General features: G+C 63.5%; 45 protein-coding genes and 4 pseudogenes (1 of these 49 running past the window's edge). 33 read left to right on the top strand and 16 right to left on the bottom strand.

All coding sequences use genetic code 11. The features are described 5' to 3' along the window. The 4 genes from JaAD80_RS16915 to JaAD80_RS16900 all read left to right on the top strand — a co-directional run. A protein-coding gene (locus JaAD80_RS16915) for a TonB-dependent receptor (RefSeq protein ID WP_102295682.1) crosses the window boundary here: on the top strand, positions 1–210 show its 3' end. 3201 nt of this gene lie to the left of the window's left edge; the window shows 210 of its 3411 coding nt (coding positions 3202–3411); the start codon falls outside the window, past its left edge; it ends in the stop codon at positions 208–210. Between the two features lie 113 nt (positions 211–323). Beyond that, entirely contained in the window at positions 324–2033 is a 1710-nt protein-coding gene (locus JaAD80_RS16910; RefSeq protein ID WP_258003039.1) for a bifunctional UDP-sugar hydrolase/5'-nucleotidase, read from the top strand. 18 nt (positions 2034–2051) lie between these two features. After that, entirely contained in the window at positions 2052–3281 is a 1230-nt protein-coding gene (locus JaAD80_RS16905) for a phospholipase D-like domain-containing protein (protein WP_102295681.1), read from the top strand. An 8-nt stretch (positions 3282–3289) separates the two neighbouring features. Continuing rightward, positions 3290–4357, top strand: a complete 1068-nt coding sequence (locus JaAD80_RS16900; RefSeq protein ID WP_102295704.1) for a S1/P1 nuclease — start codon at positions 3290–3292, stop codon at positions 4355–4357. Positions 4358–4386: 29 nt separating this feature from the next. Here JaAD80_RS16900 and JaAD80_RS16895 read toward each other — a convergent pair whose 3' ends face one another. Then, on the bottom strand, positions 4387–5151 hold the full coding sequence (locus JaAD80_RS16895) for a DeoR/GlpR family DNA-binding transcription regulator (protein WP_102295679.1): 765 nt from the start codon (positions 5149–5151) through the stop codon (positions 4387–4389). 75 nt (positions 5152–5226) lie between these two features. On the opposite strand from JaAD80_RS16895, the pseudogene JaAD80_RS31545 reads away from it, so the two are divergent. Continuing rightward, a pseudogene (locus JaAD80_RS31545) lies at positions 5227–5811 on the top strand (NUDIX domain-containing protein); the annotation flags it as partial. Positions 5812–6283: 472 nt separating this feature from the next. Here the strand turns inward: JaAD80_RS31545 and JaAD80_RS16885 are convergent. From JaAD80_RS16885 to JaAD80_RS16850, 7 genes are all read right to left on the bottom strand, one after another. Next, the gene (locus JaAD80_RS16885) at positions 6284–7255 is read right to left on the bottom strand and encodes an ABC transporter permease (RefSeq protein ID WP_071325225.1); all 972 of its coding nucleotides are present in this window, start codon (positions 7253–7255) and stop codon (positions 6284–6286) included. 4 nt (positions 7256–7259) lie between these two features. After that, entirely contained in the window at positions 7260–8339 is a 1080-nt protein-coding gene (locus JaAD80_RS16880) for an ABC transporter permease (RefSeq protein WP_102295676.1), read from the bottom strand. After that, a complete protein-coding gene (locus JaAD80_RS16875) occupies positions 8336–9865 on the bottom strand; it encodes an ABC transporter ATP-binding protein (RefSeq protein ID WP_102295674.1) in 1530 nt (509 codons plus the stop codon). The genes JaAD80_RS16880 and JaAD80_RS16875 overlap by 4 nt, the downstream gene beginning before the upstream one ends. Before the next feature lie 81 nt (positions 9866–9946). Beyond that, positions 9947–10942 carry a BMP family protein gene (locus JaAD80_RS16870; protein WP_102295672.1) on the bottom strand — a complete coding sequence of 332 codons (996 nt, stop codon included), beginning with the start codon at positions 10940–10942 and terminating at the stop codon, positions 9947–9949. Positions 10943–11458: 516 nt separating this feature from the next. Then, positions 11459–12361, bottom strand: a complete 903-nt coding sequence (locus tag JaAD80_RS16860) for a LysR family transcriptional regulator (protein WP_102295668.1) — start codon at positions 12359–12361, stop codon at positions 11459–11461. A 79-nt stretch (positions 12362–12440) separates the two neighbouring features. Next, positions 12441–13382, bottom strand: a complete 942-nt coding sequence (locus JaAD80_RS16855) for a pseudouridine-5'-phosphate glycosidase (protein WP_374755253.1) — start codon at positions 13380–13382, stop codon at positions 12441–12443. A gap of 3 nt (positions 13383–13385) precedes the next feature. Next, positions 13386–14555, bottom strand: coding sequence for a carbohydrate kinase (locus JaAD80_RS16850; protein WP_102295666.1), 1170 nt, complete (start codon positions 14553–14555; stop codon positions 13386–13388). 401 nt (positions 14556–14956) lie between these two features. On the opposite strand from JaAD80_RS16850, the gene xapA reads away from it, so the two are divergent. From xapA to JaAD80_RS16815, 7 genes and pseudogenes are all read left to right on the top strand, one after another. Next, the gene (gene xapA / locus JaAD80_RS16845) at positions 14957–15796 is read left to right on the top strand and encodes a xanthosine phosphorylase (protein WP_102295664.1); all 840 of its coding nucleotides are present in this window, start codon (positions 14957–14959) and stop codon (positions 15794–15796) included. Between the two features lie 120 nt (positions 15797–15916). Beyond that, entirely contained in the window at positions 15917–17110 is a 1194-nt protein-coding gene (locus JaAD80_RS16840) for a phosphopentomutase (protein ID WP_102295663.1), read from the top strand. Then, positions 17107–18066: a deoxyribose-phosphate aldolase gene (gene deoC, locus JaAD80_RS16835; protein ID WP_102295661.1), complete on the top strand. Its 960-nt coding sequence runs from the start codon at positions 17107–17109 to the stop codon at positions 18064–18066. Before JaAD80_RS16840 ends, deoC begins: the two co-directional genes overlap by 4 nt. Positions 18067–18078: 12 nt before the next feature. Further along, positions 18079–20461: pseudogene (locus JaAD80_RS16830) on the top strand (aldehyde dehydrogenase family protein). 170 nt (positions 20462–20631) lie between these two features. Continuing rightward, positions 20632–21954, top strand: coding sequence for a thymidine phosphorylase (deoA, locus tag JaAD80_RS16825; RefSeq protein WP_102295659.1), 1323 nt, complete (start codon positions 20632–20634; stop codon positions 21952–21954). Between the two features lie 124 nt (positions 21955–22078). Continuing rightward, complete coding sequence (locus tag JaAD80_RS16820) at positions 22079–22486, top strand: cytidine deaminase (protein WP_092798106.1); 408 nt, start codon at positions 22079–22081, stop codon at positions 22484–22486. 19 nt (positions 22487–22505) lie between these two features. Beyond that, positions 22506–23717: a nucleoside deaminase gene (locus tag JaAD80_RS16815; protein ID WP_102295658.1), complete on the top strand. Its 1212-nt coding sequence runs from the start codon at positions 22506–22508 to the stop codon at positions 23715–23717. Here JaAD80_RS16815 and JaAD80_RS16810 read toward each other — a convergent pair. The 4 genes from JaAD80_RS16810 to JaAD80_RS16795 all read right to left on the bottom strand — a co-directional run bounded on the left by JaAD80_RS16810 (position 23714) and on the right by JaAD80_RS16795 (position 26356). After that, positions 23714–24877, bottom strand: coding sequence for a dipeptidase (locus tag JaAD80_RS16810; RefSeq protein WP_102295656.1), 1164 nt, complete (start codon positions 24875–24877; stop codon positions 23714–23716). The two genes, JaAD80_RS16815 and JaAD80_RS16810, sit on opposite strands and share 4 nt — an antisense overlap. Before the next feature lie 11 nt (positions 24878–24888). After that, positions 24889–25311 (bottom strand): VOC family protein, encoded by a 423-nt coding sequence (locus JaAD80_RS16805; RefSeq protein ID WP_102295654.1) that lies wholly within the window; start codon positions 25309–25311, stop codon positions 24889–24891. A 144-nt stretch (positions 25312–25455) separates the two neighbouring features. Continuing rightward, the gene (locus tag JaAD80_RS16800) at positions 25456–25728 is read right to left on the bottom strand and encodes a hypothetical protein (RefSeq protein WP_102295652.1); all 273 of its coding nucleotides are present in this window, start codon (positions 25726–25728) and stop codon (positions 25456–25458) included. A 145-nt stretch (positions 25729–25873) separates the two neighbouring features. After that, positions 25874–26356: a hypothetical protein gene (locus JaAD80_RS16795; RefSeq protein WP_374755252.1), complete on the bottom strand. Its 483-nt coding sequence runs from the start codon at positions 26354–26356 to the stop codon at positions 25874–25876. 310 nt (positions 26357–26666) lie between these two features. On the opposite strand from JaAD80_RS16795, the gene JaAD80_RS16790 reads away from it, so the two are divergent. Then, complete coding sequence (locus JaAD80_RS16790) at positions 26667–27602, top strand: choice-of-anchor A family protein (RefSeq protein WP_102295651.1); 936 nt, start codon at positions 26667–26669, stop codon at positions 27600–27602. 51 nt (positions 27603–27653) lie between these two features. On the opposite strand, the gene JaAD80_RS16785 is transcribed toward JaAD80_RS16790, so the two are convergent. After that, positions 27654–28310 (bottom strand): TetR/AcrR family transcriptional regulator, encoded by a 657-nt coding sequence (locus JaAD80_RS16785; protein ID WP_102295649.1) that lies wholly within the window; start codon positions 28308–28310, stop codon positions 27654–27656. Positions 28311–28320: 10 nt separating this feature from the next. Then, the gene (locus tag JaAD80_RS16780; protein ID WP_102295648.1) at positions 28321–29778 is read right to left on the bottom strand and encodes a PLP-dependent aminotransferase family protein; all 1458 of its coding nucleotides are present in this window, start codon (positions 29776–29778) and stop codon (positions 28321–28323) included. A gap of 199 nt (positions 29779–29977) precedes the next feature. Between JaAD80_RS16780 and JaAD80_RS16775 the strand changes: the two genes are divergently transcribed. The 7 genes and pseudogenes from JaAD80_RS16775 to JaAD80_RS16745 all read left to right on the top strand — a co-directional run bounded on the left by JaAD80_RS16775 (position 29978) and on the right by JaAD80_RS16745 (position 39890). Further along, positions 29978–31294 carry an aspartate aminotransferase family protein gene (locus JaAD80_RS16775; protein ID WP_102295646.1) on the top strand — a complete coding sequence of 439 codons (1317 nt, stop codon included), beginning with the start codon at positions 29978–29980 and terminating at the stop codon, positions 31292–31294. Between the two features lie 119 nt (positions 31295–31413). After that, positions 31414–32916 (top strand): CoA-acylating methylmalonate-semialdehyde dehydrogenase, encoded by a 1503-nt coding sequence (locus JaAD80_RS16770; RefSeq protein ID WP_102295644.1) that lies wholly within the window; start codon positions 31414–31416, stop codon positions 32914–32916. A 46-nt stretch (positions 32917–32962) separates the two neighbouring features. Next, complete coding sequence (locus JaAD80_RS16765; protein ID WP_102295642.1) at positions 32963–34330, top strand: NAD(P)-dependent oxidoreductase; 1368 nt, start codon at positions 32963–32965, stop codon at positions 34328–34330. Beyond that, the gene (gene preA, locus JaAD80_RS16760; protein WP_219726836.1) at positions 34330–35610 is read left to right on the top strand and encodes an NAD-dependent dihydropyrimidine dehydrogenase subunit PreA; all 1281 of its coding nucleotides are present in this window, start codon (positions 34330–34332) and stop codon (positions 35608–35610) included. Before JaAD80_RS16765 ends, preA begins: the two co-directional genes overlap by 1 nt. A gap of 141 nt (positions 35611–35751) precedes the next feature. Further along, the gene (locus tag JaAD80_RS16755) at positions 35752–37236 is read left to right on the top strand and encodes an NCS1 family nucleobase:cation symporter-1 (protein ID WP_102295639.1); all 1485 of its coding nucleotides are present in this window, start codon (positions 35752–35754) and stop codon (positions 37234–37236) included. A gap of 17 nt (positions 37237–37253) precedes the next feature. Further along, positions 37254–38645, top strand: coding sequence for a dihydropyrimidinase (gene hydA, locus JaAD80_RS16750; RefSeq protein WP_102295637.1), 1392 nt, complete (start codon positions 37254–37256; stop codon positions 38643–38645). Between the two features lie 10 nt (positions 38646–38655). Beyond that, positions 38656–39890 (top strand): annotated as a pseudogene (locus tag JaAD80_RS16745) (Zn-dependent hydrolase). Between the two features lie 20 nt (positions 39891–39910). Here the strand turns inward: JaAD80_RS16745 and JaAD80_RS16740 are convergent. Further along, positions 39911–41665, bottom strand: coding sequence for an allantoate amidohydrolase (locus JaAD80_RS16740; RefSeq protein ID WP_102295635.1), 1755 nt, complete (start codon positions 41663–41665; stop codon positions 39911–39913). 73 nt (positions 41666–41738) lie between these two features. Then, positions 41739–42678: pseudogene (locus JaAD80_RS16735) on the bottom strand (LysR family transcriptional regulator). Positions 42679–42809: 131 nt separating this feature from the next. Here JaAD80_RS16735 and JaAD80_RS16730 point away from each other — a divergent pair. The 13 genes from JaAD80_RS16730 to JaAD80_RS16670 form a co-directional block, all read left to right on the top strand. Further along, positions 42810–44042 carry a urate hydroxylase PuuD gene (locus JaAD80_RS16730; RefSeq protein WP_102295633.1) on the top strand — a complete coding sequence of 411 codons (1233 nt, stop codon included), beginning with the start codon at positions 42810–42812 and terminating at the stop codon, positions 44040–44042. Then, entirely contained in the window at positions 44039–45274 is a 1236-nt protein-coding gene (locus JaAD80_RS16725; RefSeq protein WP_102295631.1) for a M20/M25/M40 family metallo-hydrolase, read from the top strand. The genes JaAD80_RS16730 and JaAD80_RS16725 overlap by 4 nt, the downstream gene beginning before the upstream one ends. A gap of 72 nt (positions 45275–45346) precedes the next feature. After that, on the top strand, positions 45347–46261 hold the full coding sequence (locus JaAD80_RS16720) for a LysR family transcriptional regulator (protein WP_102295629.1): 915 nt from the start codon (positions 45347–45349) through the stop codon (positions 46259–46261). Positions 46262–46462: 201 nt separating this feature from the next. Then, positions 46463–47134 carry a DUF4286 family protein gene (locus JaAD80_RS16715; RefSeq protein WP_102295627.1) on the top strand — a complete coding sequence of 224 codons (672 nt, stop codon included), beginning with the start codon at positions 46463–46465 and terminating at the stop codon, positions 47132–47134. 109 nt (positions 47135–47243) lie between these two features. After that, complete coding sequence (locus JaAD80_RS16710; RefSeq protein ID WP_102295626.1) at positions 47244–48590, top strand: MFS transporter; 1347 nt, start codon at positions 47244–47246, stop codon at positions 48588–48590. A 9-nt stretch (positions 48591–48599) separates the two neighbouring features. Beyond that, positions 48600–49277, top strand: coding sequence for a DUF2848 domain-containing protein (locus tag JaAD80_RS16705; protein ID WP_102295624.1), 678 nt, complete (start codon positions 48600–48602; stop codon positions 49275–49277). 4 nt (positions 49278–49281) lie between these two features. Next, positions 49282–50625, top strand: coding sequence for an amidase (locus JaAD80_RS16700; protein WP_102295622.1), 1344 nt, complete (start codon positions 49282–49284; stop codon positions 50623–50625). A gap of 134 nt (positions 50626–50759) precedes the next feature. Then, positions 50760–52052, top strand: coding sequence for a paraquat-inducible protein A (locus JaAD80_RS16695; RefSeq protein ID WP_374755251.1), 1293 nt, complete (start codon positions 50760–50762; stop codon positions 52050–52052). Further along, complete coding sequence (locus JaAD80_RS16690) at positions 52045–53673, top strand: intermembrane transport protein PqiB (protein WP_102295620.1); 1629 nt, start codon at positions 52045–52047, stop codon at positions 53671–53673. The genes JaAD80_RS16695 and JaAD80_RS16690 overlap by 8 nt, the downstream gene beginning before the upstream one ends. Continuing rightward, on the top strand, positions 53670–54266 hold the full coding sequence (locus JaAD80_RS16685; RefSeq protein WP_258003037.1) for a membrane integrity-associated transporter subunit PqiC: 597 nt from the start codon (positions 53670–53672) through the stop codon (positions 54264–54266). Before JaAD80_RS16690 ends, JaAD80_RS16685 begins: the two co-directional genes overlap by 4 nt. 53 nt (positions 54267–54319) lie before the next feature. Further along, a complete protein-coding gene (locus tag JaAD80_RS16680) occupies positions 54320–54718 on the top strand; it encodes a DUF2946 domain-containing protein (RefSeq protein WP_102295618.1) in 399 nt (132 codons plus the stop codon). A gap of 74 nt (positions 54719–54792) precedes the next feature. Further along, the gene (locus JaAD80_RS16675; protein ID WP_258003036.1) at positions 54793–56916 is read left to right on the top strand and encodes a TonB-dependent receptor; all 2124 of its coding nucleotides are present in this window, start codon (positions 54793–54795) and stop codon (positions 56914–56916) included. A gap of 8 nt (positions 56917–56924) precedes the next feature. Beyond that, the coding region (locus JaAD80_RS16670) for a PepSY domain-containing protein (RefSeq protein ID WP_146012412.1) at positions 56925–57671 on the top strand (747 nt) is incomplete at its 3' end.

Genomic DNA, 57671 nt, shown 5'->3' with positions numbered 1-57671 from the left:
GGTAACATGATCAACCGTAAATGGGGCCGCATCAATGAAGTGGCCTTCCAGTCGGCTGGTGGCCAGGTGCGCAGCTTCGTCGACTACGTCGGTATGGAAAACGGCAAGTATGTCTACAACACCCGTGCAGTAGTCGAAGGCCTGGAAACACGCCAGGCCAAGGGCGAATCGCAATGGGCACTGCAAGCAACGATCAAGTACGAGTTCTAATCTCGTCCTTGCCTCGTAGCTTGGCAAACTAAAAAACGGCTGGTGGCGACACCAGCCGTTTTTTTTATATGCAAGATGGTTTACTCTTTCCCCTTTTTAATAAATATCATTCCATGGCTCACTTCCTACGCACTCCTGTCGCCAGCGCGGCCTTGATTCTCACCCTGTCCGGCTGCAGCCATTTCGTTGCCGCGCCACAGGCTGCGCGCAGCGGCCCCATCGAAGTGAACCTGGTCGCTTTGAACGATTTCCACGGTAACCTCGAGCGCAGCAAATTCAGCTACACCAGCGTCACCGACCTGGTGCGCAAGACGGTGCAGGCAGGCGGCATCGATACCTTGTCCGGCGCCTTGACGGCCTGGCGCGGCGAAGACGCGCAGCTGATCTTTGTCGGCAATGGCGACCTGGTCGGTGCCAGCCCCGCCATGTCGGCCCTGTGGGCGGACGAGCCGAGCATCGTGGCCATGAACATGCTGGGCATGAAGGCCAGCTCTGTCGGCAACCATGAGTTTGACCAGGGCAAGGCGGAGCTGCTGCGCCAGCAGCGCGGCGGCTGCGACTCGTCGCGTGCCGACAAGGCATGCAAGTTCAGCCCCGACTTCAAGGGCGCCAGCTATGCGTATCTGGCGGCGAACGTGATCGACAGCCAAACGGGCAAGTCCCTGCTGCCGGCCTACCGCATCGAAGAAGCGCATGGTGTCAAGGTGGGCCTGATCGGCGCCGTGCTGAAAGATACGCCATCCGTGGTGACGGCGGCCGGCATCAGCGGTTTGCAGTTCGGCGATGAAGCCGACGCCATCAACGCCACCTTGCCGCAATTGCGCGCGCAGGGTGTCGGCGTGTTCGTCGTGCTGCTGCACCAGGGCGGCGAAACGCCGGAAGCCGTCGATCAGCCTGACTGCAGCGGCCTCAAGGGCGAAGTGGTCGACGTGGTAAAGCGCCTCGACCCCGCCATTCAACTGGTCATCAGCGGCCATTCGCATCAGGGCTATCTGTGCCGTGTCGATGGGCGCCTGGTGACGCAGGCGCAAATGGGCGGCCACATGCTGACCCGCATCAAGCTCAAGGTCGATCCCGTCAAGAATGCCGTCATCGATGCCAGCGCACAAAACGTCGTCATGCTGCCGGGCCAGTACGCGCCGGACCCGGCCGTGGCGGCCTACCTGGAATCCGTGAAGCAGCGCAGCGCGGCCGAATTGTCGCGCCCGGTGGCCGTCATCGCCGTGCCCAGCGTGGGCCGCAGCACCAAGGGCGGCGGCGCTTCCGCGCTGGGCGACCTGGTGGCCGACAGCACCCTGTTCGGCGCGCGCGCCGCCGGCGCGCAAATCGGCCTGATGAACAATGGCGGCATCCGCAAGGACCTGGAAGCGGGCGCCGGCCTGATGACGAACGTGGGCCAGAACCAGGCCGTGGTGCCGTTTGGCAATACCCTGGTCGTCGTGAGTCTTTCTGGTGCGCAAATCCGCATCCTGCTCGAACAGCAATGGCCGGGCGCCGAAGCGGAAGAGGGCAACCTGCTGCAAGTGTCTGAAGGCTTTACGTATCGCTGGGACAGCACCCGGCCGCAGGGCCAGCGCGTGCTGCCGGGCAGCATCATGCTGAATGGCGTGGCCATCGATGATCAACAGCAATACCGTGTCGCCGCCAACAGTTTCCTCGCCGGTGGCGGCGACCGCTTCACCGTTCTGGCAGCCGGCACGCGCCGCCTCGACACGGGCGTGCGCGATATCGACGCCTTCAGCGACTACCTGATCGCCCGCGCCCGCGCTGGCAAGCCAGCCGGCAGCGCCACGCCGGCGGGTCGCATCGTGCGCGTCAAATAATTTTAACAAGGAAAAACCATGCGTCGTTTATTTGTTTCCGTTCTCCTCTCCAGCCTGTTCGCGGGCAGCGCCCACGCCGATTTCACGATTCCCGGCTTTGAGCTGGTGCACACCTCGCCCGTGGAAACGAGCTTGACGAATCCCGACCTGCGCGAGCCTGTTGCCGTGTGGACCGAGCTGTTCGACGGGGCCAGGAAAGAAATTGTCATCGCCCAGTTCTATGCCGTCAGCAAGCCGGGCACGGCCTTTGAAAAAGTGCTGGCCAGCCTGACGGCGGCCGGCCAGCGCGGCGTAAAGATCCGCTTCCTGCTGGACCAGAAGGGCGTGGGCTTGTCGGAAGCGGCGACCATCGCGCAGATCAAGGCGATTCCCAATCTGGACTTGCGCCTGATCGATTTCAATAAAGTCACGGGCAACGGCATCGTGCACGCCAAATACCTGGCCGTCGATGGCCAGGTGGCCTACATCGGCAGCCAGAATTTCGACTGGCGCTCGTTCGAGCACATCCATGAGACGGGCTTGAAGATCACTGAAGCCGGCATGGTTGGCCAGGTGCAATCGATCTTCGAACAGGATTGGCAAGCCCAGGCATTGACGTCGCAAGGCAGCCGCGCCACCGTACTCAACAGCAAGGTGGTAGCGGCCAACTACGCGCAGAACGCTTTCCTGCTGGCCAGCCCGAATGCCTACAACCCGGCCGGCGTGGGCGACTCGGAAACGGGCTTGCCCGCCTTGCTGGCGGAAGCGAAAAACGAAGTGCGTATCCAGCTGCTCGATTACGCGCCGCTGTCCTACGGCCCGAACCGCACGCGGCCGTACTACGCCGTGATCGACAATGCCGTGCGCGCTGCCGCCCAGCGCGGCGTGAAAATCAAGCTGATGGTGTCCTCCTGGAACACGGAAGCGCCGGCCATCGCCTACCTGAAAAGCCTGGCCCTGGTGCCGAATGTGGAAATTCGCATCGTCACCTTGCCTACGGCCTCGACGGGCTTCATTCCGTTTGCGCGCGTGATCCACAGCAAGACCATGAGCATCGACGGCAAGCTGGCCTGGGTCGGCACGAGCAACTGGGCGGGCGGCTATTTTGACCTGTCGCGCAACCTGGAAGTGGTGCTGCGCAACGACGCGATGGCGCAGCGTATCGCGGCCTTGCACGAGCAGACGTGGAGCTCGGCCTACGCGCAGCCGATCGACATCAACAAGCAGTATCCGAAGCCGGCCAAGGCCACGCCGCAAGGCAAGGAGTAATGGTGAACATGCATAAACTACTGAGTGTGCTGGCGCTGGGCGCCGCTTTCGCATCCGGTAATGCGCTGGCCTGGGGCAACGACGGCCACCGCGCCGTGGGCGCCATTGCCGATCAATTGCTCAAGGGTAGCGCGGCGCAGGCCAAGGTGGCAGCCTTGCTGCTGCCGGGCGAAAGCCTGGAAAAGATCGCCAACTGGCCCGATTGCGTGAAGGGTACGTATTGCGGGCCGCAATCGCCGGAAATGCTGACCTATGTGGCGGCAAACCCGAAACACGGCGAATACCATTACACGAATGTGCCGTTCCAGAACGCGCACTACCACGACCACGGCGTGGGCACGGCCGATGACGATATCGTGCAAACTTTGAAACAGGCGATCCTCGTGTTGCAGGGCAAGGCTGATGCGGCCAGCAATCCGCATGGCTTCAGCCAGCGCCAGGCCTTGATTTTGATCACGCACCTGGTGGGCGATATCCACCAGCCGCTGCACGTGGGTAACGCCTTTGTCGGCAATGATGGCCAGTTCTTCGCGCCCGCCACGCAGGCGCAGATCGATGACGTGGCCATTTTCAATGCGCGCGGCGGCAACGATTTATTGCTGGACGATGCGCACATGACGGCCTTGTCGGACGCCGTGATCCCCGCGCCGCTGCCGGTGGAAGCGGGTGCCAAGCCGGCCAGCGCCTACCCGAAGTCGCCCACCAAGCCCTTGCATTCCTACTGGGATACGACCGTGGTCGACTACGCCATGCGCCGCCTGAGCACGCGCACGCCGCGCCAATTCGCCAGCACCGTGATTGCCAGTGCGCCTGTAGTGAACGGCAATAGCGGCGACCCCGTCACCTGGCCATATCAGTGGGCCGATGCCTCGCTGGCGGCCTCGAAGATTGCCTTCGCCGACGTGGTGGCAGGTCCGGCCACGCAGCAGACCAGCCGCAAGGGCGACGTCTACAACGTGTGGGCGCTGACGGTGCCGGACAATTATCCTGTGCCCAGCTCGGCGCTGGCCAAGCAGCAGCTGACGGAGGCGGGCTATCGCCTGGCGGCCGTGCTGCAGGCGATCTGGCCGCAGTAAGGTAACAACGGCCTTTGGGCCGTTTTTTTTTACGCCAGGATCACCTTGATGCCCAGTTCGCGGTAGGGGGCGACCAGGGCATCCTCCACGTCGCGGTGCACGACAATATCGCTGACCTGACTCAAGGGCATGATCTGGAACGGCGACGCCGTATTGAACTTTTCCGGCGAGGCCAGCACGATGGTGCGGCTTGACGCCTCGCCCAGCGCACGCTTCACGCACGCTTCCTCGTAATCGCCGGTGGTAATGCCCGTCTGCGGATGGAGGCTCGATACGCCCATGAAACACAGGTCCGCACGGATGCGGCCGATGGCTTCCACGGTCGCGGCGCCTACGCCGACAACCGAGTGCTTGTACAGGCGGCCACCCAGCATCAGCACTTCAATGGATGGGTGATTCACCAGCTCCACAGCAATCGAGGGGCTGTGCGTGACGACGGTGGCGCGCAGTTCGCGCGGCAGCTGGCGCGCCAGTTGCACGGCGGTAGTGCCGCCATCGATGAAGACCACTTGCCCTGTTTGTATCAGCTTCGCCGCCGCGCGGCCGATGGCCGCCTTGATGCCAACCGAGAGCTGTTCGCGGCCCGCAAACGGCGCCAGCGCAGGCGAACGCGGCAGCAAGGGCAGGGCGCCGCCATGCACGCGCTCCAACAAGCCCTCTTTTGCCAGCTCGCGCAGGTCGCGGCGTATCGTGTCTTCCGACAAGCCCAGGCTATCGCTGACCGCTTTGGCGACGATCTGGCCTTCGCGCTGGAGCAGATCCAGCAAGTATTGTTTGCGCTGATGTGTGAGCATGGGTTTTCTTATATTTTCTTGATATTGCACGAGTTTGCATGATAAAGTCGGCAAAGACAAGCGCAAGGAGACGATATGCACGAAGAAAACAAGCAACAGCAACGGGTACGCATCCACGGCGTGCAAACCCTGTCGCACGACTGGTATCTGTTGCAAAAGACCACGTTCGATTACCTGCGCCGCGACGGTCAATGGCAGACGCAGACGCGGGAAACCTATGACCGCGGCGATGGCGCCACCATCCTGCTCTACAACAAGAAACAGCGCACGGTGATCCTGATCCGCCAGTTCCGTTTTCCCACCTACCGCGATGGCCACGACGGTTTCCTCATCGAATCAGCGGCAGGCTTGCTGGAACAGGCCAGCGCCGAGCAGCGCATCCGCGCCGAGGTGGAAGAGGAAACCGGTTACCAGGTGGGGCAGGTGCACAAGGTCTTCGAAGCCTTCATGAGCCCCGGTTCCGTGACGGAGCGTTTGCATTTCTTTGTTGCCGAATACGACCCCGCCAGCCGCATCGGCGACGGCGGCGGGCTGGCGCACGAGGGCGAAGACATTGAAGTGCTGGAACTGCCGCTGGCGCAGGCGATGCGCATGGTCGCCGATGGCCGCATCTGCGACGGCAAGACCATCATGCTGCTGCAACATGCGCAGCTGCAGTTGATGCCGGGAAAGCGGGGCATGCAGATACTCGTTGCCGGCCCGTATCGCTCCGGCACGGGCGACGATCCTGCCCTGATGGCGGCGAATGTGGCGGCCATGCAAGCCGTCTGCCTGCCCTTATATGCCAGGGGGCACATGCCCGTGCTCGGTGAATGGCTGGCCTTGCCCATGCTGGCGCTGGCCGGCTCAAGCCGGGTGGGCGATGCCGTGTATGAGCAACTGTTCCACGTGCATGCGACGCGTTTGCTCAGCCATTGCGACGCCGTGCTGCGCATTGGCGGCGCGTCGGCTGGGGCGGATCAGATGGTGGCCGCAGCGCGCGGTCTTGGCTTGCCCGTGTATTTCTCGCTGGACGAGATTGCACAGGCGTAAAAAAAGCGAAGCCCTGGGCTTCGCTTTTTGTCATTTTAGGGGGCGCCTGAAAAAAGCCCAGGGCAAGGCGACGACGCCATGGGTATTTTCTCAGGTGCTCTTAGCGCGATTTGACGAATGGAATGCCGATCGCTTTAGGCGCGATGGATTTCGCCATCAAGCCTGCCAGCACAATCACGGTGACCACGTACGGCACCATCTGGATCAGCGAGCCGGGGATACGGCCAACGACCGGCAAGTCCACGCCTTCGATCTGGATCTGGATGGCGGCGAAGAAGCCGAACATCAGACAGCCGAGGAAGGTGTAGACGGGGCGCCAGTTGCCGAACACCATGGCCGTCAAGGCCAGGTAGCCGGCGCCGGCCGACATGTCGCGCAGGAAGAAGCCGCTTTGCACGATGGCCAGATAGGCACCCGAGAACGAGCACAGGATACCGGCTACCAGCATGGCCATGTAGCGCGTCGCTTCCACGCTCACGCCAGCGGAATCGGCCGCATGCGGGTTTTCGCCGCAGGCGCGCAGGCGCAGGCCGAAGCGCGTGTGGTACAGCAGCCAGTGCACGAGCGGAATCAACAGGAAGGCCACGTAGACGAGGATGGAATGGCCGCCGATCAAATGGGCATACACCCAGCCGATGAAGGGAATATGTTCCACGTACTGCGTGCCCGGCAAGACCACGTCGAACAGGCGCGCCGAACCGAGATCGGGCGTGCGGCCGCCTTGCTGGAAGAAGAACTGCGCCAGCACGAACGTCAGTCCGCTCATGGCGATGTTGATCGCCATGCCGGCCACCAGCTGGTTGCCCTTTTGCGTGATGCTGACATAGGCCTGCAGCAGGGCCAGGGCGACGCACACCAGCATGCCGGCAGCCATGCCGTAATACGGGTTTTGCGTCGTGTACGCCACGGCGGCGGAAGCGAAGGCGCTGGCCAGGATCTTGCCTTCCAGGCCAATGTCGATCATGCCGCTGCGTTCGGCGAACAGGCCGGCCATGGCGGCGAAGATCAGCACCGGCGCATTGCGCACGGTCGATACCAGGATGCTGGCGAAGTGAAAGTCGTCGAGTGTCATGGTGTTAGCCTTTGGTGCGCTTGAGCAGGGCGGAAATGGCCGGTGCGTAGAAGTTTTCCATCGCGCCGCAGAACAGGATGATCAAGCCCTGGATGAAGATGAAGGTTTCCGTCGGGATATTCGGTTTTTCCAGCGACAAGTCGAAGCCGCCCTGGATCAGCGCGCCGAACAGTACGGCCGACAGGAAGATGCCGACCGGATGCTGGCGGCCCATCAGGGCGATGGCGATGCCGATGAAGCCGGCGCCGCCGACGAAGTTGAGCGAAAGGTAGTGCGTCGAACCCATGATGGAATTGACGGAGCCAAGGCCCGCCAGCGCGCCCGAGATCAGCATGACGATGATGATCATCTTGCTGATCGATACGCCCGCATAGTGGGCCGCGTGCTTGTTCAGGCCCGTGGCGCGCAGCTTGAAGCCCCACGACGAGCGCCACACCATCACGCCATAGATCACCAGCGCGGCGATCGCCAGGATAAAACTGATGTTCAGCGGCGTGTCGCCCAGCGACGGGAACCAGGTACTCAAGCGCGGCATTTCGCCGCTTTCCGCAAACACGCGGCTGGCCGTGTTCTGCTCGCCTGGCGGGATCAGGTATTTCACGATCACGAAGTTCATCAGGCTGGCGGCGATGAAGTTGAACATGATGGTGGTGACGACGATATGGCTGCCGCGCTTGGCTTGCAGGTAGCCGGGCAGGAAGCCCCACAGCGCGCCGAACAGGGCCGCGCCTATCATGGCCGCCGGAATCAGCAGCCAGGCGGGCAGGGTCTGGTCGAAGGCCAGCATGGCTACCGTCAAGCCCAGGCCGCCAATATACATCTGGCCTTCGGAGCCGATATTGAACAGGCCGGCCTGCATCGCCACGGAGACCGACAGGCCCGTGAAAATGAAGGTGCTGGCGTAGAACAGGGTGTAGCTCAGGCCTTCCGGATTGAGGATGGCGCTGTTGACGAGAATACCCAGCGATTCGGCCGGGTCTTCGCCCAGCATATAAATCACCAGGGCTGCGACCAGCATGGCCGACAGCAGGTTTAACATGGGCATGACAAAGGCTGTCGCCCAGCGTGGCAAGTCGTTATTCATGATTTATGCATTCCCCCCATCAGCAGACCGATGCGGGTGGTATCGAATTCTTCAATTTTCAGTTCGCCGGTGATGCGTCCGCCGCACATGACCAGAATGCGGTCGGCCAGCGCCCGCACTTCTTCCAGTTCGACCGACACCAGCAGGATCGCCACGCCTGCGTCGCGCAGGGCCAGCAATTGCGTATGGATGCTTTCGATGGTACCGATATCGACGCCGCGCGTGGGCTGGCCCACCAGCATCAGTTTCGGCTGCGCCAGTACTTCGCGCGCGATCACCACCTTTTGCTGGTTACCGCCCGACAGCAAGCCGATGCGCAGGTCCGGGTTCGCCGGGCGCACGTCGAACGTCTTCAGCAGCTCGGCGCAGCGCGCGCCGATGGCCTTGAAATTGAACAGGCCCCAGCGGTTCTTCAGGCGGTCCTGGTAGCCGAGGATGGTGTTCTGCATGACGGAGAAATTTTTCACCACGCCATCACGCAAGCGGTCTTCCGGAATGTGCGCGATGCCCAGTTCGCGGAAGGCCAGCGGCAAGCCATCGGCATCGTGGCGCTTGGCAAACGGCAAGTCCTTGTCCAGAAAACGCAGCTTGCCCGATGTCGGCAAACGCATGCCCGATAAAATTTCCAGCAGCTCGCTCTGGCCATTGCCCGACACGCCCGCGATGGCGACGATTTCGCCGGCGCGCAAGTTGAAACCTATGTCGGCCAGCAATTTGACCTGCTGCTCGTCGGCCAGTTGCAGGCCATCGACTTCCAGCACGGTGGCGCCCGGATTGTAGGGGGCGCGCGGCAAGTGGCTCTGGATGGGGCGGCCGACCATCATGTTGGCCAGTTCCTCTTTCGAGGTGCCGGCCGTCGCCACGGCGCCCACCACCGTGCCGCCGCGCATGACGGTGACGTTGTCGGTGATTTCCAGGATCTCTTGCAGTTTATGAGTGATCAGGATGATGGTCTTGCCCTGTTCCTTGAACAGGCGCAGGATTTCAAACAGCGATGCGGTTTCCTGCGCCGTCAGCACGGCCGTCGGCTCGTCGAGGATCAGGATATTGGCGCTGCGGTAAATCTGCTTGAGGATTTCCACGCGCTGCTGCGCGCCGACGGAGAGGTCCTCGATCTTTGCCAGCGGGTCGACGTCGAGGCGATAGCGCGCGCAAATTTCGCGCAGCTGGGCTTCCGCTTCGGCGCGGTGGCTGGCCAAACGAAAACCGCCTTCCGTGCCCAGCATGATATTGTCGAGGACGGTGAAATTCTCGACCAGCATGAAATGCTGGTGCACCATGCCAATGCCGAGGTTGATCGCCTCCTGGCTGTTGCGGATAGGCTGTACTTTTCCGTCGAGCAGGATTTCTCCGCCGTCGGCACGGTAGTACCCGTACAGGATGCTCATCAAGGTCGACTTGCCCGCGCCGTTTTCCCCCACCAGGCCATGGATACTGCCCTTGGCGATGGAGAAGCTGACGTCGGCGTTCGCCTTCACATGCCCAAACTGCTTGGAAATGCTGCGAAATTCTACTGCTGGCTGCATAGGTTCATAACTGGATAGTTTCATGGAAACGCGCCGCGCGGAGACAGGCCCCGGCGGCGCGCTAAAAGATACGGAGAAAAATTAAACCGGGCAGCTGCTGCCGACGCGGTAATCGATCACTTTGATCTTGCCATCGATAATGTCCTTACGCGCACCCAACACGCGCTTTTCGATTTCCGGCGTAATCAGCTTGCGGTTGTTCGCGTCGAGCGCCCAATCCACGCCGCCTTCTTTCAAGCCTTTATAGCTGACGCCGCCCTTCCAGGTGCCGTTCTTGACTTGCATGAAGCTGTCGTAGACCGTGTTGTCGACGCGCTTGACCATCGAGGTCAGGATGCTGCCTGGATACAAATGGTTCTGGTTCGAATCGACGCCGATGGCCAGCTTGCCTTTTTCTTTGGCCATTTGCAGGGTGCCCATGCCGCTGCCGCCAGCGACGGCGAAGACGACATCGACGCCGCGCTCGAATTGCGAGCGGGCCAGTTCGCCACCCTTGGCCGGGTCATTCCAGGCGCCGGACGTGGTGCCGACCATGTTTTGCGTGATTTCCGCCTTCGTGTTCACGGCCTTGACGCCTTGCGCGTAGCCGCAGGCGAAGTTGCGGATCAGGGGAATATCAATGCCGCCGATGAAGCCGACTTTCTTGCTCTTGCTGGCCATGGCCGCAGCCACGCCCACCAGGTAGGAGCCTTCTTCTTCCTTGAAGACGACGGAGTTGACGTTGCTGCCGGCGGCCTGGCCGTCGATCAGCACGAATTTCACGTTCGGGAATTCCTTGGCGACTTTTTGCACGGCTTGCGTCTGCGCAAAGCCGATGGCCGCGATCATGTCGAGTTTCTTGCGGGCCAGGCCGCGCATGACTTGTTCAGCCTGCGTATCGCTCGATGCCTGTACTTCAATGAAGGAAATGCCCGTGTCTTTTTTGAAGCGCGATGCGCCTTCGAAAGCGGATTGGTTGAACGACTTGTCGAACTTGCCGCCCGCGTCATACACGACACCCAGTTTTGGGGTAGCCGCGGACGCTTGAGCAGTCAACAATACGGCTGCGATCGTCAAACTAAATTGTGTAAGTTTCATGAATTGGCTCCTGGAAGATCGATATTGTATATTTTTTATAGGTGAAACATATAATTTGGGGCCGATTTAGCCTGTTTTTCATGCACGAGGTGATGATTCCTTATCAACATTGCACTGTATTGCACAAGATCATTGCTGAGCTTGTATGCTTTTGCCGCGTCAATGTGATGCTCATGCAACAGTTGAGCCCCGTCTCTTTTATAGTTACAACATCGAATGGGGCGTCCGGAGCGGGCTGGGATGCGCCGTCAGCGGACGGGCAGGGCAAGCACGGAACCGGCGCCACGATGGGCGTCCGGATCACTATGCATCATGCCAGATATGTATGACAAATACGTTTTTGTTTAACTATTTATATGAAAGCCATATAAATTGGAGGGCAAACCCAAAAGAAGGGCCGGGGTAGGACCCTCAGGGGCCGACCCCGGTCTTGCTGCTTTTCGGCTTCGCGTTACGCATGCACAGTGAGCATCGGCGGCCGCACATCCCCACGTGCAACAGGTGTTGTTCGCGTTCTCAGGCAGCCGGGGGATTGAGGATATTCAGGAAAGCCCGCACGACGGGCGCGTCGTCGAGCGTCGTGTAGCTGATGTACAGATTCGCAGAGGGCGGATTGGTCTTGATGGGCAGGAACACCACGCCAGGCCAGCCGATGCGGCTCGTCGTTTCCGGCACCAGGGTCACGCCCAAGCCTGCGCCCACCATGGCCAGCAGGGTTTGCGGCTCGCTCGCTTCCTGGAAGATCACGGGTTCGAAACCGGCATTGATGCAGCATTGCACCAGGTAGCGGGGAAACGCGGATTTGTCCAGGTTCAGGGTCAGCATCGGTTCGTGGGCGATGTCGATCAGCTCGATCGCCGTGTTTTTCGCCAGCGGATGGTGTTCATTGACGGCCACGCAGACGTTTTCGCGAAAGCACAGTTCCTGGCGTAGATTGTCGTGGCGCAGGTCGTCGTCGTTAAGCTTGGGTTCGCGCCAGAAGCCCACGTCGATCTGCTTGGCGCGCAGCGCTTCGTACTGCACCGTGGGGCCGAATTCATGGATGGTCCAGGTGACGCGGGGAAATTTGGTCTGGAATTCTTCCAGCAAGCTGGGGATGGGGCCCCACATGGCCGAGCCGACGATGCCCACGCGCAAGCGGCCCACTTCGCCGCGGTCGATCTGGCGGATGGTGTCGATGGTCATGCGCATCTTCGCCAGCAGTTCGGTCGCTTCATTCATCAGTGCCTTGCCCGCCACGGTCAGCTCGAAGGTGCGCGTGGTGCGCGCAAACAGGCGCACGCCCAGTTCGCTTTCCAGTTTCATGATCTGCTGGCTCAGGGGCGGCTGCGAGATATGCAGGCGCTCGGCGGCGCGGCTGAAGCTTTTCTCCTCGGCGACGGCAAGAAAATACTTTAACTGTTTCAGATCGATGGACATGCTTTCCTTGCATTACCTGATGCTAAGCGGGAACGGCGCGCAAGCCTGAAAGGCTGCGCGCTTCTTTACAGCAGTCCTATTATCGTGCCACGACTGCCTGCATGGCAATGGCCAGTGCCGTACCGACTTGGGCATTGTGCTTGACCAGGGCGATATTCGTCGCCAGGCTGCGGCCATCCGTCAGCTGCTTGATGCGCGACAGCAGGAATGGCGTAACTTGCTTGCCCTTCACGCCGCCAGCGTCCGCTTCCTGCAGCGCTTGCGTGGTGATCGCGTCGATTTCTTCTTTCGGCATGGCTTGCGCGGCCGGCACGGGGTTGCTGACGACGACGCCGCCTTTCAAGCCCAGCTGCCATTTGGTGCCGATGAAGGCAGCCTGTTCTGCTGGCGTGTCGAGGCGGAAATCGGCCTTGAAACCGCTTTCACGCGTGAAGAAGGCAGGGAAGCCTTCCTGGCCCACGCTGATGACGGGCACGCCGTGGGTTTCCAGGTATTCCAGGGTCAGGCCGATGTCGAGGATGGATTTCACGCCCGCGCAGACGACGGCGACGGAGGTTTGCGCCAGTTCCTGCAAGTCGGCGGAAATGTCGAAACTGGTTTCCGCGCCGCGGTGCACGCCGCCGATGCCGCCCGTGACGAACACGGCGATGCCGGCCAGTTCCGCGCAAATCATGGTGGCGGCCACGGTGGTGGCGCCCAGCTTGCCTTGCGCCAGCACGAATGGCAGGTCGCGGCGGCTGACCTTCATGGCGTCGGGTGAGGTGCCCAGCAGTTCCAGCTGCTCGGGCGACAGGCCCACACAGATCTTGCCGTCGATGATGGCGATGGTGGCCGGCACGGCGCCGCCGTCACGGATGATCTGTTCCACTTCGCGCGCCATTTCCACGTTTTGCGGATACGGCATGCCATGCGAAATGATGGTCGACTCCAGCGCCACGATGGCTTTGCCGGCGGCGCGCGCGTCGAGCACTTCCTGCGAGAACGAGAGGAAGCTATTGATTTGAGTAGTGAGTTGAGTCATGTTTCAGTCCTGTTGAAAGAGGGTAGGAGGGGGCGGCGCCAGGTCGGCGTCGTCGATATCGTCGAGCGCGCCGGCGGAAATATGCGGCGAGACGGTGGCGGCCGATTCCAAGGTCATGGCGGCCAGTTTCAGGCCGCGCCGGCAGGCCAGTTTCAAATCGCCGCTGTCGTGGTACAGCGACCAGCAGACGGCGGCGGAAAACGCGTCGCCGGCACCCGTCACGTCGACGGCGTCCACTTCGCGCGCGGCCAGGTGCTCGATCGGTGCGTCCAGGGTGTCGCCATCCGTGAAATACACGCCTTCGCCGCCGCACGTGACGACCACCTGGCGCGCGCCCTGGCGCTGCACTTCGCGGCAGGCGGCGCGCACATCAAACGCCGTTGGCAAGGCGCGCGCCACGCGCGTTTCCAGTTCGCCACGGTTGAGTATCAACAGGCGCAAGCCCGTCAAGTCCTGCGGCAAGTGCGCCATCTTCGGCTGCGAGACGGCGACGATGACGAGCGGGGCGGCGGCGCTGCCCATGGGGCCGGCGTCCTGGCGCGCATCGGCCAGCAAGGCTTGCACGCTGTCGTGGCCCAGGTTCAGGTCGCAGACGGTGAGGGCGGCGGCCGCGCGCTGCGGCTGGCGGCTGTGCAAAAAGGCCGGCGTCAGCTGCTCATACAGTTGCATGTTGGCCATCGCCAGCAGCATTTCGCCATGCTCGTCGAGCACGGCCGTGTAGGTGCCACTGCTGGTATTGCTCAAATGCAAACTGCCGCGCATGTCGATGCCGGCATCTTCCGCATGCGTCTGCAAGGCGTGGCCGGCCGCATCGTCGCCCAGCGCCGTCAGCAAGGCGACGGGAATCGACAATCGGGCCAGATTCTCCGCGATGTTGCGGCCCACGCCGCCAAATACCTCTGTCGAGCGCACGGGATTCGAGGTGCCCATCTGCAAGGCTGCCAGGGTGCGCATCTTGCGGTCCAGGTTGGCGGCACCGATGCACAGCACGGGGCGGCTGTCCGGCAGCACATAGGCGCGGCCCAGCAAGCGGCGCTCACGGATCAGGCCGGCGATATGGCCGGCGACAGCCGAGCGCGACAAGCCCAGTTCGCTCGCCAGGTCTTGCTGGGAAATGAAGGGGTTGTTGCGGATCAGCGTGTACAGCTGGTCTTTTTTATTGGTATCGGTCACAAGGTTTTCGCTGAAGGTTTAAACATTTGTCTTCAACTGTAAACATTTGTCCGTAAAGTGTCAAGCGCGCCTCAAGCGCGTGCCAGAGGTGCTTGAAAAGCGCGCGTATGGAGCTTGTATGCATGCGTTTTGGCGGGGATGGCGGCGGCGTGGCCATGGCTGGCAGGGGAGCGCTTGCCTGGACTATAATATCGGCCATTTATATTTGAATTATATAAATGGGCAAGAAAAATGGTATTTGCCATACATATTCCGTTTGATGCATAGTGGCGGCTTATAGAGGCAATACGCATTCGGATATACCTGTAACACCACTCATACCCGCTACCTGGGCCGCAGTATCTTGCCGTGTACTGCCGCGCAGGCAGCAACCATCATCATTAGTCAATCAGAGGATAACCATGTCGAACAACGCCCCTTTCCACGCCGCCGAAATCATCCGTGCCCGCGCTCCTGAAAATTTCAAGCCGCGCGTGGCGATGATCCTCGGTTCCGGCCTGGGCGTATTGGCCGAGCAGATGACGGATGCCGTCAGCATCAGCTTTGATGAATTGCCGGGCTTCCCGATCAGCACCGTGCATGGCCATGCGGGCGAACTGGTGGTCGGCACCCTGTCGGGCGTGGCCGTCGTCTGCATGAAGGGCCGTGGCCACTTCTACGAAGGCTATGGCATGGGCGTCATGACGAGCGCCATCCGCACCTTGAAACTGCTGGGCTGCGAAATGCTGTTCGTTACCAACGCGGCCGGTTCGCTGCGCCCTGAAGTGGACGCCGGCAGCCTGGTGGCCATCAGCGACCATATCAACTTGCTGCCAGGCACGCCGATGGTCGGCCCGAACGACGACCGCTTCGGCCCGCGCTTCTTCAGCATGGCCAATGCCTACGATGCGGACCTGCGCAACCTGGTCAAGGAAACGGCCGCGTCGAACGGCATCACCCTGCACGAAGGCGTGTTCGTTGCCTATCCCGGCCCGAACTTCGAGACGGCCGCTGAAATCCGCATGATGGCCCGCCTGGGCGCCGACACGGTCGGCATGTCGGTGGTGCCGGAAGTGGTCTCGGCGCGCCATTGCGACCTGAAAGTGGTGGGCGTATCCGTCATCACCAACCTGGCCGAAGGCATGTCGCCATTCGCCCTGTCGCACGAGCAGACCCTGAAATACGCGGCCATCGGCGCGAAAGACCTGGTCAAGCTGATCCTCGCTTTCCTGGCCACCGTTTCCGCTACGCCGCAAGCCTGAGCACCCTTCTTTACGCATTAGCGGCGCGCCATCTGCCGGCGCTGCCGCGCGGCAGGCCGGGAAAATCCGGCCTACACTGACCGCATCATCTTTGCATCACTCCATAAAGCGAGCCTTATCATGTCACGCGCATTTATCCTCCTGCTTGATTCCTTCGGCCTTGGCGCGACGCCAGACGCCGCCAAGTATGGCGACGCAGGTGCCAATACCTTTGGCCACATTGCCAGCACTGTCGCCAAAAGCGGCAAGACCTTGAAACTCCCGAACATGGAACGCCTGGGCCTGGGCGCCGCCGCCCACCTGGCCAGCGGCGAATGGGCCACGGGCTTCGACCAGCGCGATGGCTTTACCGGCGCGTATGGCGCCGCGCGCGAGCGTTCCACCGGCAAGGACACGCAGAGCGGCCACTGGGAAATCGCCGGCGTGCCCGTCGAATTCGACTGGGGCTACTTCCCCCGCACCACGCCATCGTTCCCCGCCGACCTGACCGACAAGCTCAAGGCCATGTCCGGCGTGCCGGGCTTCCTCGGCGACTGCCATGCCTCGGGCACGGACATCATCAACAAGCACGGCGATGAACACGTCGCCACCGGCAAGCTGATCATCTACACCTCGGGCGACTCGGTGATGCAGATCGCCGCGCACGAAGAATCGTTCGGCCTCGAACGCCTGTACGAAGTGTGCGAAATGGCCTTCAAGCTGGTCGAGCCGTACAACATCGGCCGTGTCATCGCCCGCCCTTTCACTGGCAGCAACGGTAACTACACGCGCACCTCCAACCGCCACGACTATGCCGTCGCGCCACCCGCGCCGACTCTGCTCGACCACGTCAAGAACGCGGGCGGCGAAGTCGTCGGCCTGGGCAAGATCAGCGACATTTTCGCTACCCAGGGCATCTCGCGCGTCGTCAAGGGCGTCGACAACATGGCGCTGTTTGAAGCGCTGTTGACAACGGCCGACGAAGTGCAGGACAAGTCGCTCACGTTCGTGAACTTCGTCGACTTCGACCAGGCCTTCGGCCACCGCCGCAACGTCGAGGGCTATGCCGACGCGCTGCGCGAAATGGATGCGCGCCTGCCGGAATTCATGGCCAAGCTCAAGGAAGGCGACCTGGTCGTGATCACCGCCGACCATGGCTGCGACCCGACCTGGCACGGCTCCGACCACACCCGCGAACACATTCCGATGATCTTCTTCGGTCCCGGCGTCGCCCCGCGCGCACTGGGTATTTCCGAGACCTTCTCCGATATTGGCCAAACCCTCGCCAAGCACCTTGGCGTACCACCACTTGCTAATGGAACCAGCTTGTTATGACACTCATGCACCCCGACTTCAAGCGTAACGAAGCCATCGGCCTCGACCTGGGCTGGATCAACCAGATCCGCGTCAACCGCGCCGCGACAGACCGCCGCGCGGCCAGCCTGGCGAACCGCCGCACGGTGAAAAAAGAATACCAGGCCGCCTGGCTGGTGAAAGCCATCCAGATGATCGACCTGACCACCCTGGGCGGCGACGATACGCCGGGCAGAGTCGAACGCCTGTGCATGAAGGCCATGCGCCCGCTGCGCGCCGACCTGATGGACGCCTTGGGCCTGACCGACTTGAGCACCGGCGCCGTCTGCGTCTACCACGAGATGATCGCCCCCGCCGTGAAAGTCATCCAGGGCCGCTTGCCCATCGCCGCCGTGTCGACGGGTTTCCCGGCTGGCCTGACGAGCATGGAAACGAAGCTGCGCGAGATCGAACTGTCGGTCGCCGCCGGTGCTTCCGAGATCGATATCGTCATCACGCGCCAGCATGTCCTGAACGGCAACTGGCAAGTGCTGTACGACGAAATGCTGGCCTACCGCAAGGCCTGCGGCGAAGCGCACGTGAAGGCGATTCTCGCCACGGGCGACTTGCTGACCCTGGAAAACGTCGCCAAGGCGTCGTGGGTCTGCATGATGGCCGGCGCCGATTTCATCAAGACTTCCACCGGTAAAGAAGGCGTGAACGCCACCATTCCCGTGGCCCTGACGATGGTGCGCACGATCCGCGAATACCACGAGCAGACAGGCTTCCAGGTGGGCTTCAAGCCGGCCGGCGGCGTCAGCTCGGCCAAGAGCGCGCTGCAATACCTGAGCCTGATGAAGGAAGAACTGGGCAATGAATGGCTGCAGCCGCATCTGTTCCGCATCGGTGCTTCCAGCCTGCTGACGGACATCGAGCGCCAGCTCGAGCACTACGTCACCGGCAGCTACTCGGCCAATCATCGTCACGCACAACCTTAAAGAACAATCGTCATGCCAACAATTAACGAGATTCTCACTACTATGGACTACGGCCCTGCTCCCGAAAGTCAAAAAGAAGCGCAGGCGTGGCTCGACGGCCATCAGCGCAAGTTCGGCCTGTTCATCGACAACGCCTGGAGCGAGCCAGCGGAACTGTTCGCCTCGACCAATCCGGCCGATGGCACGCAGCTGGCGGAACTGACGCAAGCCACTGACGCGGACGTCGAACGGGCTGTCGAAGCGGCACGCCGCGCGCTGCCCGTCTGGCAAGGCATGGGCGGCCATGGCCGCGCGAAAGTCATGTATGCGCTGGCCCGCTTGCTGCAAAAGCATTCGCGCCTGTTCGCCGTGCTGGAAACCCTGGATAACGGCAAGACCATCCGCGAAACGCGCGATATCGACTTGCCGCTGGCCGCGCGCCATTTCTACCATCACGCCGGCTGGGCGCAGCTGCAGTCGGAAGAATTCGCCGACTACCGCGCCGTGGGCGTGGTGGGCCAGATCGTGCCGTGGAATTTCCCGCTGCTGATGCTGTCGTGGAAAATCGCCCCGGCCCTGGCGGCCGGTAACACGGTGGTCTTCAAGCCGGCCGAATTCACGTCGCTGACCGCCATGCTGTTCGCCGAACTGTGCCTGCAGGCGGGCGTGCCGGCTGGCGTGGTCAACATCGTCACCGGCGACGGGCGCGTGGGTTCGGCCATCGTCAACCATCCTGGCGTCGACAAGATCGCCTTTACGGGTTCGACCGAAGTGGGTCGATTGATCCGTGAAGCGACGGCCGGCAGCGGCAAGAAGCTCTCCTTGGAGCTGGGCGGCAAGTCGCCGTTCATCGTCTTCGAAGACGCGGACCTGGACGGCGCCGTGGAAGGCCTGGTCGATTCGATCTGGTTCAACCAGGGGCAAGTGTGCTGTGCCGGTTCGCGCCTGCTGGTGCAGGAATCGATCCAGGAGCGCTTCCTGAACAAGGTGCGTGCGCGCATGGAAAACCTGCGCCTCGGCTCGCCCCTCGATAAATCGATGGACGTGGGCGCGCTGGTCGATCCGGTGCAGCGCCAGCGCATCGCCGCGCTGGTCGATTCGGCTCGCGCCGAAGGCTGCGACGTGTGGCAACCGGCGTGCGAACTGCCGGCTGACGGTTCGTGGTTCCCGCCGACCCTGATCACGGGCGCGTCGACCTCGGCCGCCGTGGCGCAGGCTGAAATCTTCGGCCCCGTGCTGGTGGCCATGAGCTTCCGCACGCCGCCCGAAGCGGTGCAGCTGGCGAACAACACGGTGTACGGCCTGGCCGCCAGCGTGTGGACCGAGTCGATCAGCCTGGCCCTCGATATCGCTCCCGCCATCAAGGCAGGCGTGGTGTGGATCAACAGCGCCAACCAGTTTGACGCGGCATGCGGCTTTGGCGGCTACCGCGAATCGGGCTTCGGCCGTGAAGGCGGCCGTGAAGGCATGCTGGAATACATGACGGCCCTGGCCGAAGATGCGCGTCCGGCCCTGCCGGTGGTGGAAGCGAAAGCGAAGGGCAATGTAAAGCCGGCGGCAGCCGACCCGTTCGCCATCGACCGCACGGCCAAGATGTACATCGGCGGCAAGCAGGCGCGCCCTGACAGCGCCTACAGCGCGCCCGTGTTCGGCGCAAATGGCGCCCTGCTGGCCGAAGTGGGCGTGGGCAGCCGCAAGGACATCCGCAATGCCGTCGAAGCGGCGCACAAGGCGTCCGGCTGGACCAGCGCCACGGCGCACAACCGCGCGCAAGTGCTGTACTACATCGCCGAAAACCTGGCAGCGCGCGCCGACGAATTCGCCGCCCGCATCGCGGCCATGACGGGCAGTAAAAATCCCGAGAAGGAAGTGCAGGCATCGATCGAACGCCTGTTCTACTACGCCGCCTGGGCCGACAAGTACGACGGCCTGGCGCACCAGCCGCCCACCAAGGGCATCACTGTGGCGCTGAACGAAGCGGTCGGCGTGATCGGCATCGTCTGCCCGAACGAAGCGCCATTGCTCGGCTTTATTTCGTTGGTGGCGCCGGCCATCGCGCTGGGCAACCGCGTGGTGGTGGTACCGTCGGAAGCGCATCCGCTTTCCGCGCTGGATCTGTACCAGGTGTTCGACACCTCCGATTTGCCGGGCGGCGTCGTCAACATCATCAGCGGCAACGCCGATGAACTGGCGCGCACCCTGGCCACGCACGCCGACATCGACGCCGTCTGGCGCCATGACGGTTCGGCGGAAGGCTGCGCGGAAGTCGAGCGCCTGTCGGCCGGCACCCTGAAGCGCACCTGGGTCGGTGGCGCCAAGGGCCGCGACTGGTACAGCGCCGCCCAAAGCGGCGGTCGCGCCGTGCTGGCGCATGCGTCGCAGGTAAAAAAACGTGTGGATTCCTTACGGCGTCTAAGTTTATAAAGCAGGAAAGTGGGGCCGGCTCACCCGCGCAGCGATGCGCCGGGGCGCCGGCCCCAAGTTGCTTTCGCCAGCAGGACGTGTAGGCCGGATTGGCCCGCAGGGCGTAATCCGGCAAGGCCGCTGGCTGGACATCAGCATTTGAATATTAAATCGGGAGCTATCATGTTTCTAACCCAGGAAATCATCCGCAAAAAGCGCGACAAGGGCGTGCTGAGCGCCGAGGAAATCCAGTTTTTCGTGCGCGGCATTACTGACGGCAGCGTCAGCGAAGGACAGATCGCGGCGCTGGGCATGGCCGTCTTTTTCAACGACATGAACATGGACGAGCGCGTGGCGTTCACCCTGGCCATGCGCGATTCCGGCCATGTGCTGGACTGGCGCGCGCTGAACCTACCCGGTCCTGTCGTCGACAAGCATTCGACGGGCGGGGTGGGCGACGTCGTTTCCCTGCTGCTCGGGCCCATGGTCGCCGCGTGCGGCGGCTACGTGCCGATGATCTCGGGCCGTGGCCTCGGCCACACGGGCGGCACCCTGGACAAGTTCGACGCCATTCCCGGCTACTGCACGGTGCCGGACAATGAACTGTTCCGCAAGGTGGTGCAGGAGATCGGCGTGGCCATCATCGGCCAGACGGCGCAGCTGGCGCCGGCCGACAAGCGCTTCTACAGCATCCGCGACGTCACCGCCACGGTGGAATCGGTGGCCATGATCACCGGCTCCATCCTGTCGAAGAAACTCTCGGCCGGCCTGGACGCGCTGGTAATGGACGTGAAAGTGGGTTCTGGCGCCTTCATGCCGACCTACGACAAATCGGTGGAACTGGCCGAAAGCATCGTCGCCGTCGGCAACGGTGCGGGCATGCAGACGTCGGCCATTCTGACGGACATGAACGAATCGCTGGCGCCGTACGCCGGCAATGCGCTGGAAGTGCGCGGCGCCATGGACTATCTGACGGGCCGTTCGCGTCCCGCGCGCCTGCACGAAGTGACACTGGCGCTGTGCGCCGAGATGCTGGTGCTGGGCGGCCTGGCCGCCACCGAGGAAGAAGCGCGCGTGAAATTGATGGCGGCTCTCGATTCGGGCGAGGCGGCCGAACGTTTCTCGCGCATGGTCTCCGCCTTGGGCGGCCCGGCCGATCTGGTCGAACATCCGGACAAGCACCTGGAACAGGCGCCGTTCATCGTGCCGGCGCCGGCGCTGTCGGCCGGCTTTGCGAATGTGCGCGATTGCCGCGCCATCGGCCTGGCCGTCGTGGCCCTCGGTGGTGGCCGCGGCCGTCCGACGGACAGCATCGACTTCGCCGTCGGCCTGACCGACCTCGTGGGCCTGGGCGAACAGGTGGCCGTTGGCCAGCCGCTGGCCATGGTGCACGCGCGCACGGAAGCGGCGGCGCAGCAAGCCGTCAGGGAAATCCAGCAAGCGTATGACATCAGCGCGGTGGCCTTGCCGGCCAATCCGGTGATTTACCGTACCATTCGACCGTAACTATTTTTAGCCCCAAAGCAGGGTCTGGGGTCGGTCCTTGCAGGATTGGAATGCGTACCATTGGAACGCATTCCCCCTCAGGGTGCGACCCCGGCCTTTGCGGGTTTTACAGGTAAATAATCAAATGAACAACCAAGAACTGATCGCCGAAGCCAACGCCGGCCGTGAACTGGCGTACGCGCCATATTCGCGCTTTAAAGTGGGCGCGGCGCTGCTGTGCAAGGATGGCCGCGTCTTCCGTGGCTGTAACGTGGAAAACGCCGCCTATGGCCTGTGCAACTGCGCCGAGCGCACGGCGTTTTTCAGCGCCATCGCGCATGGCTGCAAACCGGGCGACTTCGCCAGGCTGGCCGTGACGGGCGACACGGCCGAACCGATTTCGCCATGCGGCGCCTGCCGCCAGGTGATCTTCGAGATGGGCGGCGCCGACCTGCCGGTGATCCTCACCAATCTGAAGAACGACATCATGGAAGTGACGGCAGGCTGGCTGCTGCCGCACGGCTTTGGCAATTCCGACCTGGACATGAAGTAACTTAGGCAATGGCACCAGCTTGAACAAGACGATCGACATCCAGGCCGCCGTGGCCATCGCCGCGGCTGAAGCCCTGGCGGCCAAGACGCAGGGTACCTTCGGCGTGGGCGGCGTGCTGCTCGACGGCGCCGGTAACGTGCTGCAATCGATGCACAACAACGTCGTGCGCCACGGCCTGGTATTCGATCCCACCGCGCATGGCGAACGCCAGCTGGTGGACTGGTATTTCGCCGAGCGGGCCAAGGGCACGTCCTTGCCGCCACCGGGCGAACTGACCATCGTCACGTCGCTCGACCCGTGCTGCATGTGCACGGGGGCGATTCTGGCCGCCGGTTTCAATGTGGTGGTGGCCGCGCCCGATGTCAATGCTGGCATCAACTACGATGGCAGCGCCACCTTCATGGCGCTGCCGCCGCCGCTGCAGGCGCAGGCGGGCCGCAGCTTCTGTTATCCGGCCGTGCGCGGCGCCACCGTGTATGCGCGGCTGCCGTCCGGCGCCGCGCCCCGGTCTTTTTTCATCGGCAAGAGCATCTACGAAGCGACGCAGGCTTTGTGCTCGCTGGTGTTCGAGTCGACGTCGGCGCAGGTGATGCAGCTGCTGAATGCTGGCGACGATGAGCCGCGGCGCGACCCTGCCACCTTGCCGTCCGAGCATCCGGTGGTGCGCGCCTTGCGCCGCCGTTACCCCGATGCCCTGACTTACCGCTGCGCGCCGCACGCGCCCGATGCGGGCCTGGCGCCCTTCCTGCAGGCGGCCATGGAGCAGGACGTGCGCGATGGCGGCCAGGGCGATGCTGCCGCCTTGCTCGACTCCTTCGGCAACCTGCTGCTGTGCATGCCGGGAAAATCGGCGCAATCGGCTATCCGCACGCCGTTCATGGAATGCACGCGCCAGTATGCGCAGCTGCGTTTTGAATTGATGGCCAGCGCGGAGCCGGCGCTGCAGGAAGAGATCAAACGCTATCTGGGCCATCCGAAGCACGGTACCTTCGTGCTGGCCGTCGGCCCGGACGACAGCGCCGCCAGTTTCATGACCCTGGGCGCCTACGGCTCCACCATGGAAGGGGCGCTGCCGGAAAATAATCCGGCGCAGTTCCAGTACGTGCGCCCGGCCATGGCGCAAGATGCGCTGCTGGCGCTGTGCGATGCCATGCCGCCCCTGTACCGCAAACTGATACGCATCCGGCCGCGCCAGGTGGCAAGCCAGGCCTTGATCAGCGCACTGGCTTAGGCGTCATCGTCCGGCAGGTTTTTCAGTAAAAAGTCGCGCACGTTCTCGCCGGCGACGCGGCGTACCTGCGCTTCCGACAAGCCCGCGTCGAGCAGCGCCTGCGTCAGGCGCGGCAAGCCGGCAGCGTCGATGGCGGTGGTGACGGCGCCGTCGAAGTCCGAGCCATACGCCACGTGCTGCGCGCCAATCAGTTTGACCGTGTAGGCGATGGCGCGCGCGATCGAGGCCACGTCCTTGCCGCAGACGGCCGTATTCCAGAATCCGATGCCCACCAGGCCGCCTTGGGCGGCGATGCGTTTGAGCTGTGCGTCGCTGAGGTTGCGGCCGTTGGCGCAGGTGCCGCGCACGCCCGTGTGCGAGACCATCACGGGGCGTTTCGCCAGCGTCAATACCTCGTCGATGGTGGCCGGCGAGGCGTGCGCCAGATCGACGATCATCTTGCGCTCTTCCATGGCGCGCAGCCATTGCCGGCCCAGCGGCGTCAGGCCGCCTTTTTTCAAGCCATGCTGGGAGCCGGACAGTTCCGTGTCGAAGAAATGCGTGGGCGCGGCCATGCGGAAACCGGCCTGGTACAAGGTGTCGAGGTTGTCCAGCTTGCCTTCGAGCGCATGCGCGCCTTCCAGTGTCAGCCAGCCGGCCATCAGGGCCGGGTCCTTCTCGCGCGCGGCGACGAAGCTGCGCAGCTGCGCGCGGCTGCCAATGACGCGCAGCTTGCCATGGCTCTTGCCCGCTTGCTGGCGCAGCTCGTCGGCCTGGTAAGTGGCGCGCGCCAGCAGGCTGTTCCAGGTGGCCGGCGGCAAGCCCTGCGCCATCACCAGGGCCGTGATGTTGTCCGTGTCGCTGCCATTGCGCTCGATATTCATCTTGCGCGGCGTCTTGGTGACGACGGAAAAAGCTTGCAGGGCCACGTTGCCCCGTTGCATGCGGGGAAGGTCGACATGGCCGCGCTGGCTGTCGCGGTTCAGGTCGCGCTGCCACAGCAGGCTGTCCGCGTGCAGGTCGGCGACCCACAGGTTGCGGTGCAAGGCCAGAGTGGCCGTCGATGGCGCCTTGCCGGATGGAGGATGGACGCGGTTGAAATGCTCGTCGACGAGGACGGGGGCGGACAGCAAGCCGCCAACCAGCGCAAGGCTGGCGGCGGCGATGGTACTGATGATCATTGTTCTCCGTTTCACCATGGGTCGTAAGTGCCCAGGCTCCAGATGTGGCCTTCCGGATCGCGGCATGTAAAGCCGCGTCCGCCGTAATCTTCATCCTTGATGTCGAGCACGATCTCGGCGCCGGCTTCGCGCGCGCGGCGATAGACGGCATCGGCATCGTTGACGACCAGGTAGCAGCTTTGCGTGTTGGCATTGCCGATCTCGCCCGGCTGCTTCATCAGGCGGCCATACTCGCCATCGACCACGGAACCGAGCATGATCATGCCGTTGCCATAGCTGAGCTGCGCATGGGCGATGCCGCCGTCGCTGTCGGGGACAACCAGCTGTTTTTCAAAGCCGAATGCCGTGCAGAGCCAGTCGATGGCCGCAGGCGCATCGCGGTAGCGCAGGCAGGGAATGGTGGTGGCCCTCGTGTCTTTGGCTGTCGTGGTCATATGGAAACTCCTATCGGGGAATGGAGTAGTTTCGATCGTGAATGCTGCATGGCGTTCACCATGACGGGTATAGATGGCAAGGATCTTGATACCTGTCATGGCCGCGCTTCACTATATGCCACTCTCGTCCGCCCTACAAGAGTGTCACGCCTGCGGCGGCTGCTCCTGCTGCGCCGTTTTCTTGTCCCAGCTGAAGCCGCCCGCATTGCCGGCCCATTTCAGCAGCAGGAACACAAGGAACAGGGTGATGGCCAGCGGCAGGATGGTGATGACGAAAGCCAGGCCGATGGCGCAGGCCAGCAACATGGGCCAGGACATGGCCGACAGCGCATCGAGGCCCTGGCGCGCATACGCGCACAGCGCGTTCCAGAATTCCGTAAAGGATGTGCTGCCCGGTGCCGAATTGATGTCTTTCATGCTGCTCTCCTGTCGTCGTTAGTGCCGTTGCCGTCGTGATGGCCTGGCGATGAAGCAACTATAGCCAGGCTTTTGCTGACTGGCACCCGGTCTGCGACGAATTGCAGGCTGGGCGGAACGAACGACGACAGGCGACGACAGGCGGTTATTCGAAGATTTTCAGCTTGAGCTGGAAGCTGAGCGCGCCATACAGCCGGTCTTTATACGATGGCACGATGGCGATATTCACGCCCACGCGCTGGTATTCGTAGCTGATGGTGGGCACCAGGGCGGGAAACCAGCCGCCGTCGCGCATCTTCGGATATCCGCTGAAGCCGCCAACGACGGCACCCACGCGGAACGGCCCCATCTGGATGGGCTGGTAATACACGCCCACGTAGTTCGAGTAGGCGCGGTCGCTATTGTAGAAGCGTCCGGCCGTCGCCGAGGCAACGGTGGAAAAACGGTATTCGGCGCCCAGGCCAGGATTGCTGTCGTTCAGGTTCTTGTCGCGCTGGAAATGATAGGAATAAAAGCCCGCATTGAGCCAGGTTTCGCTGAGCGGCTTGTTCTCGATCAGGTTGAAAACATCGGCTTGCGCGCCGCAGGCATACGCCAGCAACAGGGCGGCTAGTGACAATCGTTTCATGCGTGCTATATCCTTTTTGATCTGGTGGTCTGGTGGCATGCCTGGGCTGGCGCTGCCGCGATCGTATCACCAAGTCCGCCTTGGCTCTAGGCAATATTGAAAACGCAGAACAGGCGGTCGTTTGCCGGCCTGTTTCTGGTATGCCGGCATGGTTACGCCGTTTCCCGGGCGGGCTGAAAAGAATGATTCTCATCGTGCAACTATATTTGCATTATTGTTACAAAAGTTGTTGGTTTGCGACATATCAAATTCGATGGATATGATATTCTGGCGTCAAGTTAATTTTCTTTTTGGAAATAAAATGTCAACCATGTTCAAATCACCATTCGTTCTCGTTTTGTCGACCGTCTTTGCCGCCGGCGCCGCGCAAGCTGGTGTTGTCGATCTGGGCATCGGTGGCGCCAATTTCTATTCCCTGAGCAACTTCACCGCTTCCGGCAGCGATGTCGAAGGCGGCGTGCTGGTCGCCGGTAACCTGTCGGCGTCGAGCTATTCGATCAATGACAAGAACAAGGATGCTTACGTCTCGCATGGCAATACCGGCTATGCGCTGGTCGTTGGCGGCAACCTGAACTACAGCTCCGGCTCGATCAAGAACGGCAACTACTATGTGGGCGGCACGACGACGACCAGCAGCGTGGGCCTGAACACGGCAAGCAAGACGACGGCCTCGCCCGTATCGTTTGCCACCACCTCGGCCCAGCTGAAAAACACCTCGACGTCGCTGTCGAACGTGGCGGCCACGGGCAGCAGCTCGGTGGCCTATGGCGGCATGACCCTGAAAGGCGGCACGGGCAATGTGCAGGTGTTCGACCTGACTTCCGCGGCGCTCGGTTCGGTGAACAACTTCAAGTTCAGCAACCTGCACACGAATGACACGCTGATCCTCAACATCAGCGGCACGGACGTGACCCTGAGCGGCGGCTATGACGGGTTCAAGAACTACAATGTGCTGTACAACTTCTATGAAGCGAAAAACCTGACCTTCAGCAATGTTGGCCTGTATGGCAGCGTCCTGGCGCCGCTGGCAAACGTGGCCGGTGGCGGTGGCCAGATCAATGGCAGCGTGGTGGTGGGGAACTGGGCCTCGAACATCCAGGTCAATGCCAATCACTATTTCAACGCCACCAACGTGGCCGGTTATGTATCGGCCGTGCCGGAACCGGAAACCTATGCCATGCTGCTGGCCGGCCTGGGCCTGGTCGGCTTCATGGCGCGCCGCCGCAAGAACAAGAGCGCAGCCTGAACGCCGCTGGCTGACTGAAAACCGCCTGCACGGCGGTTTTTTTTCGTCGCGTCATACCTTCACGGCCGCCAGCACCATTTGCACGATCAGGCTCTCGGCGTCATCGTAATCCTTGCGCGCGAGCTGCTTGCGGTCCAGCACCAGGCTCATTTGCGCGGAAAAATCCGCATACGATTGCGTCATGGCCCAGATGGCGAACATCAGGTGCGTGGCATTCACGGGTGCGATCTTGCCGGCGGCGATCCATGCCTCGAAGACGGCGATATCCTTGCGCAGCAGCGGCACGACCCTGTCGCGTATCTGCGCGCCGTACAGGGGCGCGCCGTTGATCACTTCCAGCGCATACACGCGCGACGCCCACGGCTGCTCGCGCGAAAAGCGCAGCTTGGCGCCGATATACGCGCGCAGCACGTCGGCCGGCTCCTCGTGTCCGTGGGCCAGCATGTCCATGCGCGCCAGCCAGTCGTCGAGCACGTCGTCGAGCACGCGCTGGTACAGCGCCTGCTTGCTGGGAAAGTAATACATCAGGTTTTGCTTCGACAGGCCGGCCCGCTCGGCGATGGTGGCGATCGACGCGCCTTCGTAGCCGCTTTCGGCAAACACGCGCACGGCCTGTTCGCGGATGTCCGCTTCCAGGCGGTCGCGGTTTTGCAGGCGCCGGCCGCCAGTATTTTTCACGGGAAGGGCAGGGGATTTGTCGCTGGCCATGGCGGGTTCTTTAGCGTGGACGGATCGATTGCAAAAAGGCTTGCAGCACGGGCGTATCGGTATAGGCCACGTTGAAACGGAACCACACCGTCTCGGGCGCGCGCAGCATGAAAAACTCGTTCGGCGACAGCAGAATGCCGGCCTTTAATGCCATGTCGGCGATGACTTTCCCATTCCACTCCGGCGTCTGGACGTCGGCCCAGCCGGCGCTGACGAACATGCCGCCGCGCGGGCGCGCCACGGGCGCCATGCCGGCCTGCGCCAGGCAGTCGATGCTGCGCTCGCGGGCCGCATCGAGCTGCGTCACCAGCCGTTCGATCATGCGCTTGTAGGGCCGCGCGGAGACGGCGTGGTAGACGGCGCGCTCGTTGATTTCCGACGTCGTCAGGCCCGCCAGCATTTTTACGCGTACCAGTTCGGCCACCAGCGACGGCGACGCGCAGATCGACCCCACGCGCAGCACCGGCGACAGGGTCTTGGAAAAGCTGCCCACGCGGATCACGCGGCGCAAGCCGTCCATGGCGGCCAGCGATGCGTCGCCGCGTGCCGCCAGTTCGCGGTAGATATCGTCTTCCACCAGCCAGAAATCGAATTGCTCGGCCAGGGCCAGCAAGCGGTGGGCCTGCGCCTGGTTCAAGGACGTGCCCAGCGGATTTTGCAGCACCGTGTTGACGAACATGAGCTTGGGCTGCGTGCGTGCCGCTTCCAGCGCCAGCGCTTCGAGGTCGAGTCCCGCCTCGCCGCGTGCGATGCCGACGGGAATGCAGCCGTGGTGGCGTATCAGCGACTGCAGGTTGCTGTAGCCGGGGTCTTCCACCAGCACCGTGTCGCCCGGCTTGGTCAGGCTGCGCAGGATCAGGTCGAACGCGTGCGTGGCCCCATGCGTGAGCAGAACCTGGTCCGCCTCCACCTGGAACAGCTCTTCCGACAAGGTGGCGGCCAGGTGCTGGCGCAGCGAGGGGAAGCCGAGCGGATGGCCATAGCCGCGCAGGCGGCTGGCGGGGATGCGCATGGCCTGGCGCACGGCGTCGAGCACCGTCGCCTCGCCATACAGTTCCGGCGGCAGCCAGCCCGCGCCCACGGGCAGCGCTTCCGAGACGCCCGAATACAGGTCCGGCGTGAGGGCGTCGATGGCGGTGGGGCTGGCATGGATAGTTGTCTGCGGCGTCGCAGCGATATCGTGGCGCGCAACAAAATAGCCGGAACCGCGCCGCGACGACAGCAGGCCCAGATTGACCAGGCGGTCGTACGATTCGACGACGGTAAATGTCGACACGCCATTGCAGCGGGCGAACTGGCGCACGGACGGCATGCGCGTGCCGATGCGCAGGGCGCGGCTGCCTACCATGACGCTGATGGCGATGACGATCTGCTCGACCAGGCCGCCCTTTTTCTGGCGGTCGATGTCCAGCACCGGCCAGCCACTGGCGTTACCTTCGCCCTCGTCCTGCTTCACGTTGTGCGTCACCGGTGGCTCCTTTGCTGCCTTGCACAAAACTGTAGTGGTTTTTCGACCTGTACGGTTGGGATACTTTGCCGTTTGTGTATCTGTGCCTTCAAGGATGGCCTGTCTATTATTACATCAGCTTTTTGCCAACTGGTAAATTATTTTACGCTCCGTCAAAAACGATATTGGCGTGGCGGCAGCCCATCACTAGGAGAAGGTCATGAACGAATCAAGGCCGGAATCGATGTCGGCATTCTGGATGCCGTTTACCAACAACCGTGATTTCAAGGCCAACCCGCGCTTGCTGGTGTCGGCCGAAGGCATGTACTACAAGGACGTCGACGGCAATGCCATCCTCGATGGCACGGCCGGCCTGTGGTGCGTGCCGTGCGGCCATGCTCAGCCGAAAATCGTCGGCGCCATCCGCGAGATGGTGGGCCAGCTGGACTTCGCGCCCACCTTCCAGATGGGCCATCCGGCCGCCTTCGAGCTGGCGGAAAAACTGATGGACTACACGGGCCATAAATTCGGCCACGTCTTTTACACCAACTCCGGTTCCGAAGCGGTGGACACGGCCCTGAAAATCGCGCTGGCGTATCACAAGGCGCGCGGCGAGGGTGGTCGCACGCGCCTGATCGGCCGCGAACGCGGCTACCACGGCGTGGGCTTTGGCGGCATTTCCGTGGGCGGCATCGGCGGCAACCGCAAGACCTTCGGCCCGCTGCTGCCCGGCGTGGACCATTTGCCGCACACGCACAACCTGGACAAGAACGCCTATACGGTGGGCGAGCCGGAATACGGCACGCACCTGGCCGATGAACTCGAACGCATCGTCGCCCTGCACGACGCCTCGACGATCGCCGCCGTCATCGTCGAACCGGTGGCCGGTTCCACGGGCGTGCTGATCCCGCCGAAAGGCTACCTGAAACGCTTGCGCGAGCTGTGCACCAAGCACGGCATCCTGCTCATTTTCGATGAGGTCATCACGGGCTTCGGCCGCATGACGACGCCGTTCGCGTTTGATTATTTCGACGTCGAGCCGGACCTGATGACGACGGCCAAGGGGCTGACCAATGGCATGGTGCCGATGGGCGCCGTGTTCAGCAAAAAGCATATCCACGACGCTTTCATGGACGCTCCAGCCGGCATCGAACTGTTCCACGGCTACACGTACTCTGGCCACCCGCTGGCCTGCGCCGCCTCGCTGGCGACCCTGCAAGTGTTCGAGGAGCAGGACATCCTCGGCCACGCCAAAGCGATGCAGGCGTATTGGAGCGACGCCGTGCATTCGCTGAAAGGCTTGCCGCACGTGATCGACTTGCGCAGCATCGGCCTGATCGCCGGCATCGAACTCGATCCCATCGCCGGCAAGCCGGGCACGCGCGCCTTCACTGCCTTCAAGCAGGCCTTCGCCGACGGCGTGCTGATACGCACGACGGGCGACATCATCGCCCTGTCGCCACCGCTGGTGCTGGAAAAACAGCATGTCGACGAGCTGTTTGGCAAGCTGGCGAAGGTACTCAAAAATCTCGATTGAACGGCAAACCCAAAAAAAACCCGGGGTCAGACCCCCTCATCCATTAGCGTCGACTTTTGCGTTAGCGGCATTGAGGGTCTGACCCCAGCCTCTGCCCTTGGGGGTTACAAAGGAACACCATGAACGATCTCGACACCATCACCCACTACATCAACGGCGCCAAAGTCGACACCATCAGCGGCCGCTATGCCGACGTCTACAACCCCGCCCTGGGCGAACCTGTGGCACGGGTCGCGCTCGGCACCAGCGAGGAAGTCGACGCAGCCGTGCAGGCCGCCGCCGCCGCCTTTCCTTCGTGGTCCGCCACGCCGCCCTTGACGCGTGCGCGGGTGCTGTTCCGCTACCTGCAGCTGTGCCAGCAGCACACGGACGAATTTGCCGCCATGCTCACGCGCGAACATGGCAAGACGTTTGCCGATGCGCAGGGCGAGGTGGCGCGCGGCATCGAGATGGTGGAGTTTGCCGTCGGCATCCCGCAGCTGTTGAAGGGCGAATTCACCGACCAGATTTCACGCGGCATCGACGCCTGGTCCATGCGCCAGGCGCTGGGCGTGGTGGCCGGCATCACGCCATTCAACTTCCCCGTGATGGTGCCGATGTGGATGTTCCCCGTTGCCATCGCTTGCGGCAATACCTTCATCTTGAAGCCGTCCGAGCGCGATCCATCCGCTTCGCTGCTGCACGCCAAACTGCTGAAGGATGCGGGCTTGCCTGACGGCGTCTTCAACGTGGTACAGGGCGACAAGGTGACGGTCGATGCCTTGCTCGACCATCCCGTGGTGCAGGCCATCAGCTTTGTCGGCTCCACGCCGATTGCCGAATATATCTATGCACGCGGCAGCGCCAGCGGCAAGCGCGTACAAGCCTTGGGCGGCGCGAAAAACCATATGGTGGTGATGCCCGACGCGGACATGGACATGACAGTTGACGCGCTGATCGGCGCCGCCTACGGTTCGGCCGGCGAGCGCTGCATGGCCATCTCCGTGGTGGTGGCCGTGGGCGACGCGGGCGACAAATTGATCGATGCACTGGCAAGGCGCACGGCCGCACTGAAAGTGCGCGACGGCATGGCCGATGGTGCGGAAATGGGACCGGTGGTGTCGCTGGCGGCCAAGCAGCGCATTGAAAAACTGATCGCATCTGGCGTGGAGCAGGGTGCCACCTTGCTTGTCGACGGCCGTAACCATGTTGTGCCCGGACGCGAAAACGGCTTCTTCGTGGGAGGCACCCTGTTCGACCACGTGACGCCGGACATGAACATCTACAAGGAAGAGATTTTCGGCCCCGTGCTGTGCGTGATGCGCTCGCCCGACGTGGTGCACGCGGTGAACCTGATCAACGCCAACGAGTACGGCAATGGTGTGGCCATCTACACGCGCGATGGCGGCGTGGCGCGCGAATTCGTGCGGCAGATACAGGTTGGCATGGTGGGCGTCAACGTGCCCCTGCCCGTGCCGATGGCCTTCAACAGTTTCGGTGGCTGGAAGCGCAGCCTGTTCGGCGACCACCACGCCTACGGCCCCGAAGGCGTACGCTTTTATACGCGCCACAAGGCCGTGATGCAGCGCTGGCCAAACACGGCAAGCGCTGGTGTGGAATTTGCTTTTCCCCAGATGAAGTAAAGGTTTCAAATTACAAGCCGGCCGCACATAACAAGAGGAATACGCGATGATCGAGTCTTTACACTATTTGCCGCATCCCGCCCTGCCCAATGAGGAACTGGCAGGCCACTTCACGGACCTGGCGCCGCCCCTGTCGGCGCGCCAGGCGGCCATCGAAAGTGCCCGCTGCCTGTACTGCTATGACGCGCCGTGCAGCCGCATCTGCCCGTCGGAAATCGACGTGGCCAGCTTTATCCGCAACATCCACGACAAGAACATCAACGGCGCGGCCGCCGGCATCCTGAAGCAGAACATCCTGGGCGGCAGCTGCGCCAGAGTCTGTCCGACGGAAATCCTCTGCGAAGACGTCTGCGTGCGCAACCACGACGCCGAAGGCCAGCCCGTCAAGATCGGCCTGCTGCAGCGCTACGCCGTCGATCACGCACATTTCGCGGCGCACCCGTTCAGACGCGCCGCTGCCACCGGCAAGACGATCGCCATCGTCGGCGCAGGACCGGCCGGCCTGTCGTGCGCGCACCGCCTGGCCATGCTGGGGCACGACGTGGTGATTTTTGAAAAGGAAGGCAAGGCGGGCGGCCTGAATGAATACGGCATCGCCAAGTACAAGCTGACGGACGATTTCGCGCAAAAGGAGGTCGCGTTCCTGCTCGATATAGGCGGCATTGAGATCCGATGTCGCCAGGTGCTGGGTGAAAACCTGCACCTGCGCGAACTGCACGCGCAGTACGACGCCGTGTTCCTGGGGCTGGGCCTGGGCGCCAGCCGCAAGCTGGGATTGACGGGCGAGGACGCGCCGGGATTGCTGGCTGCCGTCGACTACATCGCCGCGCTGCGCCAGGCCGATGACCTGGCCGCGCTGCCCGTGCCGAAGCGGGCCATCGTCATCGGCGCCGGCAATACGGCCATCGACATGGCCGTGCAAATCCAGCGCCTGGGCGCCGAGGAAGTCACCCTCGTCTACCGGCGCGGCTTCGACGCCATGACGGCTACCCACCATGAACAGGAGATCGCCAAGGCCAACCAGGTGCGCATGCTGACGTGGGCCCAGCCGCAGCAGGTGCTGCTCGATGGCGCGGGCAACGTGGCGGGCATGCGCTTCGAAAAAACCGCCATGCAGGGCACGCGCCTGGCGGGCACGGGCGAAACATTTGACGTGGCGGCCGACGCCATTTTCAAGGCCATCGGCCAGAGCCTCGACACGGACGTGCTGCATGACCCGATGGCGTCGCTGCTGCGGCGCGAGGGCGACAAGATCGCTGTCGATGCGCGCTTTCGCACGGTGCTGCCGGGGATCTACGCGGGCGGCGACTGCGTGGCGCCGGGGCAGGACTTGACGGTGCAGGCCGTCCAGCATGGCAAGCTGGCCGCACTGGCCATCCATGCCGATATTCTTTCCAAAGTGGAGGCTGCATAATGGCTGATCTCAGCATCGAATTTTGCGGCATCAAGTCGCCGAACCCTTTCTGGCTGGCGTCCGCGCCACCGACCGACAAGGCCTATAACGTGGTGCGCGCTTTTGAAGCGGGGTGGGGCGGCGTGGTGTGGAAAACCCTGGGGGAAGACCCGGCCGCCGTCAACGTCTCGTCGCGCTATTCCGCCCTGTATGGCAAGAACCGCGAAGTGGTGGGCTTCAATAACATCGAACTGATTACCGACCGTTCGCTGGAGATCAACCTGCGCGAAATCACGCAAGTGAAAAAGGACTGGCCCGACCGCGCCATCGTCGTCTCGCTGATGCTGCCCTGCGAAGAGCATTACTGGGCCGATATCCTGCCCAAGGTCGAAGCGACGGGCGCGGATGGCATCGAGCTCAATTTCGGCTGCCCGCACGGCATGCCGGAACGGGGCATGGGCGCGGCCGTGGGCCAGGTTCCCGAATATGTGCAGATGGTCACGGCCTGGTGCAAGAAGCACAGCAAGCTGCCCGTCATCGTCAAGCTCACGCCGAACATCACGGACGTGCGCATGCCGGCGCGCGCAGCCAAGGCAGGCGGCGCCGATGCCGTCTCGCTGATCAACACCATCAACTCGATTACCTCGCTCGATCTGGACCGCATGGTGGCCTTGCCCATCGTCGGCGGCGCCAGCACGCACGGAGGCTATTGCGGCGCGGCCGTGAAACCCATCGCGCTGAACATGGTGGCGGAAATCGCCCGCGATCCGCAGACGCGGGGCCTACCCATTTCCGGCATCGGCGGCATCGGAAACTGGCGCGATGCGGCCGAATTCATCGCCCTGGGCGCCGGCTGCGTGCAGGTGTGCACGGCCGCCATGCTGCATGGTTTCCGCATCGTCGAAGAAATGAAGGATGGCCTGTCGCGCTGGATGGACGAGAAGGGCTATGCATGCATCAGCGACTTTTCCGGCAAGGCCGTGGCCAACACGACGGACTGGAAATACCTGGACATGAATTACCAGGTCATCGCGCAGATCAACCAGGACGACTGCATCAAATGCGGCAAGTGCTACGTGGCCTGCGAAGACACGTCGCACCAGGCCATCGCGCAGCTGATCGACGTGGCCGGCACGCGCAGCTATGAAGTGATCAAGGATGAATGCGTGGGCTGCAACCTGTGCGAAATCACCTGTCCGGTGCAGGGCTGCATCACGATGGTGCCACAGACCACGGGCAAGCCGTACATGAACTGGACGCAGGATCCCAGGAATCCCCGGGCCTTGGCGGAGACGGCATAGGGCACGGTTATTGCGTGCGTTTATTTTATAAACAGCGGCTCGTCTTTGCAGTAAGCTAGATTACTTGAAGCCGAGCCGTTTCCACATTGCCGTATCCCTGGCGCCCGTGCGCGCCAGCGGTCTCACCGATGGAGCAACCCTGTGAACCACGACTACTCAGGCAACACGCAACTCTGGAATGAAGACCTGGCGCCCACCACGGCGGCGCAGCGCACCTGGCGCTGGTACCACTTCGCCGCGCTGTGGGTCGGCATGGTGATGTGCATTCCCGCCTACACCCTGTCGGCCAGCCTGATCGACAGCGGCATGTCCGGCTACCAGGCCGTGCTCACGGTATTTCTTGCCAACGCCATCGTGCTCCTGCCGATGCTGCTGATCGGCCATGCAGGCACCAAGTACGGCATCCCGTACGCCGTGCTGGCGCGTGCCTCGTTCGGCACGGCGGGAGCGCGCCTGCCGGCCCTGATGCGCGCCATCGTCGCCTGCGGCTGGTACGGCATCCAGACCTGGTTCGGCGGCCAGATGATCTACACCCTGATGGGCGTGCTGATGGGCCATGAACTGGGCGGCGAGAAGATTGCCGGCCTGGGTATCAATGGCAGCCAGCTGCTGTGCTTCCTGGCTTTCTGGGCCATCCAGTTCTATTACATCCTGCACGGCATGGAGTCGATCCGCAAACTGGAAACCTATACGGCGCCGCTGAAAATCCTCATCTGCTTCGTGCTGCTGTACTGGGTGCATAGCAAGGCCGGCGGCGTGGGCAGCCTGCTGGACCAGCCATCGCAATTCATCCCCGGCGGTAAAAAAGCGGGCCAGTTCTGGAGCGTCTTCTGGCCATCGTTGACGGCCATGGTGGGTTTCTGGGCCACCCTGGCCTTGAACATTCCCGACTTCACGCGCTTTGCCAAGACGCAGCGCGATCAGGTGCTGGGCCAGTCGATCGGCTTGCCCGTGCCCATGGGCCTGCTGGCCATGCTGGCCGTGATCGTCACGGCAGGCTCCGTCGTCATGTACGGCAAGGCCATCTGGGACCCCGTCGACCTGGCCAGCCGCATGACGGGTGCCGCCGTGCTGATTGCCCTGATCATCCTGCTGATCGACACGGTCAGCGTCAACCTGGCGGCCAACCTGGTGGGGCCCGCATATGACTTTTCCGCGCTGGCGCCCAAGCAGATCTCGTACAAGATGGGCGGCTACATCACGGCTTTCATCGCCATCATCATGATGCCGTGGAAGGTGCTCGAATCGACACAGGGCTACATCTTCACCTGGCTGATCGGCTATTCGGCCCTGCTGGGTCCCATCGCCGGCATCCTCATCGTCGACTATTATTTCGTGCGCAAGACGCAGCTCGACGTCAGGCAGCTGTACCGCGACGACGGCGTCTACTCGTATGGCAGTGGCTGGAACATGGCGGCCCTGATCGCCTTCGTCATTGCCGTGCTGCCGAACATCCCGGGCTTTCTGAATGCGGCCTTTCCCACGGCGTTCCCGGGAGTGGCTGAAGGATTCAAGACCATCTATACCTACGCCTGGTTCGTGGGCGTGGCCATCGCCGCCGTCGTCTACGGCGTCATGATGAAGGGCAAGGTGGCGGCGCACGTGCAGCAGGCGCCGCAGTCGTAATCACTCAAGGAGACAAGATGACTACACTGATACGTGGCGGCACCGTCGTCAACGCCGACCGGGCATTCCGCGCCGATGTGCTGATCGAGGGCGACATCATCGCCGCCGTCGGCGAGAACCTGCCCGTGCCGGCCGGCGCCACGGTGATCGACGCGGGCGGACAGTACGTGATGCCGGGCGGGATCGACACGCACACGCACATGAATTTGCCCTTCATGGGCACCGTGACGTCCGACGATTTTTTCACCGGCACGGCAGCGGGACTGGCGGGCGGCACCACCACCATCATGGACTTCGTCATCCCCGCGCCGAAACAGTCGCTGATCGAGGCCTACCACCAGTGGCGCGAATGGTCGGCCAAGGCGGCCGGCGACTATACCTTCCACGTGGCGATCACCTGGTGGAGCGAGCAGGTGCATGAAGACATGGGCACCCTCGTGCGCGAGCATGGCGTGAACAGCTTCAAGCATTTCATGGCCTACAAAAACGCCATCATGGCCGATGACGAAACCCTGGTAAAAAGTTTTACGCGCTCGCTGGAGCTGGGCGCGCTGCCCACCGTGCATGCGGAAAACGGCGAGCTGGTTTTTCAATTGCAGCAAGCCTTGCTCAAGAAGGGGATCACGGGGCCGCAGGCGCATCCGCTGTCGCGCCCGCCGGCCGTGGAAGCGGAGGCGGCCAACCGCGCCATCGCCATTGCCAACGTGCTCAATACGCCTGTCTACATCGTGCACGTCTCTTGCGCGGAATCGCTGGACGCCATCACGCGTGCGCGCGCGAATGGCCAGCGCGTGTATGGCGAGGCGCTGGCAGGGCACCTGGTGATCGACGACAGCGTCTACCAAAGCGACGATTTTGATTTCGTCGCCGGCCACGTCATGAGCCCGCCGTTTCGCGGCAAGCACCATCAAGCGGCCTTGTGGCATGGTCTGCAAAGCGGCAACCTGCACACGACGGCCACCGACCACTGCACCTTTTGCGCCGAGCAGAAGGCGGCCGGCAAGGATGACTTCACGCGCATCCCGAACGGCTGCGGCGGCGTCGAGGAACGCATGGCCGTGGTGTGGGATGCGGGCGTCAATTCCGGCATGCTGACGCCGTCAGAATTCGTCAAGGTGTCGTCCACCAATGCGGCGCAGATCTTCAATATGTATCCGCGCAAGGGCATCGTCGCCGTCGGCAGCGACGCCGACATCGTGCTGTGGGACCCGCAAGGCACGCGCACCATTTCCGCCGCCACGCAGTTCGCCAAAGGGGGCTTCAATGTCTTCGAAGGACGCACCGTGCGCGGCATCCCCAGCACCACCATCGCCGCCGGCAAGGTGGTGTTCCACAAGGGCGAGTTGATGGCCGTCGAGGGGGCGGGGCGGTATATCGGGCGCCCGGCTTTTTCCGCCACGACCGCATAAGGAGTTGACGATGGATGCATTGCGTATCAATGGCGAACGCCTGTGGGCGGCGCTGATGGAACTGGCGCAGATCGGCGCCACGCCGAAGGGCGGCGTCAAGCGCCTGGCCCTGACGGACCTGGACAAGCAGGGGCGCGACCTGGTGGTGGGCTGGGGGCGCGAAGCGGGCATGAGCATCACGATCGACCAGATCGGCAACGTCTTCATGCGCCGCGACGGCACGGACAATACCTTGCCACCGGTGATGACGGGCAGCCATATCGACACCCAGCCCACGGGCGGCAAGTTCGACGGCAATTACGGCGTGCTGGCTGGCCTGGAAGTGGTGCGCACCCTGAACGATTTGCACATCAAGACGCGGGCGCCCATCGAAGTGGCCTTCTGGACCAACGAGGAAGGCTCGCGCTTCGTGCCCGTGATGATGGGTTCCGGCGTGTTCTGCGGCGCCTTCTCGCTGGAGACGGCATATGCGGCCAAGGACACGGAAGGCAAGACGGTGGGCGAGGAGCTGGCGCGCATCGGCTATCGCGGAGACCAGGTGCCGGGCGACCACCCGATCGGCGCCTACTTTGAGACGCATATCGAGCAGGGCCCCGTGCTGGAAGACGCGGACAAGGTGATTGGCGTCGTGCCGGCCGTGATGGGGCTGTCGTGGTATGACTGCGTGGTGACGGGCATGGAAGCGCATGCGGGCCCCACGCCCATGGGCCTGCGCAAGGATGCGCTGCAGGTGGCCACCACCATCATGCAGGAAGTCGTCGCCATTGCGAACCGCTATCCGCCTTACGGGCGCGGCACGGTGGGCATGGTGCAGGTGTTCCCGAACAGCCGCAACGTGATTCCCGGCGAAGTCAAATTCAGCATCGACCTGCGCAATGTGAACGACGAACTGCTCAACACCATGCATGGCGAGATCACGGCTTTTATCGACGCCACGCGCGACAGGACGGGGCTGGGCATTTCACTGGAGCGCGTTTCCTACTACCCGCCATGCCCGTTCCACCCCGACTGCGTGGGCGCCGTGCGCAACGCCACGGAAAAGCTCGGCTACTCCGTGATGGACGTGGTCTCCGGCGCTGGCCACGACGCCATCTATGCGGCCAGGCTGGCGCGGCCGGCATGATCTTCGTGCCATGCAAGGACGGTATCAGCCACAATGAAATCGAGGATGCCAAGCCCGAACACCTGGAAGCGGGCTGCAACGTGCTGCTGCACGCAATGCTGGAGCGGGCCGTCGCCGTCTAGCGGCAGCGGCCCGGCTCCGTTCAGGGCGTGGGTTGGAAGTTGCGCAAAAAGGCCAGCAGCGCGCGCGCCGCGATGTCGGCGTCGTCCGCCGTCATGGTTTCCAGCGGGTTGTGGCTGATGCCGCCATTGCCGCAACGGGTAAACAGCATGGCCACGTCGGTGATGGCGGCCATGGCCATGGCGTCGTGGCCGGCACCCGACAGCAGCGCGTACGGTGCGATGCCGACCGATTCCACGGCTTGCGCCAGCTGCGCCATCAGCCACGGCGCGCAAGGCGCCGCGCTGATCGACAGCAGCAGTTCAAGCTGATAATCGATCTGGCGCCGCGCGCAAATGGCGGCGATGCCATCGAGAATATCGTCGACGGCCGCCTGGCGTACCGTGTCGCTGGCCGCGCGGATATCCAGCGACAGGGTGCAGGCGCCGGCGATCACGTTGACGGAGCCATTCGGTACCTGCAGCTGCCCCACGGTGCCGACCAGCGCCTCGCCCTGGTTGCAGCGCTGTTCCACCAGCAGGATGATTTCGGCGGCGGCGCTGGCCGCATCCTTGCGCATGGTCATGGGCGTGGTGCCCGCGTGGCTGGCCACGCCGCCCAGGGTCACCAGGTAGCGCGAGCTGCCGGCAATCGCCGTGACGATCCCCAGCGGCAGGTCGCGTTCCAGCAGCACGGGACCCTGCTCGATATGCACTTCCACATAGCCGAGCAAATCGGCCGGATCGCGCGCGATGGCGCCGATGGCGGTCGCTTCATGGCCGGCGGCGGCCAGCGCCTCGCGCATGCTGACGCCGTCCGCGTCACGCTGTTCCAGCAGCGCCACGTCGAACCTGCCCGTGACGGCCGTGCTGCCCAGGAAAGTGCTCTTGAAGCGCACGCCTTCCTCTTCGGCGAAGCCGACGATCTCGAAGTGAAACGGCAGCTTTTCGCCCCGCTCATGCAGGTGGCGCACGATGGCGATCGGCAGCACGATACCCAGGCGGCCGTCGTACTTGCCGCCGTTGCGCACCGTGTCGTAGTGCGATCCCGTCATCAGGGTTTTCGCGCCGGGCGTGTCGGACAGATAGCGCCCGACCACATTGCCGACAGCATCGATATGCACCTGCATGCCCGCTTCCGTCATCCACGCGGCCAGCTGCGCGGCCGTTTTACGGTGCGCCGGCGTCAGGTAGGCGCAGGTCAGGTTGTAGTCGCTGTCGCTCCAGCCGGCCAGGGTTTCCGCCTGCTGCATGATGGCCGGGCCGAAGTCCAGGCGCACGTCGAACAGGTCGTTCAGCCGCAGTTCGGCGATGCGCTTGATCTGCCGCAGCGATTCGGCCAGCTCGTCGGCGCGGCGGTTCTTCAGGCGCCGCGCAAAGGTGGCGATGATGTCCTGGCGCGTCAGGCCTTCACCCGTCGGTCCCTTGACGGCAAGGATGAAGGGAAAGCCGAACTTGGCGTTGTAGTCGCTGTTGAGGCGCTGCAAGGTGGCAAATTCGTCGGGGCTGCACAGGTTCAGGCCGGACTTGGCCTGCTCGCGGGTGGATTCGGCCGTCAGCTGGCCGGCGATGGCGGCCTTGCCGGCCAGCTCGGGATGGGCGCGAATCAGTCCCAGCTGTTCTTCCGGCGAAGCCAGGGCCAGCACGCGCTGCAGCTCTGCCTTGAGCGCCGTCAGGCTGGCGAAGGGCATGGCGTGGGCGGCGCGCTGGGCGATCCAGGGCGAGTGTTCGTAGATGCCGTGCAGCCGCGCGATAAAGTCGGCCGGGCTGCCGGCGTTCAGGTCTGAAAGGGTGGTCATGGTTTTCCGATCATGCAAGCGGTGATGATAGCGCCCCGTCCTGGCGTCCATTATATGCGCGCGCTGATAGCGCCTATCGCTGCACCAGCGCCTTGGCTGCGGCGCTGACCTGGTCGCGCAGCCATTTGTGCTCGGGCGCCTGGTGCACGCGCTGGTGCCACAGCTGGTAAAAGCGCATCGGTGGAAATTTCAATGGCACGGTGTACGTTTTCAGCGCCAGGGTCTTTTCATAAAAGCGCATGAACTGCCGGCCCGTGGTCAGCACCAGGTCGGTCTGCGTCAGCATGTAGGGGATCAGGCCGAAATACGCCGATTCCACCACCACGTTGCGCTGCAGGTTCTGCCGCTCCAGGAAGGAGTCGATCACGCCATGATAGCCGGGCATCATCTGCGACGGCGCCACGTGCGGCAGGCTCAGATAATCGTCCAGGGTCATGGCGTCGCTGGCAGTGCGCCGCGCGTAGGCGTTTTCCGCGTGCATGGCGCAGATGATGGGGTCTTCAAACAGCTTCGAGATGTGCAGGTGGGCGGGCGGCTCGTCCCAGTTGGCGATCACCAGGTCCAGGCCACCGTCTGACAGCTGGCGGATATGGTCGATGCCCGGCCCCAGGCTGTGCAGCACCACGCGGCTTTTTGGCGAACCGCGGCGCAGCAGCGCCACCACGTTGGGCAGGAACTGGCTGTCCAGATAGTCGGGCGCGGCGATGTGGAAGGTGCGCGCTTCTTCCTGCGCCACGAACGGCGTCTTCTTGACGAACAGGCTTTCCGTCTGGTCGAGGATGCGTTTGGCCGGATTGAGCAGGCTTTCGCCATGCTGGGTGGGCACCATGCCGCGCGCGCCGCGCACCAGCAGCGGGTCGCCCGTCAGCTCGCGCAGCTTGCGCAGTGACGCGGAAATCGAGGGCTGCGGCTGGTTCAGTTTCAGCGCCACGCGCGAGACGTTTTTTTTCCACCAGCAGCAGGTAGAGGATGCGGATCAGGTGCAAATCGAGGTGTTGCGGCAGGCTGGACATGGGCTGGTGGCTCTGTTGTATATCGAATTGAATATGTCAAATATACGATATTTTTCATGTGACGGGCGGTAAATCCGTTTATCTTGTGTAGATTGGCACGAATATTGGTTCGGTCTGACTAGAGGAAATTTATGGAAGTATTTGCCTACCTGATTCCGTACGGCCTTGAATGGCTGAACCTGATCGTCCGCTGGCTGCACGTCATCACGGGCATCGCCTGGATCGGTGCTTCCTTTTATTTTGTCTGGCTCGACAACTCGATCCGCCCGCCGGCACCCGGTTCCGAGCTGGCGAAAAAAGGCGTGTCGGGCGAACTGTGGGCCGTGCATGGCGGCGGCTTTTACAATCCGCAGAAATACCTGGTGGCGCCGGCCGAACTGCCGAAGGAACTGCACTGGTTCAAGTGGGAAGCGTATTCCACCTGGCTGTCCGGCTTTGCCCTGCTGACGATTGCCTACTACTTCAATGCGCAAGCCATGATGATCGATAAATCCGTGGCGGACATCTCCAGCGGCCAGGCTGTCGGCATCGGCATCGCCACCCTTGTCATCGGCTGGACCGTCTATGACTTGCTGTGCCGCTCGAAGCTGGCGCAACATGAACTGTGGTTCGGCGTGACGGTGTTCGCGCTGATCGTCGGCGCCGCCTATGTGCTCACGCATCTGCTCAGCGGACGCGCCGCGTATATCCATGTGGGCGCCATGATCGGCACCATCATGGTGGCCAATGTGCTGATGCTGATCATTCCCGGCCAGCGCAAGATGGTCGAGGCCATGGCCGCCGGCAAGCTGCCCGACCCCAAGCACGGGATGAAGGCCAAGCAGCGCAGCGTGCATAACAATTATTTCACCTTGCCCGTGCTGTTCATCATGATCAGCAACCACTACGCGATGACCTACCGCAACGACCATGCGTGGCTGGTGCTGGCGCTGATCATGGCGGCCGGCGTCTTCATCCGCCACTTCTTCAACCTGCGCCACAGGGGGCGTGTCGAGTGGCGCTATCCGGCCCTTGGCGTGGCCTTGCTGCTGGCCGTGGCCGTCGCCATCGCGCCGAAAGCGCCGGTGGCCGTGGCGGCCGCGCCAGCGGTGGATCCGGCAGCGCAGTTCAAGAGTGTGCATGCCATCATCGCGCAGCGCTGCGCCACCTGCCATTCGGCCCAGCCCACGCAGCCGGGCTTCGCCACGGCGCCGGCCGGCATGATGCTGGATAATGAAGCGGAAATCCGCCAGCACGTGGCGCAGATCTACAAGCAGGCCATCGAACTGAAGGCCATGCCGATCGGGAACCTGACCAATATGACCGACGCCGAGCGCAGTGAGCTGGGCGTCTGGCTGCAACAGACCATGCAAGGAAAAAAATGACAACGCACGCAGAAAAAATCACGGCCTGGATCGACGAACACTTCGACGACGAAGTCGCATTCTTGCAAAAAGTGGTGCAGCAGCCGACGGACACGCCGCCCGGCAATAACGCACCGCACGCGGAACTGGTGGCCCAATTGCTGCAGGCGTATGGCTGGCACGCGGAAAAACACGCCGTCCCGGCCGACCAGGTGGAAGCGTACGGCATGCAGAGCATCACCAATCTGATCGTGCGCCGCCCGTATGCGGCCGGTGGTCCGACCGTGGCCCTGAACGCGCATGGCGACGTGGTGCCGCCCGGCGACAACTGGACGTATCCACCGTATGGCGGCCAGATCGACAACGGCTATATGTACGGCCGCGCGACGGCCGTCTCGAAGAGCGATTTCGCCACCTATGTGTTTGCCGCGCGCGCCCTGGAGGCGCTGGGCATTCCACTCAAAGGCCAGCTGGAACTGCATTTTACTTACGACGAGGAATTCGGCGGCTTGCTGGGGCCGGGCTGGCTGCTGGAGCAGCAACTGACCAAGCCCGATTTTGTCATCGCCGCCGGTTTCAGCTATGGCATCGTCACGGCGCACAACGCCTGTTTGCAGCTGGAAATCACCGTGCATGGCAAGTCGGGCCACGGCTCCATGCCGGAGACGGGGCATGACGCGCTGCAGGCGGCCAACAAGATCCTCAACGCCATCTATGGCCAGTTGCCGGAGCTGAAAAAGATCAAGTCTAAGGTGGCCGGCATCGACTCGCCCACCATGCTGGTAGGCCGCATCGACGGCGGCACGAATACCAATGTGGTGCCGGGCAAGTTGGTCATGAAGATGGATCGCCGCATGATTCCGGAAGAAGACCCGGTGGCGGTGGAAGCGCAGGTGCGCGCGCTGATCGAGAATGCCGTGCGCGGCGAACCTGGCATCCGCATCGAGATCCGCCGCCTGCTGCTGTCGCATGCGTTGCGCCCTTTGCCGGGATCCGAACAGCTGGTCGGCAGCCTGCAAAAGAATGCGCAAGCCATCCTCGGCGAAACCATTCTCGCCGTCGGTACGCCGCTGTACGCGGACGCACGCCTGTATGGCGAGCGGGGCATTCCGGCCGTGCTGTATGGCGCCGGCCCGCGCACGGTGCCCGAATCGAATGCGAAGAAGGCCGATGAACGCCTGGCGCTCGAGGATTTGCGCAAGGCCAGCAAGATCGTTGCCCTGACCTTGCTCGACTTCCTGGGTGAAAAATAGGGCAGGGTGCTTTGGCTTACAATGGGGCGCACTCACCATCGTGAAGAAAACCCCATTGATTGAAGAGCCAAATTGAATACCCGTTTTCTCGAAGCGTTTGTCTGGGCCGCGCGGCTGGGCAGTTTCCGCACGGCCGCCGACAAGCTGCACATCACGCAGGCGGCCATTTCCAACCGCATCGCCTCGCTGGAGCAGGACTTCGGCACGCGATTGTTCGACCGCGATGCGCGTGAAATCCGCCTGACCTTCGCCGGGCGCAACCTGCTCGGCTATGCCGAACGCATGCTGGAACTGTGCCGCGACATGTATGCGGCCAATTCCTCGCCCGCGCAGATCACGGGTGAAGTGCGCATCGGCGTCATCGAAACCATCGTGCATACCTGGCTGATTCCCTTTTTGCAGCGCGTGCAGGAACGCTATCCGGGCATCGAGATTCAATTGACGTCCGAATCGACGCGCCGCCTGCACGAACAGCTGCAGCAGGGCGAGCTCGATATCGCGCTGCAGACGGACATGCTGACGGGCGACCATATCCGCAGCACGGGCAGCGGCGCCATCGCCATGGGCTGGGCAGGGCGGGCGGCCGACTGGCCCTACACGGGCACGCCATGGACGGTGGCGCAACTGGCGCAGCATCCGATCATCACCATGAACCGAGGCTCGCAGCCGCATTCCGCCTTGAAGGCGTTGTGCCAGGACGAGGGCGTGCAGCTGGGACGGGTGCATTGCGTCAGCTCGATTTCCGCCATCGTGCGGCTGGTGAAGTCGGGCTTCGGCATCGCCGTGCTGCCGCTGGCGCCCCTGCGCGAGGAAATCGAGCAGGGCAACATCGCCCTGATCCCGTGCACCAGCAGCCTGGCGCCGCAGCGTATCGTCATCAGCTACAGCGAAGATATCACCACGGAGGCGATCCAGCTGGTGGCCATGCTGGCGTGCGAAGAGGCGGCCCGGTTTAGCGTGGGGCTCGCGGAGGAGTACGGTGCTTGACGCTGTGGCGTAGGTCGGATTAGCGCTTGCGCGTAATCCGACAACATTGTTGGCCCATCCCGCAGCGAGTCAACATTGTTGGCCTCATCTCCACCCACAAGAAAAACTTATCAGTCGCGTTCAGAATAACCCGTTTGCCAAGCGAAGGCGCGCCACCTATTCTGGGTTGGCACACCACTCATAACGCAGAACGGAACCATCATGACGACGTCCCCCACCTTGCCCGGCATCCTGTTTGTCTGGACCAGCGCCGACCCGGAACACGAACGCGATTTCAACCGCTGGTACGACCGCGAACACGTGGAAGAGCGCGTGCGCATTCCCGGCTTCGTCAGCGGCACGCGCTACCAGAGCGTGCGAGGTCCCCGCAAATACCTGGGCCTGTATCGCACCGTGTCGCTGAACGCCTTCCAGACCCCCGATTACTTCAAGGCCTTCGGCCAGCAGACGCCATGGTCGGTGACGAATTTGCAGCGCATGCGTGACCCGATGCGCAGGGTCTGCGCCATCGAGGCGGAAACGGGCATGGGCACGGGCGCCTGGCTGGCCGTGCTGCGCCTGGGCGCGCCAGCCATCGGCCAGGACGCGCAAGCGGTAGCCGGTATGGCGGCGCTGGGTGAAAAATTGCTGCAGATCGATGGCGTGATCGCCACGCGTCTGCTGACGCCCGACGCCAAGCTGTCCGGCCCCCTGCCGGCGGAGCAGAAGGAGGGCCGCGTGCTCGATCCGATTTTCCTGGTCGACGCGTCGTCGGAAAGCGCCGCCGTCGCGGCCGCCGATGCCGCCAGCGCGGCGCTGGGACTCGATGGCGCCGAAGCGGCCATCCTGCAACTGTCCTGGCAATTGCGCGAGGCCGACCTGCAGGCTGCCTGACACGCCTGCGCGCATCTTGCCGGCACGCATAACACGAGACACGGGCGACGGCGCAGGACAAAGCATCCTGCGCCGCGCCTGCAATAAAAACTGACGAGAGAGCTAGCTTATGACTACACACACCACCGCGCGCACCGCCGCGCAAGGCAGCACGCATAGCGGTGCGCATGCGGCCGCACCGGGCGGCAAGCCCAAGACGGGCCGCCTGGCCACGGCCAGCATGGTCGGCACGACCCTGGAATGGTATGACTTCACCGTCTACAACACCATGGCCGCGCTGATCTTCAACCATCTGTTCTTCCCTTCCTTCGACCCGCTGACGGGCACCATCCTGGCCTTTTCCACGTATGCGGTAGGCTATATCTCGCGCCCGATCGGCGGCGTGATCTTCGGCCACCTGGGCGACAAGCTTGGGCGCCGCTGGGTGCTGGTGGTGACGCTGATGCTGATGGGCGTGACGACGGGCCTGATGGGCCTCTTGCCGACGTACGCCACGGCGGGCATCTGGAGCCCCATCCTGCTGGTGGCGCTGCGTTTCGTGCAGGGCATCGCGCTCGGTGGCGAATGGGCGGGCGCCGTGCTGATCTCCGTCGAACACGGGGCGCCGGACAAGCGTGGCCGCAACGCCTCGTGGACGCAGGTGGGGCCGTCGTTCGGCACCCTGCTGGCGACGGGCTGCATCGGCCTGATCACGTATATGCTGCCGCATGAAGCATTCATGGACTGGGGCTGGCGCATGCCGTTCATCGCCAGCCTGCTGCTGGTGGCGTTTGGCATGTGGATACGCAGCGGCATCGATGAAACCCCGCTGTTCAAGGAACTCGATCAGAAGGATGCGAAGGCCGAAGCGCCGATCGGCGACGTGCTGCGCGTCTACTGGCGCCGCCTGCTGATCGCCGGTGGCGTGCGCATCGGCTCGGACGTGCTGTATGCGCTGGTGGTGGTGTTTACCCTGACGTACGTGACGACAGTGCTGCATCTGTCGTCGACCCTGGCATTGACCGCCATCATGATCGGCACTGCCTGCAATGCGCTGGCGGTGCCCGTCTTTGGCGCGCTGTCGGACAAGATCGGCCGCCGCCCCGTGTATGCGCTGGGCGCCGTGCTGGGCCTCGTGTGGGCGTTTGCCTTCTTTACCTTGCTGGACACGGCCAGCCCGGCCGCCATCGTCACCGCCGTCGTCGTGGGCCTGGTCATCCACGCCATCATGTATGGCCCGCAAGCGGCTTTCGTCATCGAGCAATTCCCCACCAAGGTGCGCTACGCGGGTTCCTCGCTGGCCTATACCCTGGCCGGCGTCATCGGCGGCGGTTTCGCCCCGCTCGTCATCGCCAGCCTGTACCGCTCGTACAACAGCACCATGGCCGTCTCGCTGTACGTGGCGGCGGCCTTGCTGATCACCGGCGCCGCCGTCTTTGCGGCACGCGAAACGGGCCGCGGCCCATTGGAAGAATAAGGAACGATCATGACTACCCACACCTTCACCCTGGCCGGCCACGGCCCCGTCACCTTCGATATCGACAACCTGGTCATCGCCGGCTGGACGGGCCGCGACATGGCGATGGTCGAGCACCATATCGCCGAACTGGAAGCCATCGGAGTGGCGCGACCGAAAAGCGTGCCGACCTTTTACCGCGTGGCAGCAAAGCTGCTGTCGAGCGACGCGGCCATCGAAGTGCCGGGCAGCGACTCGTCCGGCGAGGCGGAATTCGTGCTGTTCTCCACAGAGTACGGCCTGCTGGTGGGCATCGGCTCCGACCATACGGACCGCAAGGTGGAAAGCTATGGCGTGACGGTGTCCAAGCAGATGTGCGGCAAACCCGTGGGCGACACCCTGTGGCGCTATGCGGACGTGGCGGGCCACTGGGACCAGCTGCAGATGCGTTCCTGGCGCGAACGGGCCGGCGTGCCGGCGCTGTACCAGGATGGCCCCGTGACGCGCATGCTGTCGCCGGAAGACCTGATTCTGCGCTACACGGGGCAGGCCAGCCTGCCGCTGGGCAGCGCCATGTTCTGCGGCACGCAACCCATCATCGGCGAGATGGGCCATGGCGACGCGTTTGCACTGGAGCTGTATGATCCAGCCTTGCAGCGCCGCCTGCAGCACCGCTATGCCGTGCAAACCCTGCCCGTGGAAGGATAAAAAAATGACGAAGACCATCCGTGAACTGGCCGCCGACCTGGCCGCCGGCCGCATCACCAGCGTGGCACTGACAGAGCAGATGCTGGCGCGCGCCGAGGCGCACCGGGCGCAGGGCGGCCATGCGTACGTCAGCCTCGATGGCGAGCAGGCATTGGCCGAAGCGCGTGCCAGCGACGCGGCGCGCGCCGCCGGCATCGTGGCCTCGCCGCTGGCCGGCGTACCCATCTCGATCAAGGACTTGTTCGACGTCAAGGGGCAAACCAGCAGCGCGGCCTCGCTGGCGCTGGCCGATGCGCCGCCCGCCGCTGCCGATGCGGGGGCCGTGGCGCGCCTGCGCGCGGCCGGCGCTGTCCTGCTGGGACGCACCAACATGAGCGAATTTGCGTTCTCGGGCCTGGGCCTCAATCCCCATCATGGCACGCCGCGCCATCCGCTGGACCGCGAACGGGTGGCCGGTGGCTCCACTTCGGGCGGCGCCGTGACGGTGGCGCTGGACATGGCGGCCGGCGCGCTGGGTACGGACACGGGCGGCTCGATCCGCATCCCGTCCGCCTTTTGCGGCCTGACGGGTTTCAAGCCGACGGCCGCTTCCGTTTCGCTGGCCGGCACGGTGCCCCTGTCGCGCTCCCTCGATTCGGCCGGCCCCATCGCGCACAGCGTCGATTGCTGCGCGCTGCTGTACGCGGCACTGTCCGGCCAGGAAATCGCCGACGGCGCGCCCGCATTGAAAGGCATGCGCTTCGGCTTTACCGCAGACTACGTGGGCGCCCAAGTCGAGCCGCAGGTGCAGCAGGCATTCGACCGTGCGCTGGACAAGCTGCGCGCGTCCGGCGCGCTGGTGGAGCAGTTCGATTTCCCGGAATTGCTGGAGCTGCCGACGATCAATGGCGGCGGCGGTCTGGTGGCGGCCGAGGCCTGGCACTGGCACCGGGCATTGCTGGAACAGAAGGGCGCGCAATACGACCAGCGCGTGGCGGCGCGCATCCGCCGTGGCCAGCAGCAGGGCGCGTTTGACTATATCGACCTGCTCGATGCGCGCGCGCGCCTGATCGCCGCCGCGCAACGGCGCCTGGCGCCATTCGACGCCTGGCTGATGCCCAGCGTGGCGATTTTGGCGCCGCGGCTCGCGCCGCTGGAAGCGGATGACGCCACCTTTTTCGCCACGAATGGCCTGGTGCTGCGCAACGCCAGCGTGATCAATTTCCTTGACGGCTGTGCCTTGTCGCTGCCTTGCCACGCCGAGGGCGAACTGCCCGTGGGACTGGGCATCTGCGCCCTGGCGGGCGCCGACGAACGCATGTTGCGGATTGGCCGCGCGGTGGAGTGCTTGTTGGGTGCACAACAATAAATAGTGCTGCGGTGCAGGAAAATGCCAACTCTGTACTATGATGGCTGGTATTGACATGGGATAGTCGCGCTTCGGGCGCCGGCAAACTTCACACTGTGCACCGATACGACCTGATTAGCTGTCATGATTGCGGCGTGCTGTACCGCAAGCGTCCGCTGCGTCCACGCGAAAAGGCGCGCTGCATCCGTTGCCGCTCGGTGCTGTATCGCGCCGCGTCAGGAAGGGGCGCGCCCGCTGGCCTGGACAAGGTGGTGGCGCTCACCCTGGGCGCCGCCCTGGTCTTCCTGATCGCCCAGTTTTTCCCCATCGTCGAACTCGACGTCAATGGTTTGACCTCCAGCGCCACCTTGCTGGGCTCCATCCGCGTGCTGTGGGCCGAACAGATGCAAGTGGTGGCGGCCATGGTCTTCCTGTTTACCATCCTCTTTCCTGCCATCGAACTCGGGTCCCTGCTGTACGTGGCGCTGGGCTTGCGCGGCGGCGTCAAGGTGCCCGGCTTTCACCGCGTGCTGCGTGCCGTGCAGATGTCGCGCGAGTGGGGCATGACGGAAGTGCTGATGATCGGCATCCTGATCACCGTTGTCAAGATGACCAGCCTGGCCACCGTGGTGCCGCAACCGGGGCTGTTCGCCTTTGGCGCCCTGACCCTGCTGCTGGCCATCGTCGTCTCGTTCGACCCGAAGGCCCTGTGGAACCTGGGCGACGACCTGACCCGCCAAGCGCTGCCCGGCATGCGCTACAAGGCCTTCGCGCCCGGCGAGAAGGTCGTGCCCTGCCACGCCTGCGGCCTGGTGGCGCCGCCCTTGGGCAAGGGCAAGCACCTGGCGTGCGTGCGCTGCGGTTCTACCCTGCATGTGCGCAAACCGAACAGCATCAGCCGCACCTGGGCCCTGCTGATCGCCGCCATGATCCTCTACATTCCCGCCAACCTGCTGCCCGTGATGGTGACCTATACGCTGTTTGGCGCGCAAAACGACACCATCATGAGCGGCGTGGTGCTGTTCTGGACCAGCGGCTCGAAGGGCCTGGCCATCATCATTTTCATCGCCAGCGTCGTCGTGCCGATGCTCAAGCTGGGCGTGCTGGCGCTGCTGGCATTCACGGCGCAGCGGCGTTCACGCTGGCGGCCGCGCCAGCGCACCGTCTTGTACCGCATGGTCGAATTCATCGGCCGCTGGTCCATGCTCGATATCTTTGTTGTCACCCTGACGGTGGCGCTGGTGCGCTTCAAGTCGCTGGCGGTGATCACGGCCGGTCCCGGCGCGCTGGCCTTTGGCGCCGTGGTCGTGCTGACCATGCTGGCGGCGATGCAGTTCGACCCGCGCCTGATCTGGGACCCCGTCGATGAGCAGGCGCCCGGCGAGGAAGAGCCCGTGGTGATAACAAGTACCGGAAACAATACAGTGATTGGAGAACAGCATGGCTGACAAAGAAACGGGCGACCTTGCCGAAACGGGCGGACGCGCATTGCCGGAACCCGATGTGGAGCAGGGCAGCCGCTGGCTGCCGTCGCTGGTGTGGCTCATTCCGCTGCTGGCCGCGCTGATCGGCGCCGGCCTGGCTGCCAAGTCCATCCTCGACCAGGGACCCACGGTAACGGTCAGCTTCAAGAGCGCCGAAGGCCTGGAGCCAGGCAAGACCAAGGTCAAGTACAAGGATGTGGATATCGGCCAGGTGCGCACCATCACGCTCGGTGACGATTTGACCAAGGTGCTGGTGACGATCGACATGAGCAAGGAAGCGCGCCGCTTCGCCACGCAGGATACGCGCTTCTGGGTGGTGCGCCCGCAGATCGGCGCCAGCGGCGTGACGGGCCTGGGCACCTTGCTGTCGGGCGCCTACATCGGCGTCGATACGGGCAAGTCGGAAACGAAAAAGGAGAGCTTCGTCGGCATGGAAGACCCGCCCGCCGTGGCCGGCGACCAGAAGGGCAAGCTGTACACCCTGCATGCGGACAGCCTCGGTTCCGTGGACGTGGGTTCGCCCCTGTTCTTCCACCGCCTGCGCGTGGGCAAGGTGGTCAGCTTCGCGCTGGACAAGGACGGCCATGGCATCACCATGTCCGTCTTCGTCAATGCGCCGTATGACCAGTTCGTCGGCAAGAACGCGCGCTGGTGGCATGCCAGCGGCGTCGACGTGCGGCTCGATTCCAACGGCTTCAAATTGAATACGCAATCGCTGGCGGCCATGCTGGTGGGCGGCATCGCCTTCGAGGCGGAAAACGGCCGCAAGCCGGAAGAGCCGGCGCCGGCCGGCACCGTCTACCGCCTGGCCGCCGACGAGGCCAGCGCCATGCGCGAACCCGATGGCGAAGCCATTACCACCGTCTTCTATTTCGACCAGTCGCTGCGCGGCCTGCAGCCCGGTGCCACGGTGGACTTCCGCGGCATCGTGCTGGGCGAGGTGCGCTCGGTGGGCATCGAATTCGATCCTGTGAAAAAGAACTTCCGCATGCCCGTCACCGTCAACCTGTATCCGGCCCGCCTGGGCATGCGCTTCAAGACGGCCGTCGATGACGCGGAAGGCTCGGTGGGCCACCAGCTGCTTGAACGCATGGTCAGCCGCGGCTTGCGCGCGCAGCTACGCACGGGCAACCTGCTCACCAGCCAGCTTTACATCGCGCTGGACTTCTTCCCGAAAGCGCCGAAGGTGGCGCTGGAAGTGAACAAATATCCGCTGGAAGTGCCGACCGTGCCGAACACGCTCGATGAATTGCAGACGCAGATCGCCAGCATCGCCAGGAAGCTGGACCAGGTGCCATACGCCGAGATCGGCAACAACCTGAACGCCACCATCAAGCAGGCCAATACCCTGTTCAAGCAGCTCGATGGCCAGGTGGTGCCGGAAATGCGCGATACCCTGACGGCGGCGAAGCAGACCTTCGGCACGGCCGAACAAGTGCTGCAAAAGGATTCGCCGCTGCAGTCGGACGTGCGCCAGGCCTTGCAGCAGCTGACGCAAACCCTGCAATCGCTGAACGCCCTGTCGGACTACCTGGAGCGCCACCCGGAGTCCCTGATCCGCGGCAAAAAAGGAGATGAAAAATGATGAAGCCCATCCTCGCGGCATGCACGGCGGCGTTGCTGCTGGGCGCCTGCTCCACGCCCCAGCCCGAGCATTTTTATACGCTCAGCGGCGGCGCCGAGGTGCAGCCGGCCAAGCCCGTGAAATACTATGTCGAGATGCTGGCCGTCAGCGTGCCGCAGCAGGTGAGCCGCAACCAGTTCGTGGTGACGGCGCCCTCGGGCCGCATCGAACTGCTGGAGCAGCAGCGCTGGGCGGGGCCGCTGGCCGGCGAAATCGGCCAGGCCCTGTCCACGGCCGTGACGAACGACCTGGGCGCCATCGACGTGTTCCGCACGCCGCACCCGGACAACCTGCCCGTGTACCGCATCAGCAGCAACGTGCAGCGTTTTGAATCGGTGATGGGACAGTACGCGCTGATCGACGCTGTCTGGAGCGTGCGCCAGCTGTCCAGCAGCAAGGTGGTGACGTGCCGCACTGTGGCCAATGAAAAGGTGGGCGCCGGCTACGATGAATTGGTGACGGGCCACCGCCGCGCCGTGGGCCGCATCGCCGCCGACATGGCCGCTGTCGTGCGCTCGTTCGACAGCGGCAGCGCCGCCTGCCCGGCCGCCTGAGCGGCCCGGCGCTAGCCACTCCCCATGGCCGCTGGTAAAATGCGGCCATGGGAATGACCTTGTTCACGCGCCGCCTTGCCGCCTGGATCGCCTGTTTTGCGATCCTGCTGGCGGCGCTCGCGCCATCGATTTCCCAGGCCGTCGCCAACGCCAAGCAGCAATCGGGCTCCGGCTGGGCTGAAATCTGCTCGGTGGCCGGCATCCGTTTTGTCCAGGTGGTCGAGGACGGCACCACCGAGGACGGCAAGTCCGCCGGCAAGGCCATGCAGATGGAGCATTGCGCCTTCTGTTCCACGCATGCGGGTTCCGCAGGCTTGCCGCCCACCGGCCCCGTGCTGCCGCTGCCCGTTGCCATGGGCACGGCCATTTTCCCCGCCCTGTATTACCAGTCTCCCGCACCGCTGTTCATCTGGTCCACCGCGCAGTCGCGCGCGCCGCCCGCCCTCGTCTGAGTTTGCATTGTCAAGTCCGACCTGTCCGCCCACTGGCGTGACGGGTCGCATCCGCATACTTCAACGAGAATCACATGAACAAGAAATTATTGGTGCTGGCCGCGGCCATCACCGTGGCCTACCCTTGCGCGCAGGCGCAGCAAGCTGACCAAACTGACCGCGCCATCGACACCGTCGTCGTTTCCGGCTCGCGCGCGCAAGCGTGGCTGTCCGAGACGCCGCAGGCCATTGGCGTCGTCAATGCGCAGACGCTGGAACGCGACAGGCCCAAGACCATGGGCGATATCCTCAACCGCATCGCCGGCGTGTATTGGAATGACCTGGGCAACGAGCAGCACAGCATGAGCATCCGCCAGCCCATCGGCACGAATGCCGTCTACCAGTATCTGGAGGATGGCATTCCCATCCGCCCGCTGGGCGTCTTCAACCACAACTCGCTCAATGAAATGAACATGGCCGGCGCCAGCGGCGTGGAAGTGGTGAAGGGCGCCGCTTCCTCGCTGTATGGCAGCAATGCCGTGGGCGGCGCCGTCAATTTCCTCACGGCCGGCGCCAGCGCCACGCCGACGGCCAAGGTGGGCGTGCGGCGCGACAACGTGGCGGGTTTTACGCGCTACGACAGCTCCGCCAGCGATACGTGGGGATCGCTGGGCCTGCGCTTTTCCCATTACAGCTCGCGCCGTTCGCGCGACAACTGGCAAGAGTACAGCTATGGCGACAAGGATTCGTTTTCGCTGCGCGCCGACTATGCGCTCAGCCCCACGTCGCAGCTGCGCGCCACTCTGGTTCACACGGATCTCGACGCGGCCATGACGGGCAGCCTGTTCGAAAACGATTACCGCGCCAACCCGGGCAAGAGCCTGAACACGTTCACCTACCGCAAGGACAAGACCACGCGCATGAATGTGGCGTGGGAGGGCGCGACGACGGCCAATGGCACGAGCACCATCACCGTATTTACGCGCAAGAACGACCATGGACAACTGCCCGCGTATTCCATCGGCAGCTGCGCGGGCATGCTGTGCAAGGGCGTTATCAACAACAACCACGTCGATTCACTGGGGCTGGACGTGAAGCACCAGCAGGAATTCGCCTGGCTGCGTACACGCCTGGTTGCCGGCGTGTACGTGGACAAGAGCGACAATCCCTTTGTCAGCGATAATCTGTCCATCGTGCGCGATGCGGCCACGGGACGCTATCTGCGCTACACCCTGGCCAACGCTTCCAATCCGCAGGGCGTGCGCGACTACCAGACGGACATTCTGAACACGGCCATCTTCGCGCAATGGGAGTTTTCGCCGCTGGCCGGCACGCGCGTGGTGCTGGGCGGCCGTTCGGACGCCATCCGCTACGACTACCATAACAGGCTGGCGCCAGGCGGCAGCGTCAATTACGGCGCGCCCGACGAGTCGCGCAGCTTTTCGCATGTGAGCCCGAAGCTGGGCGCCACCTACGCCATCGGCCATGCAGGCAGCGTGTATGCGAACGTCAGCCAGGGCTTCACGCCGCCCGAGGTGAGCCAGCTGTACGGCAAGACGGGCATCGCCGACCTGCAGCCGTCCGTGTACAACAACTATGAAATCGGCCTGCGCCGGGCTTTCCTTGAGGGCCGCTTGAAACTCGATACGGCCCTGTACCGGCTCGACGGGCGCGACACCATCGTCAGCTATACGCTGTCGCCGGGGAACAGCGAAAACCGCAATGCGGGCCGCACGCGCAGCGAAGGGCTGGAACTGGGGTTGAACTACGCCAGCGGCCCGTTCGACGCGCGCTTCGCCACGGCCATCGCGCGCCACCGCTACCTGCGCTACCAGCTTTCCAGCAGTCTCGATTACAGCGGCCGCAGCATGCCGCAGGCGCCGCGCGACATCACCTCGTTCGAGGTCGGCTACCAGCCCGTGGCCGGCGCCAGGGTGGCGCTGGAAGCCGTGCACCAGGGCCGCTACTGGATGAACAATGCCAACACGGTGGAATATGGCGGCCATGCGCTGTTCAACCTGCGCGCCAGCTACCGGCTGGCGCGCGGGCTGGAAGCGTGGACGCAGGTGCGCAACCTTGCCGACAAGCGCTATGCCGATTCGGCCAGCAGCAGTTACTCGGGCACGGGCAGCTACGCGGCCAATACGCAGAACCAGTACACGCCCGGCGCGCCGCGCAGCGTGATGCTGGGCCTGTCCTATAGCTACAGCGCACTGTGAGGATGGCCATGGACGATCATACCTTTCTCATCGCGCGCCGCAAAAGCCTGTACTGGCGCCTCCACTTCTGGGCCGCGCTGATCGCCTCGCCATTTGCGCTGGTGGCCACCCTGACGGGCATGTTGTATGTGTTCACGCCGCAGATCGAGGCAAGGCTGTATCGGCACCTCGATCATGTGTCGCCGCAGGGCGCCATGCTGCCGCTGGATACTGCCGTGGCGGCAGCGGAACGGGCGGCGCCGCGCGGCTGGGAAGTGCAGCATGTGGTGCCGCCGTTCCAAGCTAGCGACGCGGTGCAGGTGGCGTTCGCGCCGCCCGGTGGCGCGCAGGATGAACACGCGGGCCATGGCGGGCATGCCGCGTCCGTCAAGCCGAAGTTTGGCCTGCCCGCGCAAGCCATCGTTGTCTACGTGAATCCGTATGACGCGCGCGTGCTGGGCAGCCTGGCCAGCAGCGAGCGTTTCGGCAACTGGGCCAAGAAGCTGCATTCGCGCCTGCTGCAAAACGATGGCTGGCGCTGGATGATCGAACTGGCGGCCAGCTGGCTGATGGTGATGCTGGTGACGGGCGTGATCCTGTGGTGGCCGCGCGGCGCGCAAGCTGGTTTGCCGAAGCGCGGTGCGCGGGGCCGCAATGGCTGGCGCCAGTGGCATGCGTTCCTCGGCGTGGCGCTGGGCGTGGTGAGCTTCGTGATCCTGGCCACGGGCCTCACATGGAGCCAGCAGGCGGGCGGGCGCATCCGCGCGTTGCGCGAC

Origin of the sequence: Janthinobacterium sp. AD80 (genome assembly GCF_002878455.1) — a bacterium.
Classification (GTDB): domain Bacteria; phylum Pseudomonadota; class Gammaproteobacteria; order Burkholderiales; family Burkholderiaceae_D; genus Janthinobacterium.
The sequence above is the reverse complement of the archived record's forward strand: the minus strand, read 5'-3'. Positions and strand labels throughout refer to the sequence as shown.

What these genes read in the sequence shown, in the direction of transcription:
- JaAD80_RS16680 (WP_102295618.1), top strand. Translation starts at nt 54,320, where the DNA reads ATGACCTTGTTCACGCGCCGCCTTGCCGCCTGGATCGCCTGTTTTGCG.
- preA (WP_219726836.1), top strand. Translation starts at nt 34,330, where the DNA reads ATGGCTGATCTCAGCATCGAATTTTGCGGCATCAAGTCGCCGAACCCT.
- JaAD80_RS16690 (WP_102295620.1), top strand. Translation starts at nt 52,045, where the DNA reads ATGGCTGACAAAGAAACGGGCGACCTTGCCGAAACGGGCGGACGCGCA.
- JaAD80_RS16705 (WP_102295624.1), top strand. Translation starts at nt 48,600, where the DNA reads ATGACTACCCACACCTTCACCCTGGCCGGCCACGGCCCCGTCACCTTC.
- JaAD80_RS16765 (WP_102295642.1), top strand. Translation starts at nt 32,963, where the DNA reads ATGATCGAGTCTTTACACTATTTGCCGCATCCCGCCCTGCCCAATGAG.
- JaAD80_RS16730 (WP_102295633.1), top strand. Translation starts at nt 42,810, where the DNA reads ATGGAAGTATTTGCCTACCTGATTCCGTACGGCCTTGAATGGCTGAAC.
- JaAD80_RS16740 (WP_102295635.1), bottom strand. Translation starts at nt 41,665, where the DNA reads ATGACCACCCTTTCAGACCTGAACGCCGGCAGCCCGGCCGACTTTATC.
- JaAD80_RS16905 (WP_102295681.1), top strand. Translation starts at nt 2,052, where the DNA reads ATGCGTCGTTTATTTGTTTCCGTTCTCCTCTCCAGCCTGTTCGCGGGC.
- JaAD80_RS16880 (WP_102295676.1), bottom strand. Translation starts at nt 8,339, where the DNA reads ATGAATAACGACTTGCCACGCTGGGCGACAGCCTTTGTCATGCCCATG.
- JaAD80_RS16785 (WP_102295649.1), bottom strand. Translation starts at nt 28,310, where the DNA reads ATGGCCAGCGACAAATCCCCTGCCCTTCCCGTGAAAAATACTGGCGGC.
- JaAD80_RS16885 (WP_071325225.1), bottom strand. Translation starts at nt 7,255, where the DNA reads ATGACACTCGACGACTTTCACTTCGCCAGCATCCTGGTATCGACCGTG.
- JaAD80_RS16795 (WP_374755252.1), bottom strand. Translation starts at nt 26,356, where the DNA reads ATGAAACGATTGTCACTAGCCGCCCTGTTGCTGGCGTATGCCTGCGGC.
- JaAD80_RS16775 (WP_102295646.1), top strand. Translation starts at nt 29,978, where the DNA reads ATGAACGAATCAAGGCCGGAATCGATGTCGGCATTCTGGATGCCGTTT.
- JaAD80_RS16725 (WP_102295631.1), top strand. Translation starts at nt 44,039, where the DNA reads ATGACAACGCACGCAGAAAAAATCACGGCCTGGATCGACGAACACTTC.
- JaAD80_RS16715 (WP_102295627.1), top strand. Translation starts at nt 46,463, where the DNA reads ATGACGACGTCCCCCACCTTGCCCGGCATCCTGTTTGTCTGGACCAGC.
- JaAD80_RS16870 (WP_102295672.1), bottom strand. Translation starts at nt 10,942, where the DNA reads ATGAAACTTACACAATTTAGTTTGACGATCGCAGCCGTATTGTTGACT.
- JaAD80_RS16805 (WP_102295654.1), bottom strand. Translation starts at nt 25,311, where the DNA reads ATGACCACGACAGCCAAAGACACGAGGGCCACCACCATTCCCTGCCTG.
- JaAD80_RS16820 (WP_092798106.1), top strand. Translation starts at nt 22,079, where the DNA reads ATGAACAACCAAGAACTGATCGCCGAAGCCAACGCCGGCCGTGAACTG.
- JaAD80_RS16800 (WP_102295652.1), bottom strand. Translation starts at nt 25,728, where the DNA reads ATGAAAGACATCAATTCGGCACCGGGCAGCACATCCTTTACGGAATTC.
- JaAD80_RS16685 (WP_258003037.1), top strand. Translation starts at nt 53,670, where the DNA reads ATGATGAAGCCCATCCTCGCGGCATGCACGGCGGCGTTGCTGCTGGGC.
- JaAD80_RS16900 (WP_102295704.1), top strand. Translation starts at nt 3,290, where the DNA reads ATGCATAAACTACTGAGTGTGCTGGCGCTGGGCGCCGCTTTCGCATCC.
- hydA (WP_102295637.1), top strand. Translation starts at nt 37,254, where the DNA reads ATGACTACACTGATACGTGGCGGCACCGTCGTCAACGCCGACCGGGCA.
- xapA (WP_102295664.1), top strand. Translation starts at nt 14,957, where the DNA reads ATGTCGAACAACGCCCCTTTCCACGCCGCCGAAATCATCCGTGCCCGC.
- JaAD80_RS16770 (WP_102295644.1), top strand. Translation starts at nt 31,414, where the DNA reads ATGAACGATCTCGACACCATCACCCACTACATCAACGGCGCCAAAGTC.
- JaAD80_RS16860 (WP_102295668.1), bottom strand. Translation starts at nt 12,361, where the DNA reads ATGTCCATCGATCTGAAACAGTTAAAGTATTTTCTTGCCGTCGCCGAG.
- JaAD80_RS16700 (WP_102295622.1), top strand. Translation starts at nt 49,282, where the DNA reads ATGACGAAGACCATCCGTGAACTGGCCGCCGACCTGGCCGCCGGCCGC.
- JaAD80_RS16875 (WP_102295674.1), bottom strand. Translation starts at nt 9,865, where the DNA reads ATGCAGCCAGCAGTAGAATTTCGCAGCATTTCCAAGCAGTTTGGGCAT.
- JaAD80_RS16840 (WP_102295663.1), top strand. Translation starts at nt 15,917, where the DNA reads ATGTCACGCGCATTTATCCTCCTGCTTGATTCCTTCGGCCTTGGCGCG.
- JaAD80_RS16895 (WP_102295679.1), bottom strand. Translation starts at nt 5,151, where the DNA reads ATGCTCACACATCAGCGCAAACAATACTTGCTGGATCTGCTCCAGCGC.
- JaAD80_RS16675 (WP_258003036.1), top strand. Translation starts at nt 54,793, where the DNA reads ATGAACAAGAAATTATTGGTGCTGGCCGCGGCCATCACCGTGGCCTAC.
- deoC (WP_102295661.1), top strand. Translation starts at nt 17,107, where the DNA reads ATGACACTCATGCACCCCGACTTCAAGCGTAACGAAGCCATCGGCCTC.
- JaAD80_RS16710 (WP_102295626.1), top strand. Translation starts at nt 47,244, where the DNA reads ATGACTACACACACCACCGCGCGCACCGCCGCGCAAGGCAGCACGCAT.
- JaAD80_RS16855 (WP_374755253.1), bottom strand. Translation starts at nt 13,382, where the DNA reads ATGACTCAACTCACTACTCAAATCAATAGCTTCCTCTCGTTCTCGCAG.
- JaAD80_RS16910 (WP_258003039.1), top strand. Translation starts at nt 324, where the DNA reads ATGGCTCACTTCCTACGCACTCCTGTCGCCAGCGCGGCCTTGATTCTC.
- JaAD80_RS16810 (WP_102295656.1), bottom strand. Translation starts at nt 24,877, where the DNA reads ATGATCATCAGTACCATCGCCGCCGCCAGCCTTGCGCTGGTTGGCGGC.
- deoA (WP_102295659.1), top strand. Translation starts at nt 20,632, where the DNA reads ATGTTTCTAACCCAGGAAATCATCCGCAAAAAGCGCGACAAGGGCGTG.
- JaAD80_RS16790 (WP_102295651.1), top strand. Translation starts at nt 26,667, where the DNA reads ATGTTCAAATCACCATTCGTTCTCGTTTTGTCGACCGTCTTTGCCGCC.